Source organism: Maribacter luteocoastalis, assembly GCF_048890225.1.
Taxonomy (GTDB): domain Bacteria; phylum Bacteroidota; class Bacteroidia; order Flavobacteriales; family Flavobacteriaceae; genus Maribacter; species Maribacter luteocoastalis.
This window is the reverse complement of record NZ_JBMFZG010000009.1, coordinates 1-57,671: the sequence shown is the minus strand read 5'-3', so window position 1 is coordinate 57,671 and position 57,671 is coordinate 1. Positions and strand designations below refer to the sequence as shown.

61 protein-coding genes are annotated in these 57,671 nt (G+C 35.1%); 21 read left to right on the top strand and 40 right to left on the bottom strand.

Going from position 1 to position 57,671, the window contains the following annotated elements; translation table 11 throughout:
- Window positions 1-127 precede the first annotated feature (127 nt).
- Window positions 128-496 (top strand): DUF1456 family protein, encoded by a 369-nt coding sequence (locus ACOCEA_RS15205; RefSeq protein WP_420757254.1) that lies wholly within the window; start codon window positions 128-130, stop codon window positions 494-496.
- A 41-nt stretch (window positions 497-537) separates the two neighbouring features.
- Here ACOCEA_RS15205 and ACOCEA_RS15200 read toward each other — a convergent pair whose 3' ends face one another.
- From ACOCEA_RS15200 to ACOCEA_RS15190, 3 genes are all read right to left on the bottom strand, one after another.
- Entirely contained in the window at window positions 538-873 is a 336-nt protein-coding gene (locus ACOCEA_RS15200; protein ID WP_420757120.1) for a hypothetical protein, read from the bottom strand.
- Window positions 874-1,299: 426 nt separating this feature from the next.
- On the bottom strand, window positions 1,300-2,493 hold the full coding sequence (gene sucC, locus ACOCEA_RS15195) for an ADP-forming succinate--CoA ligase subunit beta (RefSeq protein ID WP_420757119.1): 1,194 nt from the start codon (window positions 2,491-2,493) through the stop codon (window positions 1,300-1,302).
- Between the two features lie 122 nt (window positions 2,494-2,615).
- The gene (locus ACOCEA_RS15190) at window positions 2,616-3,254 is read right to left on the bottom strand and encodes an LON peptidase substrate-binding domain-containing protein (protein ID WP_420757118.1); all 639 of its coding nucleotides are present in this window, start codon (window positions 3,252-3,254) and stop codon (window positions 2,616-2,618) included.
- A gap of 154 nt (window positions 3,255-3,408) precedes the next feature.
- Between ACOCEA_RS15190 and lysA the strand changes: the two genes are divergently transcribed.
- Both lysA and ACOCEA_RS15180 read left to right on the top strand, forming a co-directional pair.
- Window positions 3,409-4,647, top strand: coding sequence for a diaminopimelate decarboxylase (lysA, locus tag ACOCEA_RS15185; protein ID WP_420757117.1), 1,239 nt, complete (start codon window positions 3,409-3,411; stop codon window positions 4,645-4,647).
- A 61-nt stretch (window positions 4,648-4,708) separates the two neighbouring features.
- Entirely contained in the window at window positions 4,709-5,242 is a 534-nt protein-coding gene (locus ACOCEA_RS15180; RefSeq protein WP_420757116.1) for a thioredoxin family protein, read from the top strand.
- A 65-nt stretch (window positions 5,243-5,307) separates the two neighbouring features.
- Here ACOCEA_RS15180 and guaB read toward each other — a convergent pair whose 3' ends face one another.
- The 6 genes from guaB to ACOCEA_RS15150 form a co-directional block, all read right to left on the bottom strand.
- Complete coding sequence (gene guaB / locus ACOCEA_RS15175) at window positions 5,308-6,780, bottom strand: IMP dehydrogenase (RefSeq protein ID WP_420757253.1); 1,473 nt, start codon at window positions 6,778-6,780, stop codon at window positions 5,308-5,310.
- A 55-nt stretch (window positions 6,781-6,835) separates the two neighbouring features.
- Complete coding sequence (locus ACOCEA_RS15170; RefSeq protein ID WP_420757115.1) at window positions 6,836-7,333, bottom strand: hypothetical protein; 498 nt, start codon at window positions 7,331-7,333, stop codon at window positions 6,836-6,838.
- Window positions 7,333-7,872 carry an FMN-binding protein gene (locus ACOCEA_RS15165; protein ID WP_420757114.1) on the bottom strand — a complete coding sequence of 180 codons (540 nt, stop codon included), beginning with the start codon at window positions 7,870-7,872 and terminating at the stop codon, window positions 7,333-7,335. Before ACOCEA_RS15165 ends, ACOCEA_RS15170 begins: the two co-directional genes overlap by 1 nt.
- A 78-nt stretch (window positions 7,873-7,950) precedes the next feature.
- Window positions 7,951-9,132 (bottom strand): hypothetical protein, encoded by a 1,182-nt coding sequence (locus ACOCEA_RS15160; RefSeq protein WP_420757113.1) that lies wholly within the window; start codon window positions 9,130-9,132, stop codon window positions 7,951-7,953.
- Between the two features lie 399 nt (window positions 9,133-9,531).
- Window positions 9,532-10,401, bottom strand: coding sequence for a hydroxymethylglutaryl-CoA lyase (locus ACOCEA_RS15155; protein ID WP_420757112.1), 870 nt, complete (start codon window positions 10,399-10,401; stop codon window positions 9,532-9,534).
- A 57-nt stretch (window positions 10,402-10,458) separates the two neighbouring features.
- A complete protein-coding gene (locus ACOCEA_RS15150) occupies window positions 10,459-11,079 on the bottom strand; it encodes a LysE family translocator (RefSeq protein ID WP_420757111.1) in 621 nt (206 codons plus the stop codon).
- An 86-nt stretch (window positions 11,080-11,165) separates the two neighbouring features.
- Between ACOCEA_RS15150 and ACOCEA_RS15145 the strand changes: the two genes are divergently transcribed.
- Window positions 11,166-11,588 (top strand): Dabb family protein, encoded by a 423-nt coding sequence (locus tag ACOCEA_RS15145; RefSeq protein ID WP_420757110.1) that lies wholly within the window; start codon window positions 11,166-11,168, stop codon window positions 11,586-11,588.
- Window positions 11,589-11,598: 10 nt separating this feature from the next.
- On the opposite strand, the gene ACOCEA_RS15140 is transcribed toward ACOCEA_RS15145, so the two are convergent.
- Entirely contained in the window at window positions 11,599-12,639 is a 1,041-nt protein-coding gene (locus ACOCEA_RS15140) for a quinone-dependent dihydroorotate dehydrogenase (protein WP_420757109.1), read from the bottom strand.
- Between the two features lie 79 nt (window positions 12,640-12,718).
- On the bottom strand, window positions 12,719-13,129 hold the full coding sequence (locus tag ACOCEA_RS15135) for a hypothetical protein (protein WP_420757108.1): 411 nt from the start codon (window positions 13,127-13,129) through the stop codon (window positions 12,719-12,721).
- Between the two features lie 113 nt (window positions 13,130-13,242).
- Here ACOCEA_RS15135 and pepT point away from each other — a divergent pair, with 113 nt between their 5' ends.
- Window positions 13,243-14,466, top strand: a complete 1,224-nt coding sequence (gene pepT, locus ACOCEA_RS15130) for a peptidase T (RefSeq protein WP_420757107.1) — start codon at window positions 13,243-13,245, stop codon at window positions 14,464-14,466.
- An 886-nt stretch (window positions 14,467-15,352) separates the two neighbouring features.
- Here the strand turns inward: pepT and ACOCEA_RS15125 are convergent.
- From ACOCEA_RS15125 to nusB, 4 genes are all read right to left on the bottom strand, one after another.
- A complete protein-coding gene (locus tag ACOCEA_RS15125; protein WP_420757106.1) occupies window positions 15,353-16,702 on the bottom strand; it encodes a Gfo/Idh/MocA family protein in 1,350 nt (449 codons plus the stop codon).
- 99 nt (window positions 16,703-16,801) lie between these two features.
- A complete protein-coding gene (gene yajC, locus ACOCEA_RS15120; RefSeq protein WP_420757105.1) occupies window positions 16,802-17,089 on the bottom strand; it encodes a preprotein translocase subunit YajC in 288 nt (95 codons plus the stop codon).
- 21 nt (window positions 17,090-17,110) lie between these two features.
- A complete protein-coding gene (locus ACOCEA_RS15115; protein WP_420757104.1) occupies window positions 17,111-17,581 on the bottom strand; it encodes a DUF1573 domain-containing protein in 471 nt (156 codons plus the stop codon).
- Window positions 17,582-17,625: 44 nt separating this feature from the next.
- The gene (gene nusB / locus ACOCEA_RS15110; protein WP_420757103.1) at window positions 17,626-18,573 is read right to left on the bottom strand and encodes a transcription antitermination factor NusB; all 948 of its coding nucleotides are present in this window, start codon (window positions 18,571-18,573) and stop codon (window positions 17,626-17,628) included.
- 173 nt (window positions 18,574-18,746) lie between these two features.
- Here nusB and ACOCEA_RS15105 point away from each other — a divergent pair, with 173 nt between their 5' ends.
- From ACOCEA_RS15105 to ACOCEA_RS15095, 3 genes are all read left to right on the top strand, one after another.
- Window positions 18,747-20,498, top strand: coding sequence for an ABC transporter ATP-binding protein (locus ACOCEA_RS15105; RefSeq protein ID WP_420757102.1), 1,752 nt, complete (start codon window positions 18,747-18,749; stop codon window positions 20,496-20,498).
- A 69-nt stretch (window positions 20,499-20,567) separates the two neighbouring features.
- Entirely contained in the window at window positions 20,568-20,945 is a 378-nt protein-coding gene (locus ACOCEA_RS15100; protein ID WP_420757101.1) for a PUR family DNA/RNA-binding protein, read from the top strand.
- Window positions 20,946-21,030: 85 nt separating this feature from the next.
- Window positions 21,031-23,550, top strand: a complete 2,520-nt coding sequence (locus ACOCEA_RS15095; RefSeq protein WP_420757100.1) for a M14 family zinc carboxypeptidase — start codon at window positions 21,031-21,033, stop codon at window positions 23,548-23,550.
- 22 nt (window positions 23,551-23,572) lie between these two features.
- Here ACOCEA_RS15095 and ACOCEA_RS15090 read toward each other — a convergent pair whose 3' ends face one another.
- Both ACOCEA_RS15090 and ACOCEA_RS15085 read right to left on the bottom strand, forming a co-directional pair.
- Window positions 23,573-24,631 (bottom strand): lysophospholipid acyltransferase family protein, encoded by a 1,059-nt coding sequence (locus ACOCEA_RS15090; protein WP_420757099.1) that lies wholly within the window; start codon window positions 24,629-24,631, stop codon window positions 23,573-23,575.
- A complete protein-coding gene (locus tag ACOCEA_RS15085; protein WP_420757098.1) occupies window positions 24,628-25,548 on the bottom strand; it encodes a bile acid:sodium symporter family protein in 921 nt (306 codons plus the stop codon). Before ACOCEA_RS15085 ends, ACOCEA_RS15090 begins: the two co-directional genes overlap by 4 nt.
- A gap of 193 nt (window positions 25,549-25,741) precedes the next feature.
- On the opposite strand from ACOCEA_RS15085, the gene ACOCEA_RS15080 reads away from it, so the two are divergent.
- Window positions 25,742-26,305, top strand: a complete 564-nt coding sequence (locus ACOCEA_RS15080; RefSeq protein ID WP_420757097.1) for a thioredoxin family protein — start codon at window positions 25,742-25,744, stop codon at window positions 26,303-26,305.
- A gap of 28 nt (window positions 26,306-26,333) precedes the next feature.
- Here ACOCEA_RS15080 and ACOCEA_RS15075 read toward each other — a convergent pair whose 3' ends face one another.
- Window positions 26,334-26,873, bottom strand: coding sequence for a YfiT family bacillithiol transferase (locus ACOCEA_RS15075; protein ID WP_420757096.1), 540 nt, complete (start codon window positions 26,871-26,873; stop codon window positions 26,334-26,336).
- Window positions 26,874-26,974: 101 nt separating this feature from the next.
- Here ACOCEA_RS15075 and ACOCEA_RS15070 point away from each other — a divergent pair, with 101 nt between their 5' ends.
- Complete coding sequence (locus ACOCEA_RS15070) at window positions 26,975-27,619, top strand: peroxiredoxin (protein WP_420757095.1); 645 nt, start codon at window positions 26,975-26,977, stop codon at window positions 27,617-27,619.
- A 119-nt stretch (window positions 27,620-27,738) separates the two neighbouring features.
- A complete protein-coding gene (locus ACOCEA_RS15065) occupies window positions 27,739-27,933 on the top strand; it encodes a cold-shock protein (RefSeq protein ID WP_013304911.1) in 195 nt (64 codons plus the stop codon).
- 483 nt (window positions 27,934-28,416) lie between these two features.
- Here the strand turns inward: ACOCEA_RS15065 and ACOCEA_RS15060 are convergent, their stop codons facing one another.
- The 3 genes from ACOCEA_RS15060 to ACOCEA_RS15050 all read right to left on the bottom strand — a co-directional run bounded on the left by ACOCEA_RS15060 (window position 28,417) and on the right by ACOCEA_RS15050 (window position 31,754).
- Window positions 28,417-29,349: a peptidylprolyl isomerase gene (locus ACOCEA_RS15060; RefSeq protein WP_420757094.1), complete on the bottom strand. Its 933-nt coding sequence runs from the start codon at window positions 29,347-29,349 to the stop codon at window positions 28,417-28,419.
- Window positions 29,350-29,491: 142 nt separating this feature from the next.
- A complete protein-coding gene (locus ACOCEA_RS15055) occupies window positions 29,492-30,901 on the bottom strand; it encodes a M28 family peptidase (protein WP_420757093.1) in 1,410 nt (469 codons plus the stop codon).
- The gene (locus tag ACOCEA_RS15050) at window positions 30,876-31,754 is read right to left on the bottom strand and encodes a PPK2 family polyphosphate kinase (protein ID WP_420757092.1); all 879 of its coding nucleotides are present in this window, start codon (window positions 31,752-31,754) and stop codon (window positions 30,876-30,878) included. The genes ACOCEA_RS15055 and ACOCEA_RS15050 overlap by 26 nt, the downstream gene beginning before the upstream one ends.
- A 197-nt stretch (window positions 31,755-31,951) precedes the next feature.
- On the opposite strand from ACOCEA_RS15050, the gene ACOCEA_RS15045 reads away from it, so the two are divergent.
- Window positions 31,952-32,647, top strand: a complete 696-nt coding sequence (locus tag ACOCEA_RS15045; protein WP_420757091.1) for a hypothetical protein — start codon at window positions 31,952-31,954, stop codon at window positions 32,645-32,647.
- A 5-nt stretch (window positions 32,648-32,652) separates the two neighbouring features.
- Here ACOCEA_RS15045 and ACOCEA_RS15040 read toward each other — a convergent pair whose 3' ends face one another.
- The 10 genes from ACOCEA_RS15040 to ACOCEA_RS14995 form a co-directional block, all read right to left on the bottom strand.
- Complete coding sequence (locus ACOCEA_RS15040; protein WP_420757090.1) at window positions 32,653-33,816, bottom strand: sigma-54-dependent transcriptional regulator; 1,164 nt, start codon at window positions 33,814-33,816, stop codon at window positions 32,653-32,655.
- 9 nt (window positions 33,817-33,825) lie between these two features.
- Complete coding sequence (locus tag ACOCEA_RS15035; RefSeq protein WP_420757089.1) at window positions 33,826-34,698, bottom strand: DUF6268 family outer membrane beta-barrel protein; 873 nt, start codon at window positions 34,696-34,698, stop codon at window positions 33,826-33,828.
- Window positions 34,691-35,620 carry a mechanosensitive ion channel family protein gene (locus ACOCEA_RS15030; protein WP_420757088.1) on the bottom strand — a complete coding sequence of 310 codons (930 nt, stop codon included), beginning with the start codon at window positions 35,618-35,620 and terminating at the stop codon, window positions 34,691-34,693. Before ACOCEA_RS15030 ends, ACOCEA_RS15035 begins: the two co-directional genes overlap by 8 nt.
- Window positions 35,621-35,622: 2 nt before the next feature.
- A complete protein-coding gene (locus tag ACOCEA_RS15025) occupies window positions 35,623-36,960 on the bottom strand; it encodes an ABC transporter permease (RefSeq protein ID WP_420757087.1) in 1,338 nt (445 codons plus the stop codon).
- Window positions 36,953-37,891: an ABC transporter ATP-binding protein gene (locus ACOCEA_RS15020; protein ID WP_420757086.1), complete on the bottom strand. Its 939-nt coding sequence runs from the start codon at window positions 37,889-37,891 to the stop codon at window positions 36,953-36,955. The genes ACOCEA_RS15025 and ACOCEA_RS15020 overlap by 8 nt, the downstream gene beginning before the upstream one ends.
- 224 nt (window positions 37,892-38,115) lie before the next feature.
- Window positions 38,116-39,234 carry a molecular chaperone DnaJ gene (gene dnaJ, locus ACOCEA_RS15015; protein ID WP_420757085.1) on the bottom strand — a complete coding sequence of 373 codons (1,119 nt, stop codon included), beginning with the start codon at window positions 39,232-39,234 and terminating at the stop codon, window positions 38,116-38,118.
- 9 nt (window positions 39,235-39,243) lie between these two features.
- Complete coding sequence (locus ACOCEA_RS15010; protein WP_420757084.1) at window positions 39,244-39,795, bottom strand: nucleotide exchange factor GrpE; 552 nt, start codon at window positions 39,793-39,795, stop codon at window positions 39,244-39,246.
- Window positions 39,796-39,937: 142 nt separating this feature from the next.
- Entirely contained in the window at window positions 39,938-40,900 is a 963-nt protein-coding gene (locus tag ACOCEA_RS15005) for a TIGR01777 family oxidoreductase (protein WP_420757083.1), read from the bottom strand.
- Between the two features lie 101 nt (window positions 40,901-41,001).
- Window positions 41,002-41,667 carry a tRNA (5-methylaminomethyl-2-thiouridine)(34)-methyltransferase MnmC2 gene (mnmC2, locus tag ACOCEA_RS15000; RefSeq protein ID WP_420757082.1) on the bottom strand — a complete coding sequence of 222 codons (666 nt, stop codon included), beginning with the start codon at window positions 41,665-41,667 and terminating at the stop codon, window positions 41,002-41,004.
- 6 nt (window positions 41,668-41,673) lie between these two features.
- A complete protein-coding gene (locus tag ACOCEA_RS14995) occupies window positions 41,674-42,093 on the bottom strand; it encodes a DUF4920 domain-containing protein (RefSeq protein WP_420757081.1) in 420 nt (139 codons plus the stop codon).
- A gap of 180 nt (window positions 42,094-42,273) precedes the next feature.
- On the opposite strand from ACOCEA_RS14995, the gene ACOCEA_RS14990 reads away from it, so the two are divergent.
- Window positions 42,274-43,344, top strand: coding sequence for a branched-chain amino acid aminotransferase (locus ACOCEA_RS14990; protein ID WP_420757080.1), 1,071 nt, complete (start codon window positions 42,274-42,276; stop codon window positions 43,342-43,344).
- A gap of 29 nt (window positions 43,345-43,373) precedes the next feature.
- Here ACOCEA_RS14990 and ACOCEA_RS14985 read toward each other — a convergent pair whose 3' ends face one another.
- Window positions 43,374-43,760 (bottom strand): pyrophosphohydrolase domain-containing protein, encoded by a 387-nt coding sequence (locus ACOCEA_RS14985; protein ID WP_420757079.1) that lies wholly within the window; start codon window positions 43,758-43,760, stop codon window positions 43,374-43,376.
- 550 nt (window positions 43,761-44,310) lie between these two features.
- Here ACOCEA_RS14985 and crcB point away from each other — a divergent pair.
- The 4 genes from crcB (at window position 44,311) to ACOCEA_RS14965 (ending at window position 47,770) form a co-directional block, all read left to right on the top strand.
- A complete protein-coding gene (gene crcB, locus ACOCEA_RS14980) occupies window positions 44,311-44,682 on the top strand; it encodes a fluoride efflux transporter CrcB (RefSeq protein WP_420757078.1) in 372 nt (123 codons plus the stop codon).
- A 290-nt stretch (window positions 44,683-44,972) separates the two neighbouring features.
- Complete coding sequence (locus ACOCEA_RS14975) at window positions 44,973-45,311, top strand: P-II family nitrogen regulator (RefSeq protein WP_420757077.1); 339 nt, start codon at window positions 44,973-44,975, stop codon at window positions 45,309-45,311.
- Window positions 45,312-45,338: 27 nt separating this feature from the next.
- Window positions 45,339-46,577: an ammonium transporter gene (locus ACOCEA_RS14970; protein WP_420757076.1), complete on the top strand. Its 1,239-nt coding sequence runs from the start codon at window positions 45,339-45,341 to the stop codon at window positions 46,575-46,577.
- Between the two features lie 125 nt (window positions 46,578-46,702).
- Window positions 46,703-47,770, top strand: a complete 1,068-nt coding sequence (locus ACOCEA_RS14965) for a porin (RefSeq protein WP_420757075.1) — start codon at window positions 46,703-46,705, stop codon at window positions 47,768-47,770.
- Between the two features lie 69 nt (window positions 47,771-47,839).
- On the opposite strand, the gene ACOCEA_RS14960 is transcribed toward ACOCEA_RS14965, so the two are convergent.
- The 3 genes from ACOCEA_RS14960 to ACOCEA_RS14950 form a co-directional block, all read right to left on the bottom strand.
- Complete coding sequence (locus ACOCEA_RS14960; protein ID WP_420757074.1) at window positions 47,840-48,493, bottom strand: DUF1684 domain-containing protein; 654 nt, start codon at window positions 48,491-48,493, stop codon at window positions 47,840-47,842.
- An 18-nt stretch (window positions 48,494-48,511) separates the two neighbouring features.
- Window positions 48,512-49,924 (bottom strand): alpha/beta hydrolase, encoded by a 1,413-nt coding sequence (locus tag ACOCEA_RS14955; RefSeq protein ID WP_420757073.1) that lies wholly within the window; start codon window positions 49,922-49,924, stop codon window positions 48,512-48,514.
- 117 nt (window positions 49,925-50,041) lie between these two features.
- On the bottom strand, window positions 50,042-50,494 hold the full coding sequence (locus tag ACOCEA_RS14950; RefSeq protein ID WP_420757072.1) for an Lrp/AsnC family transcriptional regulator: 453 nt from the start codon (window positions 50,492-50,494) through the stop codon (window positions 50,042-50,044).
- A 181-nt stretch (window positions 50,495-50,675) separates the two neighbouring features.
- On the opposite strand from ACOCEA_RS14950, the gene ACOCEA_RS14945 reads away from it, so the two are divergent.
- The 3 genes from ACOCEA_RS14945 (at window position 50,676) to ACOCEA_RS14935 (ending at window position 53,276) form a co-directional block, all read left to right on the top strand.
- Entirely contained in the window at window positions 50,676-51,005 is a 330-nt protein-coding gene (locus ACOCEA_RS14945) for a hypothetical protein (RefSeq protein WP_420757071.1), read from the top strand.
- Window positions 51,006-51,109: 104 nt separating this feature from the next.
- Complete coding sequence (gene purU / locus ACOCEA_RS14940; RefSeq protein ID WP_420757070.1) at window positions 51,110-51,961, top strand: formyltetrahydrofolate deformylase; 852 nt, start codon at window positions 51,110-51,112, stop codon at window positions 51,959-51,961.
- A 124-nt stretch (window positions 51,962-52,085) separates the two neighbouring features.
- Window positions 52,086-53,276: a tyrosine-type recombinase/integrase gene (locus ACOCEA_RS14935; protein ID WP_420757069.1), complete on the top strand. Its 1,191-nt coding sequence runs from the start codon at window positions 52,086-52,088 to the stop codon at window positions 53,274-53,276.
- Between the two features lie 10 nt (window positions 53,277-53,286).
- On the opposite strand, the gene ACOCEA_RS14930 is transcribed toward ACOCEA_RS14935, so the two are convergent.
- The 5 genes from ACOCEA_RS14930 to ACOCEA_RS14910 all read right to left on the bottom strand — a co-directional run bounded on the left by ACOCEA_RS14930 (window position 53,287) and on the right by ACOCEA_RS14910 (window position 56,292).
- Window positions 53,287-53,532, bottom strand: a complete 246-nt coding sequence (locus ACOCEA_RS14930; protein WP_420757068.1) for a hypothetical protein — start codon at window positions 53,530-53,532, stop codon at window positions 53,287-53,289.
- Window positions 53,532-54,554: a relaxase/mobilization nuclease domain-containing protein gene (locus ACOCEA_RS14925; RefSeq protein ID WP_420757067.1), complete on the bottom strand. Its 1,023-nt coding sequence runs from the start codon at window positions 54,552-54,554 to the stop codon at window positions 53,532-53,534. The genes ACOCEA_RS14930 and ACOCEA_RS14925 overlap by 1 nt, the downstream gene beginning before the upstream one ends.
- Window positions 54,551-54,892, bottom strand: a complete 342-nt coding sequence (locus tag ACOCEA_RS14920; protein WP_420757066.1) for a plasmid mobilization protein — start codon at window positions 54,890-54,892, stop codon at window positions 54,551-54,553. Before ACOCEA_RS14920 ends, ACOCEA_RS14925 begins: the two co-directional genes overlap by 4 nt.
- A 316-nt stretch (window positions 54,893-55,208) precedes the next feature.
- Window positions 55,209-55,349 carry a hypothetical protein gene (locus ACOCEA_RS14915; RefSeq protein WP_420757065.1) on the bottom strand — a complete coding sequence of 47 codons (141 nt, stop codon included), beginning with the start codon at window positions 55,347-55,349 and terminating at the stop codon, window positions 55,209-55,211.
- Window positions 55,350-55,914: 565 nt separating this feature from the next.
- The gene (locus tag ACOCEA_RS14910) at window positions 55,915-56,292 is read right to left on the bottom strand and encodes a hypothetical protein (protein ID WP_420757064.1); all 378 of its coding nucleotides are present in this window, start codon (window positions 56,290-56,292) and stop codon (window positions 55,915-55,917) included.
- Between the two features lie 92 nt (window positions 56,293-56,384).
- Here ACOCEA_RS14910 and xerA point away from each other — a divergent pair, with 92 nt between their 5' ends.
- Window positions 56,385-57,512, top strand: a complete 1,128-nt coding sequence (xerA, locus tag ACOCEA_RS14905) for a site-specific tyrosine recombinase/integron integrase (RefSeq protein WP_420757063.1) — start codon at window positions 56,385-56,387, stop codon at window positions 57,510-57,512.
- Window positions 57,513-57,671 lie beyond the last annotated feature (159 nt).

Genomic DNA, 57,671 nt, shown 5'->3' with positions numbered 1-57,671 from the left:
TAAAATAGCTTAAACTATATAGTCCTATCACTGCTCCTATAATTAGTACAGTTGTTAATAACCTAACAAATCTAGGTTCTAGAGTATGTTAGAATTATGTGATACCTTGCATAGAAATATTCAATACATGACGAATAACGATATTTTAAAAAAACTGCGTGTAGCCCTAAAACTACGCGATGAACAAATTGTTGATATCTTAAAATTGGTTGACTTTACTATTTCAAAAAGTGAATTAGGCGCGTTTTTTAGAAAAGAGGATCACCCTAATTATATGGAATGTGGTGATCAGGTCTTACGTAATTTTCTGAATGGCTTGGTTATACATCTTAGAGGTACCAGGGATAATCCAAAAAACCCTGGTGAAGTCCTTATGGGAATAACCAACATCACTAAAAATAGGACTGATAAAAATAGCGGTTTTAAAGCCAAACAAATCAAAAAAGTAGACAAGGCACTCCCCAGTGTAAAATACAAAAACAAAAAAAGATCCTGATTATATATCAGGATCTTTTGCTTTAAACCATTAATTGTCTATTATCCAGCAATACGAACAGGTATAGTATACAATTTTCCTTCTTCAGCGTTTGCTACATCCACCTTAGCATAGTTCAGCTTATTCTTAACAAATCTTTCTAGATTTACAAAATCTGTATCTACAGACAATACTACAATCTCACCCTCCCCATTTAAGGTAAATCTGACTTGTGCCGTAAGATTAACTTCGGCATTTGAAAAGTTGTTATCTGCCAAAATTTTAGAAATTTGAGCACTTAGACTCTTGGTAGGCTTAACATTTTCAATGTCGTTTGCAAAAATACTCCCCGATGCAAATACTAATGCAGCTACAAATACTAAACTTAATTTTCTCATGACTTTTCGTTTTTTTTATCTCCTTTTGTTTGGAGATTGATTAATAATTGATTGATGATGAATTACTAAAAAGACGCCTCAAAAATGAGAATGTTACAACAAAAATTGGTTTTAACATTTTTTTTAGTCAAAATCATACCTGTTTAAACAAAACTCAAAGTCAATACCTAATTACATTTCCATAAGAGCATATCCTCTTTTAAAATATTTCAATTAATTAATTAATACGCATTGAATAAAAACCTATTACATGTTATAATGATTTTCACTGAAGTACTTAAGCAAAATAAATCACATTGAAAAACAAACTAAAATGTATGGAAAAACAACCGAGTTAAAAGGTTCAGACTTGAGTGTGCAAATTCAGCAAACAAAAAAGGCAATGTCTATTAAACATTGCCTTTCTATTTAAAAAGCATAAGAATCTTAAGCCAATACCTCTTTTACCTTATCGGCAGCCTCTTGGAATTGTACCGCAGAATGAACGGCCAATCCTGAATTATCAATTATTTCTTTGGCCATTTCAGCATTTGTTCCCTGTAAACGAACAATTATAGGCACCTTAATTGAATCACCCATATTTTTATATGCATCGACCACACCTTGTGCAACTCGGTCACAACGCACGATACCTCCAAATATATTGATCAAAATAGCCTTTACTTCTGGATCTTTTAATATAATCCTAAAAGCCTCTTCCACCCTTTTGGCATCAGCTGTACCACCAACATCCAAAAAGTTAGCCGGTTCACCACCAGCCATTTTAATTAAATCCATAGTGGCCATTGCCAATCCGGCACCGTTCACCATACAACCAACATTGCCATCCAAATCAACATAATTCAAACCTACCGCCCTAGCTTCTACCTCAATTGGGTTTTCCTCACGTAAATCGCGCATTTCAGCATATTGCTTTCTACGGTATAAGGCGTTATCATCAATAGAAACTTTGGCATCTACAGCCATTATTTTATCATCGGAAGTCTTTAAGACTGGATTGATCTCAAACATGCTTGAATCACTCTCAACATATGCTTTGTACAATGAAGAGACGAATTTTGTCATTTCTTTAAAAGCAGTTCCTGATAAACCAAGGTTAAAGGCAATTTTTCTTGCTTGAAAAGGTAAAAGCCCAGTAGCGGGATCTATTTCTTCAGTAAAAATTAAATGGGGAGTATTTTCTGCAACCTCTTCTATATCCATACCGCCTTCGGTAGAATACATAATCATATTTTTACCAGTACCTCTATTTAATAAAACAGACATATAAAATTCACTTGTCTCACTATCGCCAGGATAATACACATCCTCTGCAACTAAAACTTGATGTACTTTTTTGCCCTCGGCAGAGGTTTGCGGAGTAACAAGGTTCATACCTATGATGCTTCCTGCAATCTCTTCTACTTCTTTAAGATTTTTGGCCAACTTAACACCTCCACCTTTTCCACGACCACCTGCGTGAACTTGTGCCTTAATCACATGCCATCCTGTTCCTGTTTCAGCGGTTAATTGTTTAGCCGCTTCCACAGCTTCCTTTGCATTGTGGGCAACAATTCCTCTTTGGATTCGCACACCAAAACTTGCTAAAATTTCTTTTCCTTGATACTCGTGAAGGTTCATATGTTATGGTCGTTTTATTTGTAGTGCAAAAATAGGAAAGACAATGTAATAATTGAAAATTATCATTGAATAATTGGTAAACGCAAATTAATACGTGCTAATCAAGGCATATTGACATATAACTATACATTTAAATCTTCAAAATCCAAGGGGTCAAAATTTTTAAAATGCCCATTTAGTTTAATAGCCTCCTTGGTTTTTTCTACTACTGTTAGTACAAATAGGGTATCGATCAAGTGTTTTTCTAAGAAAACCAACCTATCCTTTTCTTTTGGTATCTGAAGTAATTCATACTCTTGTTCAAAAGATAACCCTATTTTATGTGCTAGTTTAAAACTATTGAAATTTTTTGGCTTTATTAAAGCAAATGGGATGTCCATCATACTATAGAGCTCCTGTATTTTAGTCAGAACTTTTTCTTTCTGCCCTTCATTTGATATATAATCATATTCCAAAAACTCGACTATTCCACCTGCATATAGCTTATCGCCTATTTGGTTATTAAAGGTCTTAACCTTAAAAACTTGTCGAGCCACACACATGATATCCATTGCACCAGAATCATAAGTTGTTACAACTTCCACTAGCTGAACTTCGGTACCATAAGCTATAGTATTCTTAATATAAACAGGAATACCAAATGTTATGGCTTCTTTTCTACAATCATGAATTAGTTGTTTATATCTAGGTTCAAATATATGTAGCGGCACGGTTTCACCTGGAAAAAAAATAGATTTTAATGGGAACAATGGTAATTTCATAATATTAAAAATAATAGTAAACCTTTCCAGAAACAAGAAATATTTTTAAATTTCAAGTGTTATATTTATCACATTTTGTTGTATTTATTAATATTAAGTGATTTTTTTTGCTGATAGAATACGAGTAACTTAACTTTGCTAAAAAGATAGTAGTATGAAAAATGAAGATTTATTAAACATTGCAAAAATCTATGGTGATCCAGTATATGTTTATGATTCGGAAAAAATTATTTCACAATTCAAAAGACTAACTAATGCATTTAGTTCGGTAAAAAAACTAAAACTAAATTACGCAGCCAAAGCTTTATCCAATATTACCATATTAAGGTTAATGAACAGTCTTGGTAGTGGTTTGGATACAGTCTCAATACAAGAAGTACAGTTAGGACTTTTAGCTGGCTTCAAACCTGAATCTATTATTTTTACACCTAACGGTGTATCTCTAGAAGAAATTGAAGAAGCAGCAAAGCTAGGGGTACGTATTAACATAGATAACCTGTCAATATTAGAGCAATTTGGAAGTAAGCATCCAGACATACCTGTTTGTATTCGAATAAACCCACATGTAATGGCAGGAGGAAACTCCAATATTTCAGTGGGTCACATAGATTCCAAATTTGGGATTAGCATACATCAAATTCCGCATTTACTGCGCATTGTTGAGCTTACGAAGATGAATATTAATGGCATCCATATGCATACCGGTAGTGATATCTTGGATATTGATGTTTTTCTTTATGCGTCGGAAATTCTTTTTGATACTGCCAAAAATTTCAAAAACTTAGATTTTATTGATTTTGGTAGTGGCTTTAAGGTTCCTTATAAAGAAGGTGATATTGAAACCAATATTGAGGAGCTTGGCAAAAAACTAAGTTCAAGGTTCAATGAATTTTGTAAAGAATACGGTAAGGATCTGACTTTGGCTTTTGAGCCAGGTAAATTCTTGGTTAGTGAAGCGGGTTACTTCTTGGCAAAAGTAAACGTGGTTAAACAAACCACTTCTACTGTTTTTGCAAGTGTTGATTCTGGTTTTAACCATTTAATAAGGCCAATGCTCTATGGTGCAACACACAGTATAGAAAACATTTCAAATCCTAAAGGACGCGAGAGGTATTACTCCGTTGTAGGTTACATTTGCGAAACTGATACTTTTGCCAGTAACCGTAGAATAAACGAGATAAAAGAAGGAGATTTACTTTGCTTTAAAAATGCTGGTGCTTATTGCTTTACAATGGCAAGCAACTATAACTCTAGGTATAGACCACCCGAAGTTCTTTGGCATAAGGGTAAGGCTATTTTAATCAGGGAACGTGAAAACTTTGACGACCTAATTAAAAACCAAGTTGATATTAAAGATTTATTTGAAGTGAAAGAAAATGTGAAAGTAAAATAAAGTGATTAAAAAATCGTTAGTTTTGATATAGTTGTTGGACTTATCCCTCAATACAGATATTATGAAAACGATATTTACCATTCCCAATAAGACCCTTTTATATTTATTATTTGCTTTTATCTCTACAGGCACTTATGCCCAAGAAGTTAATTGGCTTAGTTGGGAAGAAGCTGCCGAATTAGCAGCTTCTGATAAAAATCCCAAAAAAGTCTTTATTGACGTTTATACCGATTGGTGTGGCTGGTGTAAAAAAATGGATATAGATACCTTTCAAAACCCTGAAGTTGCGGCATACATGTCTAAGAACTATTACATGGTTAAAATGGATGGAGAAGGAAAGGAACCTATAGAATTTAAAGGGAAAACTTATAAATTTGTACCTACAGGCAGAAAGGGATATCATGAATTTGCCGCAGCGCTAATGCAAGGTAAAATGAGTTATCCAACTACTATTTTTCTTGATGAAAAATTAAATATGCTTTCACCTGTACCTGGGTATCAAAAACCAGAACCCTTTTTAAATATCGCAAGGTATTTTGGAGATGACATTTATAAAGAGAAAGATTGGAAGAGCTATGCAGAACAAAGCAAATAATATTAAAAAAATAAAGTCATAAAAAAGCCCTCCGAAAGAGGGCTTTTTTATGACTTTATTTTAATTTATCTACTATAATTTGGGCTTTCCTTTGTAATGGTCACATCATGAGGATGACTTTCATTGATTCCACTGGCTGTTATTTTTACAAATCGTCCGTTCTCCTTTAAAGTCTCTATATCCTTTGCACCACAATATCCCATACCTGCTCTTAACCCACCTACAAATTGGTGTATACTTTCATAAAGCTCCCCTTTATAAGGAACACGGCCTACAATACCTTCTGGCACCAATTTTTTAATATCATCTTCTACATCTTGGAAATAACGGTCTTTACTTCCTTGTTTCATCGCCTCCACAGAACCCATTCCACGATAGGATTTAAATTTTCTACCTTCATATATAATTGTCTCGCCAGGTGATTCTTTTGTTCCGGCCAACAAAGAACCTAGCATCACCGTGTCAGCACCTGCTGCAATAGCCTTTGGTATATCCCCAGTATAGCGAATTCCACCGTCGGCGATTACGGGAACTCCCGAACCCTTAATTGCGGCAGAAACTTCCAAAACTGCAGAAAACTGTGGAAATCCAACACCGGCAACTACCCGTGTTGTACAAATAGAACCAGGCCCAATACCTACTTTAACCGCATCTGCACCTGCTTCCACTAAATACTTTGCGGCTTCCCCAGTAGCGATATTACCTACGATAACCTCCAATTTTGGGAACTTCTTTTTTACTTCCTTTAGAACGGAAACAACTCCTTTGGTATGACCATGAGCTGTATCAATAACTACAGCATCCACACCAGCATTAACCAAGGCTTCTGCCCTATCAACAGCATCACCAGTTACGCCTAGTGCCGCAGCAACACGTAATCTACCATATTGATCTTTATTCGCAATTGGTTTTTGGGTAAGTTTGGTAATATCCCGAAAAGTGATAAGACCAACTAACTTATTATCCTTGTCCACCACGGGCAATTTTTCAATCTTGTTTTCTTGTAAAATATCCTCAGCTTGCTCCAATGAGGTACCTTCGCTAACTGTTACCAAATTTTCTGAAGTCATCACTTCAGCAATTGGCCTGTCATTGTTTTTTTCAAATCGTAAATCCCTATTGGTCACGATTCCTATTAATTTTCCAGAATCATCAACAATAGGTATTCCACCAATGCTAAATTCCTTCATACTTGCTTTTGCATCACGCACTAAAGAATTTAATGGCAGTGTTACAGGGTCCATGATCATACCACTTTCGGCCCTTTTTACCTTTCTAACCTTAAGCGCTTGCTGCTCAATAGTCATGTTCTTGTGCAAAACACCTATGCCACCTTCACGCGCAATAGCTATAGCCATTCTACTTTCAGTAACCGTGTCCATAGCAGCTGACACTATAGGTACATTAATAGTAATATTTCTAGTAAACTTAGACTGAATATTTACTTCTCTGGGCAGTACTTCGGAAAATGCAGGTACTAAAAGTACGTCATCATAAGTTAGACCTTCTCCGAGAATTTTATTTAGGTGGGCTTCCATCGCAATTAGGGATTTAATTGCGTGCAAATGTAGTGATTTTTATTGGTAAACTAATCTATTGGGTTTTTGTATTAAGGGTAAGTTGTAACAATACCAATAGTACGGATATAGAAAAAGTAAAAGTCATTAAGATACCGGAAAACACTATTACATACTTCATCCAATAAATACCACTCCAAAGCAAATATATTCCACCAAAAGTAAGCAGTACTGAGATAAAGGGTTCAACGGTTAAAAAAAGCTTTAATTTGGTGGACAGGTTGGTAAGCCACACCAATATTCCCAATAAAAAGAAGATAAAAGACATAGACAATACATGCGTATGAACTATAGTTAACATTTCCCTCTCACTTTTCTTAAACTTCATCACCACGGCATCTTCATCTTCCTCATTACCTAAATAATTCTCTTCTATTCCGTCTGGTGAATTAGTACTGCTTTCCGACACAAAGAGTAACCCGGTATAAAAACCGAAAGAAAGTATAACTACAAATGACCCTATAAACACTTTTATAGGACTTGGAAGTTGCTGTAATAGGCCATTTATTTGCATTACAATTGATTCTTATTTTTTAGGATAGTTAGGGACTGTAATAAATTGTCTATTGCATTGGTCATAGACCGTACAGATATGGTAGCACCAGCTATGCCATCTATATTAGTCTCGTAATCAACACGATCACCAATAGTCTTACCCAAAAATTGTTTTAGCCACCGTTTACTGCCAATTTCGCCTCCATATTCCTCACGGTATATCAACACTTTAGAATGTATAATTTTTAATTGTGGATCAAAAACTACCATAAAGTCAAATTTGGCAGTTTTACTAGATGCTTGATCCACAAATACGTACCCTAAAATATCATTGCTTGTATTTATTTTGAAAAAGTTATCTCCTGTTATCCTGATGGGTAACTTTGCAGACACATCTTGATTGGAAACCGCTACTGCTTCCAGTTCAAAAGTTTCAATATCCAATACATTTTGAATTTCTCTTACAACCTTCTTATGAATACTTTTTGAGAGTCCAAAACTGGACAAAAGCAATCCAAGAACAGCAAAAGCAACTACAAATCTTAGAGGTCTCATCATTTTAACAAATGTATTAAATTACATGGGATTGAATTTCATGAAAGAATTGAGGCTTAAAACAGCCTAACCCAAGATTCATTAAAACCAAACACCAATACCAAAATTTAGCCTATCTCTCACATCATTACCGTCCAAAGCATTAGTTCTAAACTGATAATCTCCTTTAAACACAACTCCTGGTGCAACATGATAGGTTAATCCAGTTGTAATATCGGTACGTTCATAAGCTAAATTCTTAACCAAAGAACCATCTGTATCCAAATGGGTATTGTACTTTTCATATCGGGTAAAAGCAAATAATTTTTGTTCTTTGGACGTAGGTAAAAGATTAAATGCACCTTCTATATACCAGCCTTGTAATGCACTACCCAAATCCTTACCCGTTAAATTATTATACGCCTCAGTGTCTGATAATGAGGCATGGATAAACTGTCCTCTAGCCGTAAATCTTTGATAGGCATAACGTGCATCCAAACCTAGCATTGCAATACCAATATTTGCACCATCAATACTCTCAACATCATCAGCAGCCTGTGTTTTTCCAAAATAAGTTGAAAAACCTAGACGTAACCCAGGTATGCCATAATAATCTAACTTAGTTGAAAGTGTAGGACTATCAACAGTAGATTGTATCGCTTTTTGGCGACCGCCCCTTAAACCGTTAGACCCTTTCAGAAAACCAGAAACTCCAGCTGCACCATCTGCTTCCGTAGATTTAAACCCATTGAAAACATACGCTTGATATCCTAAGGAAATATCATTAAACCTTCCTGAAACTCCAATTCCAATTTCCCTCCATGTCGTTGGCACGATGACATTGTCCATTTCCGGCCTTTCCGTACCGTTAAATGTTGTAGGTTCATGAAATTCATTTATTATACCCATAGGCACCAACATTAATCCACCACGGATACTTAGATTATTTCCTAGCGTATAATTTACGAATGCCTGTTCCACATAAATTTCGTTGACATGCTCTAATTCAACTTCAGTTACAAATTGGGTTTTATCGTTAAAGCGGTACCCGAATAACAAGACCATTCTTTGAACATCTAACTCTCCATTATCACCCTCTGGTTGATTATATAACATTTCTGCATAAGCACCTACAGTAACTGCAGAAGCATAGTTCCCAGAAAGTAAACGCTGAGCAGCATTTAATTGGGACTGTGGCACTAGTGTTATGGAGTCTGTTTTTGTTTGGGCCGTAATAATCGTAACAATTAACAGTAGCATTAACGGCAATATGAATCGTTTCATTTTAGATTGTTTTTATTTAGACTTGATATGAACAATTATTTTTTATGGGCCCAAATGTACTACCCAAAAACCAATCACACAAAATTATTTAAATTAAATCTAAATAAAATTTATATTTTTAACTGAACGATTCCAACTGAAAATAATTTGAAAACTAATTTCTTGACAGATATAAATCCCCTTTACATTATTTTTTTTGAACTTGCTTTCGAAGGGAACAAAAAGAATACCGAGAATCTTAAAAAACTGCAAGGTATTAATAGTAGACTCGCGAGCACCACAGGTGACGTTTGCTCCTAGCTCATATGAAATTACCACTTTGTACGATTTAATTGATGGCACCTTATTACAATTAAACCTTAATAGTTATTTAAACGGAGTTTTGGCAGATTATACCTTCTAATGATAAATAGAAAATAATTCAGTTGCCTTATTATATGCTGCCTCAAAAGCCATCCAATTAACACCTGTTTCCGCTTTTTTAGCAGTAAAATAGGACAACATCTTTTCAGTGGGCATATTACCGGTAAGTTCATCCTTAGCCATTGGACAACCACCAAAACCTTGCACCGCACCATCAAATCTAGTACAGCCTGCTTTATAAGCAGCGTCTACCTTTTCATGCCATTTTGAAGGGGTTGTATGTAAGTGTGCACCAAATTCTATTTGAGGATATTTAGGTATTAAATTTGAAAATAAATAACTTATGGTTTCTGGATCTGAAGTACCCACGGTATCGGACAAGGATATTATTTTTGCTCCCATAGCTGCTAATTTCTCTGTCCAATCCCCTACAATTTCAACATCCCAAGGATCTCCATAAGGATTTCCAAAACCCATTGAAATATAAGTTACCACCTCTTTTTCCGCTTTAAGGGCAATTTCAAAAATTTGTTTTAACGTTTCTATGGATTGTTCAATTGTTTTATGCGTATTACGCATTTGAAAATTCTCCGATATAGAAAATGGAAATCCTAAATAATTTATTTCTTCATGCAGTACTGCTTCTTGTGCTCCCCTAACATTGGCAACAATTGCCAGTAATTTACTCTTGGTCCTACTTAGGTCCAACATGGATAATACCTCTGCTGTATTTATCATTTGTGGGATTGCCTTGGGCGATACGAAACTTCCAAAATCTATTGTATCAAACCCGCAACCAAGTAAAGACTGTATATACTTTGCCTTTTGCTCAGCAGGTATAAACGCCTTTATACCCTGCATGGCATCTCTTGGGCATTCTATCAATTTAATTCTTGCATTAGGCATAATGTAAAAATACGAACTCCTACCAAGAGCGGATATAAATTATGTCTCAAATTAATTTTAGCTTATCAATACATAAACAGCCAAGGCTATAAATACAATTAATTGTAACCACTTAAGATATAATCCCACCTTAGAATTTGATTTAAGATAAGTGCCTATTCTACCAGATAAAATAGCGATTGTACCAAATACCATGGAGGACACAATAATAAAGAGCGCACCTAAAACATAAAATTGAATGACATTACTTAAGTTGTCCGAGAATAAAAATCCTGGAAAAAATGCTAAAAAAAAGATAGTGACTTTCGGATTTAAAACGTTCATAATAAATCCCTGCCGATAAAGTTTGAAAAATTTATTTTCCCTTATGGACGTATTTTCCAATACTAAACTGGAACTACTTTTAAAAACCCTAAATGCCAGATATAATAAATATGTGGCACCAAACACCTTTATACCGTTATAAATAGTAGGACTTTGTTTTAACAATGCCGATACACCAAATGCCAATAAGGTAGTATGAACCAAACATCCGGTCATTAAACCGGCTACAATGGCTAATCCATTCTTTTTACCATTAACCATGCTTTGTACAAGAACAAATATATTATCTGGTCCTGGTGATATGGCAAGAACTGCAGTTGCCAAAGAAAACGCCAATACTATGTTATAATCCAATATTTAATTTTATTCCAATTTTTGAAAAATACAAATTATGCTGCTAGCTTTTTAATTTTTAATATCTTGTCCCAAATTAAAAAAACATGAAATTAAAATATATAGTTGTAATGGCCATAATCTCAATGTTAACCTATGGTTTTACCAATAAAAAAAGAGCTGAAAATAATAATAACCAACCTGAACAAATGAACATTATTAAAGATAGTCTTCTACGTCATGTAGTTCTTTTTAAGTTTAAGGATGACACCTCTAAAGAGGATATAAAAAAAGTAGAGGACGCATTTAATGCACTACCTTCTAAAATAAAACAAATAACGGGTTATGAATGGGGAACCAATAATAGTCCAGAAGGTTTGGATAAAGGATTTACCCATTGTTTTTTCCTTACTTTTAAAAGCGAAGCGGACAGAGCTATTTATCTTCCACATCCAGATCATAAGGCTTTTGGTGATGTGTTAGGTCCACACTTGGATGATGTATTAGTACTCGACTATTGGACAAAATAAGTCCTATATTTTAAAATGTTTTCTCTAGTATAGCTTTGTTTATTTTTTTGACCAAGGCGGGCCCTTCATATACAAAACCCGTCCACAGTTGAATGAGGTCTGCCCCTGCTTCTAATTTTTCTAGTGCATCCTCTGCAGAATGTATACCCCCAACTCCTATTATAGGAAAGGCTTTGTTACTATTTTTTGACAAGAAACGAATCACTTCGGTGCTCCTTTCACGCAAAGGCTTTCCGCTTAAACCACCCGCTTGCTCGGTTAATAAATAGTCAGATTTTAAATCCTTTCTGGCAATGGTAGTATTTGTGGCAATAATTCCATCAATCTTAGTATTCTCGACAATATCAATAATATCCATGAGTTGATCGTCAGACAAATCGGGTGCAATTTTCAAAAGGATTGGCTTTCTCTTAATACCCCTTTTGTCAACATATTTTAAGTTCTCCTTCTGAAGTTCTTTCAAAAGGGCAGTTAAAGGTTCTTTATCTTGAAGTTCCCTTAAACCTGGAGTATTGGGGGAACTAACATTTACCACAAAATAATCTACATGATCAAAAAGGGCATCAAAACAAATAAGATAATCCTTAATTGCTTCGTTATTGGGCGTAACTTTATTCTTGCCAATATTCCCCCCTATTAATACTTTATGTTCCTTTCTTAGCTGCTCAACAGCCTCAAATACACCGTTATTGTTGAACCCCATTCTATTAATTATCGCTTTATCGGCCTTGAGCCTAAACAATCGCCTTTTAGGATTTCCATCCTGTGGTTTGGGGGTTAAGGTTCCAATTTCTATAAAACCAAATCCAAATTGTGATAGCTCATTGTACAATAATGCATTTTTATCAAATCCAGCTGCTAAACCCACTGGGTTCTTAAACTTTAGACCAAAAACTTCCTTTTCCAAGCGTTTATCCTCGACTTTAAAAAATGGTCCCATCAAGTTTAAAATCCCAAGTTTTGAAAAAAACTTAATCAAGGAAAAACTTAAATAATGAACTTTTTCAGGGTCGAATAAAAATAAGATTGGTCTAATAAGATATGTATACATTTGATGGAATGGTTAAGGGCAAAAATACAAACTGAACCTGATAAAATAGTTCGATAATATCACAAGAGACAAGAATTTATTAACGTTGTTTACTTGCAGCACTATCCAAATACACTTTAGGTACAATAACAAAAGGGGAACGGGAGGCCTCTTTACATAATGATAAGTATAACTCGTATTGTTTTTCATTAAAAAGCGACAGTACCTTTTTATCTATCATGGCCTGTACGAGTTGCATGCTATCCATAATGTTTTTGTATTTCCCAGCTAATTGCATTAACTCTTCTGAATTGCTTTGTGGATGTCTTCTTTTAATGTTTTCCAATTGATTGTTCAACAATTCATTTCTGTATTTTAATTCACCCCCAAAATTGGCAAGGTTTTCCTGTTGAAATTTATTCATCTGGAAAACTTCAATTAAAGTATCATCATCAGTAATGCCAACGCCCAGTATACAATCTGCTTGGGCTTTCACATTTAAGAAGCTCATAATCAAAACAACTTGGACCAGATAAAACAAACAACGCAGAATCATATATTACAATCTTAGAACGGCTACGAAAATACGATTTATAAGCCTATTTTTGATTAAAAACCGAATACATGCAGGACTTGATAACTAGATTTATAAGTTACGTTACCATTGACACACAAAGCGATCCAGCTTCTGAGACCACTCCTAGTACTAAAAAACAGTGGGATTTGGCCAACATACTTGTTTCCGAACTTAAAGCAATGGGAATGCAAGATGTTACCATTGACGACAATGCTTACATTATGGCAACTTTACCAAGCAATACCGTTAAAGAAGTACCGACCATTGGTTTTATTGCACATTTTGATACTACTCCAGATTTTTCAGGAACCAATGTAAAGCCGCAAATCATTTCTAATTACGATGGAAAGGATATCACATTGAACAAGGAGCAAAACCTGATATTATCTCCATCCTATTTTGATGATTTGTTGCAATATAAAGGGCAGACAATAATCACGACCGACGGTACAACCCTATTAGGAGCAGATGACAAGGCGGGTATAGCAGAGATTATGACCGCTATGGAATATTTATTAAACCATCCAGAAATAGAACATGGTACCATAAAAGTAGGATTTACGCCTGATGAAGAGATTGGTAGAGGGGCCCATAAATTTGATGTGAAAAAATTTGGAGCTGATTGGGCCTATACTATGGACGGCAGTCAAATTGGCGAATTGGAATATGAAAATTTTAATGCTGCGGGAGCTACCATAAAAATTACTGGAAAAAGTGTCCATCCTGGATATGCCAAAGGAAAAATGGTAAATGCCATTCTAATTGCCAATAAGATTATAGCAGCACTACCTGACAATGAAATACCTGAAAAAACATCGGGCAGGGAAGGTTTTTACCATATTGGAAATATACAAGGCAATGTAGAAACAGTAACGCTAGACTTGATTATTAGAGACCATGATAAGTCAGCTTTTGAGGAAAGAAAACAGGTAATACAATCCATTATAGACCAATTAAACAGAAGCTATGGCAACTGCATTGCGCTAAGCCTAAAAGACCAATATTACAATATGCGTGAAAAGGTAGAACCCGTTTACCACATTGTTGAAATTGCTGAAAATGCCATGAAAGCCATTGGGATAACCCCAATCATAAAACCTATACGAGGTGGTACAGATGGTTCACAGCTAAGCTTTATGGGACTTCCTTGTCCCAACATTTTTGCTGGTGGCCACAACTTTCATGGTAAATATGAATATGTGCCTGTGGATAGTATGCAAAAGGCCGTTGAAGTTATTGTGAAAATTTGCGAACTTACAGCAAACAGATAAGTATGAAAAAAAAAGAAACCGAATCAAAAAACGGGAGAACTAGTAAAAATTTTTAACGAATACAGAAAGAACGCCAACTTTTTAAACCAAATCGGCCATGACACCTACCATATTAGTAAAACGAAAAATGGCTACACTGTAAACATAAACAGGGAACGCGGAAATAATGAAACCCATACATTCACAACAAAAAACGAAGCACAGGCCTTTGTGAAATCATTAAAATAATACTGTTTTACCAATTGCTGAGGCATATGAATTTCCTACGCGTAACTTAAAATAGAAAAATCAGAAAAAAGAAGCGTCTTATACTGAATACTTTATATTCAAAAGGCCATTGAAAGTATTAGGGAAATAGCACTAAAAACATTGCTTTAGCGAACAATTAAATGGAACTTTCCAACGTATACATACAATCAATAAAAAAATGTATTGGCTGTATGCAAACATAAGGAACACTTTAGTATTTGTTTTTTTAACGGTTTTTTTGAGTGACCAAAAAAATGTATTGGAAAATGCACACGTAGGTAAGACCCAAGCCATCAGACATAAGAAATTTAAATTAATTGATAATATTGATTTAAAAACTGTTTTAAATTATTTTACTGAGGCTATTCAAAACTAAAAAAAGGTTTGCAGCTTATTCCTAAAAACAAATTCAAACCCAGTAGTAGTAACCGTATATTTAGAAGAAGCATTAAGGGAAAATATGAGCTTAAAAGATGCCTTTTTTTCGCTACCCCTTTTAATCAAAAAGAATATGCTTAATCTTTAACACAAACCAAACAGGACAAAACCAAAATAAGTAGGTTCAATAAAATAAAACCTAAGATTTTGTCCGGTAAGGGTTTAAATGATATATGATATATAAGTGTACTATTAAATATTATAAAATCGGCAATTGCCAACCATTTTGATAATTAGCCTTTAAATGTATATTAGCTTCTTCATTCTTAAACTGTCCAGAAGTATTATCCCAATAAATTCTATTGCCCGTTTTAAAGGCAACATTCCCCATGTGGGAAACCAAAGCGGCATCGTACCCAACTTTTATTGGGGCGGTAAGCTGGGAATTATCCCTTGACTTTACGGCATCCATAAAATTTTTGGTATGAAGATCCAAACCACTTTGACCACCATTATCAAATGCCATACCCTCCATTTTAGGTATTCCTTCTTTACCCCAACCTTGAAATTCCTTTTCCGGGATTACTTCCCACCCTTGCCTATCTAGCACTAATGTCCCATTATTACCTATAAAAGCAATGCCATGGTTTCTGCCATAGTTACCACCATCTATGCCGGTTGCATGTTCCCAAAGTATTGAGAAGCCGTCATATTCAAAAACTGTCTGTAATGTATCGGGTGTTTCCGAAGCGTCATCAGGATATGCAAATTTACCACCCAATGCCATCACAGATTTTGGTGTACCAGCTTTCATACCATACAATGCATAATCAATCAAATGCACTCCCCAATCCGTCATTAAACCACCGGCATAATCCCAAAACCATCTGAAGTTGAAATGAAATCTATTGGGATTAAATGCTCTTTTCTGAGCAGGTCCCAACCACATATCATAGTCTACACCATCAGGAACAGGGCCATCCGATACTATAGGCACAGGTTTCATCCAACCTTGATATGCCCAAGCTTTTGCCAAACGTATTTCTCCCAATTTACCGGAATGCACAAAATTAATGGCATCCACAAAATGTGGTTGACTTCGTTGCCATTGCCCTATTTGCACCATCCGGTCGCTTGCACCTACATAATCCAGCATTATATTGGCCTCTTGTACTGAATTTGCTATGGGCTTTTCACAATACACATCTTTACCAGCCTGTAAAGCGTCCGTAAACTGTAAACAATGCCAATGATCTGGTGTACCAATAATCGCAATGTCAATATCTTTGTTTTCTAATAGTTTACGATAATCCTTGTACCATTTGGGCTTTTTAATTCCCGCCTTATCCAAATCAGCTGTTCTCTTCCTTAAAACAGATTCATCAACATCACATAAGGCAATAACATTAATATCGCTCATTTTAAGAAAAGAGGAAAGGTCCGAAAACCCCATCCCATTGCATCCTATGAGCCCCACGTTAATTGTGTCATTTGGGCCAACTTTTTTACGCATAATTGCCAACAACTCCATCGGCAACAAGAATGAAGCTCCAGTTATTGCTAACCCCGCGGTACTTTTTTGAATAAATTTTCTTCTATTATAAGGCATTGGTAAATAGTTTTATGGAATTGAAGATACCAAATAAGTGGGTAAAAAAAAAGCACCGATGTTAAACATCGGTGCTTAAATTTATTAAGAGAAAAAAGATTATTTTTTCTCAGGAGCTGTTAATTTTTTACTCATTTCCATAGAAATGGCAGATCTATCAAATTTTAGTTTTCCGGCCATGGTTTCCAAAATGCAAGAAGAATCCTTATCATTTAAATCTACAACCTTACCATGCAGACCACTTTTGGTTATTACACGATCTCCACGTTTTAATTCTGCTGAAAATTTCTTCTCATCTTTTTGTCTTTTCATTTGTGGTCTGATCATAAAGAAATATGCCACCACAAATATTAAGATCATCGGCAGAAACTGCCCTATATCACCCATGTTTTGGTATGTATTAAATTATTATTTAACAGGTCCTAATGGAGCTGCTCCTTTTGGATTTACAAAAGCCTTAATTCTTAAAGTCTCAGAGCCTTTCTCAGTATTTGCCGTAACCGTAATGGTTTTTGTAACTTGATTTTGACCAGAACCATTAAACTTTACGATAAGTTCGCTGGTTTCTCCTGGTGCAATTGGTTCCTTTGGAGGGTTTGGCACTGTACAACCACAACTACTTTTAGCATCTGTTATTATTAAAGGTGCATTACCTGTATTTGTAAATTTAAATGCGGTTTCCTGTGGTGTTCCTTGCTCAATTGTTCCAAAATCATGCTCTGCCTTTTCAAAAGACATTACTGGAACAGCTTTTGCCGCTTCATCCCTTACTGCAGCTTCTGCTACATTATCAGTCTTTATTTTACTTGATGCGTTTTCTTTACATGAGGTAAAAGCGAACATTGCCACCATACCAACAATACAAATTCCTTTTTTCATTATAACTTGATTTTTATATTTAAACGTAAAATTAGAAAATATTTTTATAACAGACCCCTACCTATTTTATTAAGCTTACCTTCTGCCTTATATTCCTTTGCAAGTTTATCTAAAATACCATTGATAAAGATGCTACTTTTTGGTGTGGAGTATTCTTTTGCAATTTCTAGATATTCATTTATGGTAACCCGTTCTGGGATTGATGGAAAATTAAGTAGTTCGCAAATTGCCATTTTTAAGAGTATAGCATCTACATCTGCAATACGATCCTTATCCCAATTAGGCGTCTTACCTTCTATTTCCTTTTCAAGAGTTTCGTTCTTTAATAAAGTCTTGGTCAATAATTGGTTGGCAAAATCCAAATCTTCACTATCCTTTATCAATCTTGGCAAAAAATAAGATGCCTCATGGTTAGGCTTCGCCTTTTTAAATAGTTTAACCAAGAAAGTATTCACAATGGGAATATCATCTATCCAAGTTAACTTATCATCCTCAAAGTAATCATATATTTTATCGTTAGGAGCTATAATATCTTTAAACACTGCAATGATAAATTCTTTGTCTTGGGTATAATCACTTTTCTCACTCGACATGTATTCCTTGTAAATATCGCTATCTATAATATTCTTATAGATCAACTTTACATACTCCTCGTTCATATACCAATTGTCCAATTTTCTATTGGAAAGTTCTTCCTTAAGCAAATGGTTCTGTTGTAATTGAAGTAAAAGTCGATTCGTTGCAAATTTTTCGCTATTCGGAAAATCTTGCTTGGAATTGTTTAAATATGTTTTTGAGGAGAGAATTACCTGCTCAGCAGCCTTTTTCTGTAATTCCACAAAGAAACTCAACCATAAAAGATATAAGGTATACGTATTGTCAATACTTACTCTTAAAAATTTTTCCTGCTTTTGCAGCGAGTCATCCTTGGATTGGATCAGGGCATAAATGCATTGCATTACTTTTACCCTAATATGCCTTCTTGTGAGCATGTTAAAGAACTTTTGTTTTATGATTGATTTTAAAGAGCACAAAAGTAAGCAACCTTTCAAAGCACCACAATAGCAATTGCAATTATCTTAGGTAATTTATAACATTTGATTCATCGTCAAAAACCTATCTTTGGCAAATCTTTTAATAAAATCAGCCCTTTTGAAGATTAGAAATGAAGGAACTTAGGCATCTAAACAAATATTTTAAAAAATACTGGGGTAAACTTCTGTTAGGAATTATAATTACCATTATTGCTAGACTTTTTCAATTGGTGATGCCTACATATGTTAACCAATCTATTACCGTTGTTCAGCAATTTCTAGATTCAGAACTTACAAAAGGCAATGCACAATCCTTATTATTAGAATATATATTGATTATAGTTGGGGCCGCACTTTTATCTGGCTTCTTTACCTTTTTAATGCGCCAAACCATAATTAACATCTCTAGATACATTGAATATGATTTGAAGAACGAGATTTTTGACCATTATCAAATCTTAAGCTTAAACTTTTATAAAAAAAACAGAACAGGCGATTTAATGAACCGCATAAGTGAAGATGTAAATCAAGTCAGATCATATGCAGGCCCCGCCATAATGTATGGTATTCAGACATTGACACTTTTTGCTTGTTTAGTACCCTTAATGTTTATTAAAGCACCAACACTTGCGGCGTATACACTACTGCCCTTGCCCATTCTTTCCGTTTTAATTTATAAAATAAGTAATGTCATACACAAAAGAAGTACCATTGTTCAAGAATATCTCTCTTCATTATCAACCTTTACACAAGAAGTTTTTTCTGGGGTATCTGTAATTAAAGCATATGCATTAGAACCACAAACCAATACAGAATTGCAGGAATTGACAAATGATGGCAAAAACAAAAGTATGAGCTTGGCAAAAGTAAATGCTTGGTTTTTTCCGCTAATGATCTTACTTATTGGCATTAGTAATATTCTTGTGATATATATAGGCGGCATGCAATATATTAATGGTGAAATTGGAGTTGGTCTTATTGCAGAGTTCATTCTTTATGTGAACATGTTAACATGGCCAGTGGCAATCGTAGGTTGGCTAACCTCTATTGTTCAAACAGCCGAAGCCAGTCAAAAAAGAATAAATGAGTTTTTAAATCAACAATCAGAACTTAGCAATACAAATGCCAAACACCATAAAATTAACGGTAAAATTGAGTTTAGAAATGTTTCCTTTACTTATGAGGACACAGAGATAAATGCGATAAAAAACCTTTCATTCGTTATAGAACCGGGCCAAACAATTGCAATTATTGGCAAAACTGGCTCTGGAAAGTCTACAGTTTTAGATTTAGTGGCTAGACTTTATGATGTTACTTCCGGAGAAATATTGATAGATGATATTCCTATTGATGAGATAGATTTGATGGATTTAAGAAGTGCCATTGGGGCTGTACCGCAAGATGCATTTCTATTTTCGGACAGCATTAAGAACAATATAAAATTTGGCAAGTATAATGCCACTGATGAGGAAATAATCCAAGTTGCAAAAGAAGCTGTTGTCCATGAGAATATTATGGGGTTTAGCAAACAATATGATACAGTTTTAGGAGAAAGGGGAATTACCTTAAGTGGTGGTCAAAAACAAAGGGTCTCTATTGCCAGGGCTTTAATGAAAGATCCAAAAATTTATCTTTTTGATGATTGTTTGTCTGCCGTTGATACCGAAACGGAAGAAGAAATTCTGAAAAACTTAAAATCCGCGTCCCAAAATAAAACTACTTTACTAGTTAGCCATAGGGTCTCCTCTGCAAAAAATGTGGATAAAATATTGATTTTAGAGGACGGAAAGTTAATTCAAGAAGGGACACATGAAATGTTAAATTCAACCGAAGGCTATTACCAAGAACTGTATAGGAATCAGCTTACAGACAAAGAAAACTAGAAAATTGTTGTCGGATACCATTTTTTTTTCCATTTTTGGTAGACTAACCATATATTTTAACGATAGGAAATGAGCGAAAGAGATTTAATGGATCAGGAAGAAATTCACTCCAAAGTATTGCGAGCAGGAAGAAGAACTTACTTTTTTGATGTAAGAAGCACAAAGGCGGGTGACTATTATTTAACCATCACTGAAAGCAAAAAATTCACTCATGATGATGGGTCATTTCATTACAAAAAACACAAAATTTATCTATATAAAGAAGATTTTGATGCCTTTAAGGAAAATGTAGAAGAAATGATGGATTTCATAATTAATGAAAAAGGTGAAGAGGTTATATCCGAAAGACATCAAAAAGATTTCAAAAAAGAGGAGAGTGAAACAAGCATATTGGATGAGGAAACTACAACTGGGAGTTTTACCGATGTAAATTTTGAGGATATTTAAGCCTTAATACTCTTAAATATATGATAACGGCTCTTGTAATTAAGGGCCGTTTTTTATTTTTATAAACAACTAATTCAAACTTTATATGAGAAAATTATTACTACTCACCATTTTTTGTGTACACCTCACATCCTTGGCCCAAGATAAATGGGACCTAAGTTATTTTTTACCAGATGGTGTAACATACGATAGTAACATACCTACCCCTAAAGATATTATTGGACATGAAGTTGGGGAATGGCATGTTACCCATGACAAGCTTATGTTCTATATGAAAACATTAGCGGAAAAAAGTGACCGTATAACCATCGAGAACAGAGGAGAAACTTTTGAGGGCAGACCTATTTTGTTGCTTACGGTTACCTCTCCTAAAAACCATCAAAAAATAGAGCAAATTAGGGAAGAGCATATCGCATTAACCGAAAATGGAACCGATTTGGATACTTCCAATATGCCAATAATAGTATACCAAGGTTTTTCCATTCATGGTAATGAGCCCAGTGGTGCCAATGCCGGTTTGGCATATGCCTATTACTTGGCAGCTGCACAAGGTCCAGAGATAGAGGAAATATTGGATAAAATGGTAATCTTAATGGACCCTTCCTTTAATCCCGATGGCTTGCAACGATTTGCTTATTGGGCCAATACAAATAAAAGTATTAATCTAGTTTCAGATAATAACGAACGTGAGTATCATGAAGTTTGGCCAGGTGGTAGAACCAATCATTATTGGTTTGATATGAACCGTGATTGGTTACCTGTTCAGCTCCCCGAAAGTAGGGCCAGAATTGCAAGTTTTCACAAATGGCTCCCTAATATTTTAACCGACCATCATGAAATGGGAACCAACTCCACATTCTTTTTTCAACCAGGGGAACCTACTAGGGTACACCCTTTAACACCTAAAATCAACCAAGAACTAACTGAAGAAATAGGTACTTATCATGCTAAGGCATTGGACAAAATAGGTTCATTGTATTATTCAGAAGAAGGGTATGATGATTATTATTATGGCAAAGGTTCAACTTTTCCTGATGTGAATGGTAGTATTGGAATCCTTTTTGAGCAAGCAAGCTCTAGAGGACATATACAAGAAAGTGAAAACGGTTTACTTACATTCCCCTTTACTGTGCGCAATCAATTTACAACTGCCCTTTCAACCATAGTAGCGGCAAAAAATATGCGAGAGAAAATTTTGAATTATCAACGTACGTTTTACCAAGACGTAAAAACCGAGGCTAGCAAAAGTAAAACAAAAGGAATAGTTTTTGGCGATAGCAAAGATGGTGCGAAAGCTTGGCACTTGGCAGAGATTTTAAAGCGACACCAAATTAAGGTTCATGATCTTAACAATGATGCTTCCATTAATGGCAAATCATACAAGAAAGGAAAAAGTTATGTAGTTCCTATGGACCAGAAGAACCCCAGATTAATTAAGGCAATGTTTGAAAAAAGAACAACGTTTACCGATAGCCTGTTCTACGATATCTCTGCCTGGACATTTCCTTTAGCTTTTAATGTTGATTATACAGAGGTGAATTCATTATCAAATGCTGGTGAACTGATTACTACGTTAACACCTATTTCCGGATCTGTTTCTGGACAAAGCAATTATGCCTATTTATTTGAATGGAATGAATATTACACCCCAAAGGCACTTAATTCCATTATGGAAAAAGGACTAAGGGCCAAAGTTGCCAAATCGCCATTTACCTTAGAAGGCAAGACCTATGATTATGGTACTATTATGATACCTGTTCAAAACCAAGAGCTAAGTCCAGCAGAATTATATGGGTTTATGGAGAAAATTGCAAAAGAAAGTATGTTGAAAATAACTTCTGTAGGCACTGGCCTTACTAAAGGTATAGATTTGGGAAGTAATGATTTTGACCCAGTAAAGAAGCAAAAAGTTGCCATAATAGTGGGTGATGGAATCCGCTCATATGATGCTGGTGAGATATGGCATTTGTTTGATACCCGTTACAATATGCAGTTAAGCAAAATTGACCTTGCCTACCTAAACACTGTTGATTTAAGCAAGTATACAGATATTATTTTACCGAGTTCAAATGGTAATGCTATTGACAAAAGCAGTACTAGCAATTTAAAAGAATGGGTAAAAAATGGCGGCACTTTAATTGGCTATAGGAATGTAGCAGAATGGTTTGCCAAAAATGAATTCATGAAATTAAAATTCAAGAAAGACACCCTAGTGGCCAAAAACATATCATTTGACCAGAAACGGGATTTTAATGGTGCCCAAGTTACGGGAGGCGCCATATTTGAATCCATATTGGACAGGTCGCATCCAATAAATTATGGATACAAAAACAGCGATCTAGCACTATTTCGCAATACAAACGTTTACATAGAGCCAGATAAGGACAGTTATAATAATCCTATCCAATATACAGCAAACCCATTGTTGAGCGGTTATATATCAGAAGAAAATTTAGAATTGATCAAGAATACCGTTCCATTTCAAGTGCAACGAATGGGAAAAGGAAGGGTTGTTGCATTTACCGACAACACCAACTTTAGGGCATTTTGGTATGGTACCAACAAGTTATTAATGAACGCTATTTTCTTTGGTGAGATGATGTAAAGACTAAAACGGTCAGGCTCTATTAATGTAATGCAGCCTGACCATATTTTACAAAAAGCCAATTGAACACAAAAATGCCCAATACCATAAGTATAGCTATATTTATATTTACTAATAGCCCTATTGAAATTAGCAGGATACTATAATACCCTATAAAACCAATAAATGCAGTTACAAAACGAAATGTGCCTAAAAATTCAGCTTCCAAAACTTTTGGTTTAATAAAGCTTCTCCAAATTAGTATTATAGGAAAATTAAGTGTCGTAAAAAATGGATAAAAAATAGAACTGCTTTTCTTCTTAAATTCTTGGTTTTCACCTAAATTTTCACTTCCCAAAAATTCACTTATTAGTTCATTTGTTTCCTTCGGATTTAGGAAATCAACGTTGTTATTCATTAAGAAATCAATGATTTTATCATAGTTTTCCTCCAAGGGGACATGGGTAGTAAGTTCTTGTAAACATTTAGAAACTTCATGTTTAATTTCGATCGTGATATTGAGCCGGTCGACTTGCCCTAAAAATGCTTGTAATGCTATAGGTCTACCATAGTACACCGCTACCTCATCAGGAAAACCGGTAGCGTGCTTATAGTTTAAGCCAACCGGCACAATTTGCACATCCAATGCGGGATCTAACTCCAAGGCCCTGAATAAAACACGTGTAAAACCTTTACTTAAGTTACGAACCCTTCTTTTTAGATTATGGTTGGCCTCTGGAAACATGACAATGGCCTCACCATTGTTCAAAGCCTTTGCACAACTGTTAAAAATAGCATCATTTTTAGCTAATGTTGCCCTACCATCCCTAATCCGATAGATAGGTATCATTCTAAAAAAACTAAAAATACGATTTAACCAAGGGTTTCCAAATACATCGGAACGAGCAAGAAAATAAGGCTTTCTCTTACAGTCCGTGGCAATTAGGAGCACGTCCAACAAGGCACTTTGATGATTAGGCAAAAATAGGACAGGTTTGTTTGTTGGTACATTGTCCAATCCTACTACACGTATATTTTTATGATAAACATGTAGTCCATACCTCATAATTAATTTAATACTATTATATATGAAATTTTTCAAGCCAACTCTTTATTTATTAGTGGTCTATACCCCCAATAACTGGCCAATAACAAACCAGAAATGATATGCCATACTCCCCAAAAGGCTGCTAAAAGAGCCATACCACCTAAACCATCAAAAAAAGTAAAAATCAATAATAAACCCAAACCAGAATTCTGAATTCCAGTTTCAATGGTAATAGATTTTACATCCTTTTTAGCTAAAACAAACAGTTTGGATATAGAAAAACCAGTAAAAAAGGCCAATATATTATGTATTACCACAATCCAAAAAACATAAAAAATATATTCCATAAATATTTCCTTGTTATTATAAAGTGCTATAAAAACCAATGCTATAAAAAATAGCAGTGAAACAATCTTCAAGACTTTTGCCAGTTTTATGGCCAAATTGGGTTTCCAATAATTAATGAACATACCCAGTACCAAGGGCAAGCCTAACAGTAACGATACTAGTTTTACCATTTCAAAAGGAGATACCGCAACGGTTTCTAAAACTGAAGATGTTGGTCCATAAAGAGAGCCCCAAAACTGAAAATTCAATGGCGTCATAACAACCGCCAATAAAGTAGCTATACCTGTTAAGGAGACCGATAAAGCAGAATTACCCCCTCCTAGATGTGTTATAAAATTAGATATATTACCTCCAGGACAGGCAGCTACCATAAACATGCCCATGGCTATACTTGGATATGGATCAATAAAATAAACCAACATGTAAGTTAAGGCAGGCAGTAATACAAACTGACTTAACACACCAACCAAAATTGCTTTGGGCTTAGACCAAAGCATTTTAAAATCCCTAATTGAGATATCTAAAGCTACACCGAACATTACAAACGCCAGTACAACATTCATGGTCCATAATGCCTCGGTATCAAAATTAATCTGTACGCTATCTAAAGAAGTGGATATCAATACTAAATATTTTCTGGGATGTCTTTAATGACATGAACCGTAAAATCCAAGATATTCAAATTTTATTTAGCATACAAAGGAAACTTAGTAGTTAATGGGCATCCTAAAAAACACCACTATTCCGCTTCCTTTATTTATGTAAAATAATGGAAGTCTTATTTTATTTTAACTTTGTGATAAAGATATTCTTACCATGGCAAGAACCGAAAGTAATATGCTGGCCCTAGGGACCATTGCACCAGATTTTAAGCTATATGACACAGTTACAGATAAAAATTTATGTTTATCCGAAATAAAGGGAAAACAAGGAACTGTTATAATGTTTATTTGCAATCACTGTCCTTTTGTAGTTCATGTAAACCCAAAAATTACTGAGCTTGCTAAAACATATCAGGCAAAAGGAATAGAGTTTATTGCTATTTCCAGTAATGATATTATTAAATATCCTCAGGATGCACCAGATTTAATGAAGAAAAAAGCTGCCGAAGAAGGATATACCTTTCCTTATTTATTTGATGACACCCAAGAAGTGGCAAAAGCGTATGATGCTGCGTGTACACCAGACTTCTATTTATTCAATGCTGACTTGAAATTAATTTATAGGGGGCAATTGGATGATTCCAGACCAGGAAATGGATTGCCTTTAACGGGAAAGGATTTAATAAATGCTTTAGAAGACCTATTAAATGGCAATGAAATAACAGCCTTACAAAAACCAAGTATTGGCTGCAACATTAAATGGAAACAATCATCCTAAAACTCCCATTTTCATGTTCAAATGGGGTTTATAACCATCCCTCTCTTTTGGCCAAATTAAAAATATGCGCATAATGATGGTTGCTATGCCAAGCATATTTTCCAATATTTTCTGCGACAGATACTTGCACATTACCTTCTGGATGTAAATAATATCTATTCAAATCATCTTGCGTTAGTCCTTTTAATAAAAAAACCAATTTGGCATGTAAAGCACTTAGGTATGTGAGAGAAAGTTGAATTGGGGCCGTTTTTGCATCGCTAAGTTTACTCCAGTCTTTTTCTTCATAAGCCTTAATTACGGGTTGCTTTTCTGTTAAGGCCCATTTAAAGCGAGTATAGCTATGATGATGGCTATCCGCTATGTGATGTATCAACTGTCTAATGGTCCATCCCTCTGGCCTATAAGGTGTTTCCAACTGATCTTCTGTGAAATTTCCAACAAGTAAAGTTAGTCTTTGCGGTAATGTTTCCAAGACCTCTATCCAGATTGATATCATTTCATCGGTAATACTTTCCGGAACTTTAAAATGACCAATAGGGTAACGTAATTTTTCTAAATCATCCATAACTCAAAAATAAAAAACTTTAATAGACTTTTAACCTTAAACTATCATAGCTTTTTTATTAATCTACTAAATTTGTAGGATAAAAATTTAATATAAATAGAATGGCAACAATACGACTAGGAGACAAGGCACCGGATTTTACTGCAAATAGCTCAATGGGCATCATAAACCTTTATGATTATTTAGGTGATGGTTGGGGTATTCTATTTTCACATCCAGCTGATTTCACCCCTGTTTGTACCACTGAGTTGGGGACAGCAGCTAAATTTAAGGGGGAATTTGACAAACGAAATGTAAAAATGCTGGCATTGAGCGTTGATGGCGTAGAATCACATGCTGAATGGATCAAAGATATTAATGAGGTGCAGGAAACCACTGTGAATTTTCCAATTATCGCTGATGAGGACAAAAAAGTATCTAAACTTTATGATATGATACACCCAAATGCGGATAACAATTTAACCGTGAGGTCTGTCTTCATTATTGCCCCAGACAAAACTGTAAAGTTAATTTTGACCTACCCTGCTTCTACGGGACGCAATTTCTATGAACTTTTAAGGGTTGTTGATTCTTTACAACTAACAGCATACCATAAAGTAGCTACGCCAGCTAACTGGGAGAGTGGAAAAGATGTAGTGGTTAGCCCTGCGATACCAACTAATGAAGCCAAACAAATTTTCAGTAAAGGCATTAATGAAATCAAGCCTTATTTAAGAATGACACCAGACCCAACAACAAAGGATTAAATAATTAGCATTTAGAAGATTAAATAGTATACTTAACCTTAATATAACTTTCTAAATATCTATTGATTAAATATTTAAATACTATCTTTGCACTTTAATTAATATATAATTTTTTTATTATGAGTAAAGGAACAGTAAAATTCTTCAATGATTCCAAAGGTTACGGATTTATCACTGAAGATGGTTCAAACGAAGATCATTTTGTACACATTTCTGGCTTAATCGATGAAGTTCGAGAAGGTGATGTTGTGGAATTTGAACTACAACAAGGTAAAAAAGGATTAAACGCCGTTAATGTGAAAGTTGTTGACTAGGTAACGATTTAACTTTTTTATAGTTTAAAGCCCGAACTTTGTTCGGGCTTTTTTATAATTTTCCTTTACAAGAATTAAAGTAAAAAAAATTGTTTAAGATTTACGCAACCATTTCCAAACTCTTGAATCTTTAGCTTAAACCTATTACTTAAGTTTCCCCAAAACTAAATCTGATTTATTCTATGACCACTTTTTTTGGAGTACTTATTTTATTGATTTTTATAAACATTGCCATGTTACTGGCAAGTATGGTTTCTAAAAACAAATAAACCCAACCTAGTTCAGTAGGGTTTTATTTTCCATAATTGTTGTATATGTAGTAAACACTATATACAACTACACCATGAAATTATTCTTACTTATTATTTTAATTTTGATTCTGTTCAACCTAATAATGTTGATTTCCAGTGTCATAAAAAATAAATAAAAGGCCTAAGCATTTAACTGCTTAGGCCTTTTATTTATTTTTTATGAATTAGCTTTCTAGCCAACATTCATTAGTTCCACATCAAATATCAATGTGGCGTTTGGAGGAATAACTCCACCTGCACCTGCACTACCATAAGCCAAATCTGATGGTATTACAAAACGGGCTTTATCACCAACCTTCAAAAGTCCTATACCTTCATCCCATCCTGGTATTACTTGTCCAATACCCAATTCAAAATCTATCGGGGAATTTCTCTTATAGGAAGAATCAAATACTTGTCCGTTAAGCAAGGAACCTTCATAATGCACAGAAACATTCTTACCTGCCTCTGCCTTTGCGCCAGTTCCTTTCTGTATCATTTTATATCTTAAACCCGAAGGAGTAGATTCAAAGCCAGCGGCCACTTTATCCAATTCTGCCTCCTGCTTTGCCTTTTCCGCTGCTAAACGTGCGGCTCCAGATGCATTAAAATCTTCAAACGCCCTTACGGCATCCCAATTCTCAGCATCGCTACCTTCACGAACAATTTCTAAGGAATCTATACTATCACCTTGGGCTATGGCATCAACAACTTCTTGTCCCGCCACTACATGACCAAAAACAGTATGCTTGTTATCTAACCATGGTGTTGCCACATGAGTTATAAAAAACTGACTACCGTTAGTTCCAGGGCCAGCATTTGCCATTGATAAGACACCTGGGGCATTATGTGTAAGTTCTGGATGAAACTCATCATCAAATTTGTATCCTGCATCACCTGTTCCCGTTCCAAGCGGACAACCCCCTTGAATCATAAAATCTGGAATTACCCTGTGAAACTTAATTCCGTTATAATAGGGTTCTCCTATAGATTTCACTGAATTCTCTTTGTTGCCTTCGGCCAGTGCCACAAAATTACCAACTGTACCAGGTGTTTTATCGTGGGTTAATTTCACCAAGATTTCCCCTTTAGTTGTATTAAATTTTGCGTAAATACCGTCTTCCATTTTACTTTTTTTTAAATGAACGGCAAAGGTAATTAAAATACTTTTTAGAATATTAACTTGATTAAATTCCAAAAATGCCTGAACATGACTTTACATGTTTTAATAACTTATATAAACAGCATTCAAAAATATTTGAAGTATGTTATTTAGGATTCACAATCCCATATTGGTCAAAAAGATAGACCAAACTTGCCATTGTTGCCGCACCTAATTCCAACTCCCTTTTATTTACATGCTCAAAAGTATCGTTCTCCGCATGATGATGATCAAAATAACGTTGAGAATCCGGTCTTAAACCAGCCAATACTATGTTATCACCCTTTAACGGTCCAATATCCGCTCCACTACTACCTCTAACAAACATATGGATTAAGTAAGGCTCAAATAAATTTTCCCAGCTTTTAATTTGTGTAAAATTAGCGTCCGATGCATCAAACGAAAAACCTCTAGGTGAAAATCCACCTGCATCACTTTCCAAAGCAAATACATGTTTTTCATTTTTACCCTTAGCCTCCTCTGCATATTTATTTCCACCTCGCAATCCATTTTCTTCATTCATGAACAATACAACTCTTATAGTCCTTTTAGGTCTGTAACCTATTTTTTTAAATAAATTCAAAACCTCCATACTTTGTACACAACCGGCACCATCATCATGTGAACCATCCCCTAAATCCCATGAATCTAAATGTCCACCAACAATCATTATTTCTTCGGGGTATGTACTTCCTTTGATTTCACCAATGACATTATAGGATTCAACATCGGTAAACTGCTTACAGTTTTGCTTAAAATAAAATTTTATTTCAGGGTTTAATTTTAAGGCTGTACTTAATAAATCTGCTGCATTTGTACTAATGGCCGCTGCAGGAATTCTATCATTAACGGCCAAATCACCATAACTCATAGATCCCGTATGTGGATAATCATCTAAGCGCAAATTCATAGACCTAACTATCACTCCCACAGCACCATATGCCCCTGCTTCTTTGGCACCTGAATATCTTTGATCGACACAGTTAGAATAAGCCGAAAACGTATTGATTTCAGTAGCATTCATTGGTCTATTAAAAAAAACAATCTTTCCCTTTAGTTTAGCCTCACCATATGTAGCAAGGTCATCTATACTTTGTACTTCTATCACCTCTGCCTTAATTCCTTGTAATGGCGTGGCAACTGAGCCTCCCAGAGCACAAACTGGTACGTTTGTGGTTACCCCTGGTGTTGTTTCAAAATAAGCAAACTCTGGCGTACCGCGCACCCATTTTGGCACCATAACGGGTTGTAACCAAACTCGGTCCAGACCAAGGGAATCCAACTCACTTTTAGTATAATTTATAGCTTGCTGTGCCTGTACGGAACCGGATAATCTACCTCCAATCTGATTGGACAGGTAATTTAACCAATCATAAGACTTACCTTGGCTAAGGGCGGTTTCATATATCCTTTTAATTTGATTTTCATCATTTACTTGAGATGATGCATAATGCGTAATACATAAAAATAATAGCGCTACTTTAATCGTTTTACTCACTTTGTAATTGCTTTTCATAAGATTCTAAATTAGCCATTATTTTATCGTCCAACGCCGGCTCTTTGATATCTTTGTATTTTTTTAACCTTTCTAAAAGAATTGTCGCTATAATTACCCTTGCCGCTTTTTTATTATCTGCGGGTATTATGTCCCAAGGAGCATGGTCAAATGAAGTGTTAGCAATCGCCTCTTCATAACAGTTCTGATACTTGTCCCACAATAACCTTTCATTTAAATCTTTTGGAGAAAATTTCCAATGCTTTTCCCTTAAGGAAAGTCTTCTTAACAATCGTTGACGCTGTTCCTCTTTAGAAAGATTCAAGAAAAATTTAAAGATAATGGTACCGTTTTGGTGAAGATGCCTTTCAAAATTATTTATCTGCTCAAAACGCTTATCCCAAAATTTTTGGTCTATATCATCCACATTATGTATTCCAGGTATACGTTCTCCTAGGATATATTCTGGATGAACCCTTGTTACCAAAACATTTTCATAATGCGTTCTGTTAAATACCCCAAACTTTCCTTTAGCCGGCAATACTAGATAATGCCTCCAAAGATAATTATGATCCAATTCTAATTCTGTTGGAACTTTAAAACTATGTACCTCTACGCCACTTACATTAAAATCCTTGAATACCTCACGAATAAGACTGTCCTTACCAGCTGTATCCATTCCTTGTAAGCATATCAACACACTATACTTGCCATGTGCGTACAACATGTCCTGAAATTCACCAAGTTCCCTCCTAGTTTTACTAAGGTCTTTTTTAAGTTGTTTTTCAGTTCGTCCAAAATCCTCATAGGTTGGCAAAGTCGCAAGTTCATTTGATTTATGAGCCCTGTAGTTATTAACTTCTATATAATCCATAGTGAAATATAAAATTTTTAATCGTTGAAATACACCTAAATGTTAAAAAAAATGGCCGTTCAACCTATGATTTCACCCTTTAATCAAATAAAACGCTTGTGTAGTGACCGCTATCGAATAATATAACCCTATATCTCTTTCAATGCCTAATTTTATAATTGTAAAAATCCCAAATTTTACCGCTCAAACTTTTAGTAATGATTAAGACCTACATACCCATTTTAGCTATATTTTCATGTTTCATACTTTCTTCTTTTACCAATAATCTGGAATGCGAGTATGCTGAATCGACCATTGATTTTGCAAAAACCCATACGGAGAAAGCTGTTGAAATGGATGATATTAACCAAGCAAGATTTTATGCGTATAAAGCACTTAACGTCATTGAGAAATCTAAAAAACAGCTTGATATTTGTGGGTGCATTTATGCTAAAGAAGAATTAGAGGAAGGACTTAACAATTTAATTCTGGCCACAAAAGCAACCACCTTGGAGGCAACGCAAATTCTACTTTTAAGATCTTTAGAAAATACCTTGGGAAGTTTAAATGCCTTGGCAGATCACCACATACATAATAATAAACAAAATAAAGATCTGGCATCACTAAGATCTACCAACATTGACACTAGTGAAGATTTTCCCAATAGCACAAAACATAAAAGTATTTATTACACCATAGATAATGCTTTGGAAAAATATAAATTATCCTTGGACAAAGTTGTTGAAACCATTGAATGTAAAGAAGCTCAAAGCTTTGCTGAAAAAATAGTTGCGCAATGTGAAAAACAGCTTTTAAGGAACGATTTAACAGATGGTAAAAAGTACTACTACTTACGTACCAAGGAGATTACAGTCAATGCCTTAATACGAATTGGCAAATGTTCTTTTGATTAATATATTTATTTGCTGGCAAAAAGTTTTACATCTTCTTCGGATACTTCATTACCACCAAGAATAATTAATCTTTCTACTACATTTCGCAGTTCTCTAATATTACCTGTCCAGTCATACCCCTTTAACAATTTAATTGCTTTATCTGAAAATGTTTTTGGTGCAATACCCTGTTCATCGGTGATTTTTTGGGAAAAATAATTAATTAATAATGGTATATCATCCCGTCTATCATTTAAAGAAGGTACTTTTATTAAAATAACGGCTAACCTATGATAAAGGTCTTCCCGAAACTTCCCCTCTTCTATTTCCTTCTTTAAATCTTTATTAGTGGCAGCTACTACACGAACATCTACCTTTATATCCTTATCTGTACCAACCCTAGATATCTTACTTTCTTGCAGCGCCCTAAGTACTTTGGCTTGGGCAGACAAACTCATATCACCTATTTCATCTAAAAATATTGTACCCTTGTTAGCGGCTTCAAATTTACCTGCACGGTCCTTCACTGCGGATGTAAAAGCCCCTTTTACATGCCCAAAAAGTTCACTTTCTATTAATTCTGAAGGAATTGCGGCACAATTCACCTCTATGAAGGGAGCACTGCTTCTTGCGCTTTTTTCGTGTATCCAATGTGCAACTAATTCTTTCCCTGTACCATTTGACCCTGTAATGAGCACCCTTGCATCTGTTGGCGCTACCTTTTCAATCATTTCCTTTATGGTTGTAATCTCCGGGCTCTCACCGATCATTTCGTAGTTTTTGCTGACTTTCTTTTTTAGTATTTTGTTCTCTACCACCAACACCTTTCTATCCAAGGCATTTCTTACCGTAGTTAGCAATCTATTTAAATCTGGTGGCTTGGATATATAATCAAAAGCCCCTAAACGCATAGTATTAACTGCAGTATCCAAATCACCATGGCCAGAAATCATAATAAATGGAATTTCAGGCTTTATCTTTCTTGCTGCCTCGAGCACCTCAACACCATCCATTTTGGGCATTTTAATATCGCAGAGTACCAAGTCATAGTCATTATCCTTTATGGTCTCGATTCCCTTTAATCCATCTTCAGCCTCTTCAACCGTATAAGTATCATTTTCTTCTGACAGTATTTTTACAAGTACCCTTCTTATTGCCGCTTCATCTTCTATCACTAATATTTTTGACATACTTTTTTTTTAAATTCCTATTCTAAAACCTGTCCTAAAATAAAGACCAGCATCATCATTCAACGTAAATATATCCTTTCGTTCATTATCGCGCAATGCACTATTTTGAAAGAGCGAATGACCTCCAATTAAATAAACGGACATGTCTTTTGTGATTTTATATTGATATCCTAATGTCAATAATAATGCCGTATAAGATACATCGGTAGATAAATTATTATCGGTTAATAAAATATCGTTTTGAATATTAACATAATACCCGTCTAAAAACAATTCTGCTTGAAAAAAATGTGATTTAGGCGTGTAGTATTTCATACCTGATTTTGGCACCCCTAATATATAAGCCCAATTAGGTCTAAAGCGTTTCTCATAATAGAGAACAGGTAGCGGTACCTCAATTGGTGAACTAGTATTATAGGACAGCCCTACAACCAATTTATATGGCTTTTCTATATTTTTCTTATCCTTATAAGCACCTGCCGTATAGTTTATATTAAAGTCGTCTTCCTGCAATTCATCAACAAAATTTGAAGACCACCTTGGGGTAATGACACCCACCAACCGCCAATCTTCGTTCAATTTATATACATAAGCCAGATTTACATCTATAATATGTAGTTTTTTTAAATCATTGGAATTAGCAAATAAGCTATCTGGAACCTCAAAATTATAACGATTATATTCACCTCCTATTACCAAATAATCATTTTTACCCCTCACTGGTATTGGCAAGTTGGCAACAAATTTAATTCGTGATGTTTCAACATCTGCCCCATTCTTTGGCATTATCATATATTCTGCCCCAAAAACATCTGGTGTCTGTCCTTGGACTATGGAACAAATGCCCATAATTAGGACAAACATTAATCTATATTTACCCATTCTTTTCCAAATTGGGTTTAGGTTTTGGAATAACTGCCGATTGCTGAAAGATATGTACATCCCTTTGTGGAAAAGGTATTGTTACATTATTTATTCTAAACTTCTCATCAATTTTATAACGAATCAAACTTTTAATCTTAGGGTCTGAAAAACTATCACTTATGTAAAAATGCACAGAAAAAAGTAAAGCAGAGTCACCAAAATCATCAAATAAGACAAATGGTTTTGGGCTTTTTAAAATACCCTTTTGTTCGTTTACTATTTCTAATAAGATTTCTGTAATCAAATTTACGTCACTACCATAGGCTACTCCAACATTAACGCTTTCCCTAGTAGTTTTATGATTTTGGGTATAGTTAAAAACAATATCACTAATAAAATGATGGTTGGGAATAATAATAATTTTGTCATCTCTAGTTATAGCCCTAGTTGTCCTTAATTTAATTTCAAACACCTTACCTACCCTACCATTTATTTCTATGATATCCCCTACTCTGAGTGATTTGTCCAAAATAATAAAAATACCCCCAATTATATCTTGAAATAACTCTTGCAATGCCAACCCAAGACCAACAAATAAGGCTGCCGACGCGGTTATTAAGATAGTAATGTCTATACCTGCCGCACTCATGGTCAATAGTATCACCACAATATAAACTACATACTTGATAAACTTGAAAATGCTTACAAACTTTAATTTGTCGTCCGCTTGCATTTTTCGCGTAAAGAAATTACGTATCCAACGTAATATAAAAGAGGTAACCATAAAAGCTACCGTTAACAATAACAATATCCCTACGGTGATATTAATGGATTTTTCGCCTTCGCCATAATGGAAACCTAACTCAAGAAAACTCTTAATAGTACCCCATATGTCTTCCTCAAGTATTTCCTTTATTTTTTCTGATTCGTCCTGTACCATTATCAGTATTTAATCCATTTAAAGATTTCTTTATAACTAGGTTTCTTACCATACATTAAAATACCCACTCTATAAATTTTAGCAGCTAGCCACACAATCCCAATAAAGGTAATTATTAAAATTAATAGCGAAGAGACCAGCTGCCAAATCGGTACTCCCCCTTCACCAATACCTCCAGGTAGACGCATCATCATAACAATTGGCGATGTTAGTGGAAATAATGAAAAACCTACGGCAATTGGCCCGTGTGGATTACTAAAAACTGAGAAAAAACCTATGTAAATCGCCAACATTAATGGTAAAATTATAGGAAAAATAAATTGCTGTGTATCTGTTTCATTATCTACAGCAGCCCCTATTGCAGCATAAATTGAACTGTATATTAAATACCCTAAAATAAAATATACCAAAAAAAGTAAAATCAACATCAACCAAGGGATATCAAACAATTCTTGTGCATATAGCATCATAGTGTCATCTGGGGTAGGCAATCCCATATTCATACCTTTGGAAACGCCAGTTCCCATACCATTACCAGACAAGGTAGACATATCAATATCAAAAATAGCCATGGCAACAAACAACAAAATAGTGCCGGAGAAAATCCATATAGCAAATTGGGTAACCCCTGCCAAGGAAGTGCCAATAATTTTACCCAGCATTAACTGAAAGGGCTTAACCGAAGATATAATTACCTCGATGATCCTACTTGTTTTTTCCTCTATTACACTTCTCATTACGAACCCTCCATAAATAATAATGAACATCATAATAAGATATCCGAAACCACCTCCAATTACCGCTTTTATCTCATTTATACCCTTTAAGTTCTGGGTGCCATCAAAAGTTGAGATATTAATTTGATAATTACTGTCCATTTCAACATATTCCTTCGCAGAAATACCATAATTACGCAGTCTTTCTAGTTTTAACCGTTCTTTAAAAATACGTTCCAATTTTTCCAGCACAGTAGTACTAGGCGCCTCTTTACTGTAAAAAAAAGCGCGCTTGGAGACCTGCTCAAGGTCATCCTCATTTGGTATGTAAACAAGCCCATAATACCCCATGTTCATGGTTGAGTCCTTTGCCTGTTCTAAAGTAAGATCCCTATAATTAACAAATGAAGTAGCCTCGGAGGTTACAAATTCGTTTGAGAAATAATTACTTTCATTTAAAACCGCGATTATTCTTTTTTCATTATCGTTCAGCTTGGTCAAATATGCAATGAGCAGTATCATGGCCACCATTAGAATAGGACTCAAAAAAGTCATGATTACAAATGACTTGTTTCTTACCTTGGCCAAATATTCCCTTCTTATTATTAATGATAATTTATTCATGGAAAACTCCTTTCTCTTCTATAGTTCTTATAAAAATATCGTTTGCGGAAGGAATAGTCTCAACAAAACTATTAACGTTAGCTTTTGTTCCTATGTAGCTTAATAATGTTCCTGATTCACTATTGGGCAATTGTACTTTTAGGTTTAATTGCTTCTCTACTTCATCGTAATCAAATTCTAGTATTTCAAATTTATTGGCAATACTGGCCAACAATTCTTTGGGGTTTTCCAAGGTGAGACCAACATTAAAAATATTGTTCTTATAGGCTTTTTTTATTTCTGATAATTTCCCATCCAGAATTTTTTCTGATCTGTGTATTAGGGCTATATATTCACACAACTCCTCAACAGACTCCATCCTATGGGTAGAAAATATTATGGAGGTGCCTTCCTTCTTTAAATTAAGAATTTCATCCTTTATGATATTGGCATTAATTGGGTCAAAACCACTAAAGGGCTCATCAAATATGAGCAATTTAGGCTCATGCAATACAGTAACTATAAACTGTATTTTTTGTGCCATGCCCTTGGATAGTTCTTGAATTTTTTTATCCCACCAATCTCCAATCTCCAAGCGTTCAAACCAATGTTTTAATCTATTTTTGGCATCCTTCTTAGATAGCCCTTTAAGCTGTGCCAAATACAATGCTTGTTCACCTACCTTCATACTCTTATAAAGCCCCCTCTCCTCAGGGAGGTAGCCTATTTGTGCTACATCCTCAGGTTTTAAAAGCTTTCCATCAAAATAAACCTCGCCTTGGTCAGGATATGTTATTTGATTTATAATACGTATAAGTGTAGTTTTCCCTGCACCGTTTGGTCCTAAAAGGCCATAAATACTATTTTTAGGGATTTCTATGGACACATCTTTAAGGGCGATGTGGGACCCGTATTGTTTGGTAACGTTTTTTGCAACCAAAATATTATTCATACAGCCAATTTATTCAAAGATATTGAAATGTTTTGTCATGAATTTTTTACAGCTATTTAATTTTTTCATGAAGTCTCCAAACCATCAAACTGCCCAAAAAACAAAACCCACCCTCAATAAAATCAAGGATGGGAAAAAAATTGCTATGAAAAAGAAAATTAATATTGGTTTCCCAATATTAACTCAAATATACGTTTTTTATTTAAAAACCGAACAGTTTGGTTTTAAGAGAACATATCTTTCACTTTTTCAAAGAAAGACTTGTCTGATTTTTCTGGTTTAGGCTCAAAATTCTCGTTCCCTTGCATGCGTTGGAAAAATTCTTTTTGCTCTTTGTTCAGCTCTTTTGGGGTCCAAACATTAACATGTACCAAAAGGTCTCCGCTTCCATAACCATTTAAACTAGAAACACCTTTGCCACGTAATCGTAAAATTTTACCCGATTGCATACCTGGTTCAAGTTTTATCCTAACCTTTCCACCTACAGCATCTATTTCCTTTGATGTACCCAAAACTGCATCGGAAATACTTACATATAAATCATAGTGCAAATTATCGCCTTCCCTTTTTAAAGTAGGGTGTTCTATAGTTTCAATGGCAACCAATAAATCGCCAGGAACACCATTTCCCGGAGCATCGTTGCCTTTACCAGGTACTTTTAGCTGCATCCCATCTTCAACACCGGCCGGAATATTTATAGACACTGTTTCTTCTAAAACCTTTAGACCTTGGGCATCTGCATCGCCGGGCTTGGTGTCCAAAATTTGTCCGCTACCTCCACAAGTACTGCATGCTGCGGCTGTTTGCATTCTGCCTAAAATGGTATTTTGGATTTTTGTAACCTGTCCCCTGCCATTACATGTCGTACAGGTTCTATAAGTTACCCCTTCTGCCTGAACCTTACGCCTTACTTTTACCTTCTTCTCAACACCATTGGCTATTTCATCCAAAGAAAGTTTTACCCTAATCCTAAGGTTACTCCCTTTGGCCCTACGTTGCCCACCACTAAAACCTCCAAAACCACTAAAACCGCCTCCGCCAAAAGCACCACCGAAAATATCACCAAATTGGCTGAAGATATCGTCCATGTTCATTCCGCCACCTCCAAAGCCTCCGCTGCCATCGAATGCGGCATGACCAAACTGGTCATATTTTGCTTTTTTGTCGGCATCACTTAGCACCTCATAAGCTTCCGCAGCTTTTTTAAATTGCTCTTCAGCATTGGTATCTCCCGGGTTCTTATCGGGATGATACTGTATTGCCTTTTTGCGATACGCCTTTTTTATTTCCGTTGCAGATGCACTTTTACCTACACCTAAAATGTCATAATAATCTTCCTTCATACCTATCTATTAATTACCAACGACCACTTTAGGGTGTCGGATAATCTTATCGCCCAACTTGAAACCCTTTTCAATGACATCTATTATTTTTCCCTTCATATTCTCATCAGGTGCGGGTATCTGTGTTATTGCTTCGTGGATATCAGCATCAAAAGTATCACCGGCGTTTACTTCTAAATCCTGCAGTCCCTTAGCCTTTAGAGTCTCCCTTAGCTTACCATTAATCAATTCCACGCCTTTGAACATTTCCTTATCCTCAGATTTTGTCAATTCTTTTAACGCCCTATCAAAATCATCAAGCACAGGTAGCATAGCAACTATGACTTCTTGACCAGCAGTTCTAAAAAGCTCAATACGTTCTTTCGATGTACGTTTTTTATAATTTTCAAACTCTGCAAACAACCGAAGGAATTTATCTTTTTCCTTATTCAAATCTTCTTTTAACTGATCTTCCTTAGACAATTGCACCTCTTCTTTTGCAGTGTCTTGCTCTTCGTTTGTCAATACTTCATCCTGCGAAATTTCTTCATCGGTCCTTTCCGCCTTATTTTTTTTACTCATATGATTATCATTATTTAATCGACGATTTTGAGGTGGCAAAAGTACTGCCAAATCTTTAAAAATGTCAAAATGTCACCAAAGTTTATAAAAAAATCCGCCAAATGCGGATTTTCCATCTTTTTGCGATAATTTACTAGTTACATCAAGAAACAAATTCTTTATTCAATTTATCTTCTGCGCTACGCTCAACTACACTATTTTCATAAATTTCCTTTAAGGCAGAACACACGTTCTGATAGTTGAAAATAAAACCTTCTTCTTCAATTTTCTTACAACTTACCCTTTGACTTGCAAAAAGAAGATATGACATTTCACCTAATAATACCTTCATGACAAATTCAGGTATGTTTGGCAATATAAGTGGTCTTTCCAATACCTTTGCCAACTCTTTTATGAGTTTATTGTTAGTAACAGGATTAGGAGCAACACCATTAAAAATACCGGTCAATTCGTTTTCCGCAATAAATAAAAACATACTTGCCAAATCTGAAATATGAATCCAAGATTGCCATTGTTCACCACTTCCGAAGGCTGCGCCAGCATAATACTTAATAGGCTTTGCCATTTCCGGCAACGCGCCTCCTTTAGCAGACAATACTAACCCTATACGTACTTTTGCGACTTGGAGCCCCAAGTTATTAAACCTATTTGCCTTTTCCTCCCAAACCGAAACTACGTCACCTAAAAAACTGTCATCTATTACTTCTTCATCCTCTGTGTAAAGGTCACTCAGTGAATTTGGATAAATACCAATGGCAGATGCCGATATAATTGAACTTATAGTATGGTTAGGGTTTTCCTCTATTGCCCTATATAATGTTTGCAGGGAATCAACCCTACTCTGAAGTACCTTTTTTTTATAAGCTGACGTCCATCTTTTTGAAATACTAGTTCCGGCAAGATTTATAATAATCGACACATCGTTCAAACAACTATGATCAATTTCATATTTAGAAGGATTCCAGTAAAATCCTTTATAGTTGTCTTCTGAAACCAACTTGTCTTTACTTGTAGTTAAGTAATTAACAGCATATCCTTTTGTATGACATTGGGCCACCAATTCCTCACCAACTAAACCCGTCGCACCTGTAATCAATACTTTCATATTTCAAAGGTATTGTTTTGAATTAAGGTCTAGGTTGGATTTAATTTGGATTTAACAGAGTTAACTAAACTTTAAATAAAATTATTAATGTTTTACATTAGTTAACTGGGTCTTTTAGCCCTTAACATTTCTCTTTTACCTGGTGGCCCTGGTAAACGTTCTACCACTAAACCAACCTCCTGCATAGCCCTTCTTACACTTCCTTTGGCGGCGTAGGTAACCAAAAAACCGCCTGGCTTAAGCGCTGTAAACATTTTTTGGAAGATTTCAACGGTCCATAGTTCTGGCTGTACACGTGCGCCAAAAGCATCAAAATAAATTAGGTCATGGAGTTGTTCATCATCAATATCACTAAAAAACTTCTTCAATTTTAAAAGTGTAAAATTAGAATTGATATTGGATTTTTCTTCCCATGAAGAATTATGCATTTTATCAAAATAGGCTTGCATTGCCCCTGCTTTTAAGATTGAAACGTAATTAAGTTCCTTAATTTCATGCAGTGCCACTGGATAGGCTTCAATTCCGTGATATTCAATTTTCAAATCCAATGCTTTAGACTCCAACAAAGTAATAAAAGCATTTAATCCAGTACCAAAACCTATTTCAAGAATTCTAATGTTTTCCCCTTTAAATAATTCAAGACCGTGTTTAATAAATACATGATATGCCTCCTGTACAGCACCATGTTTGGAATGGTATTGTTCTTCCCAATCCTTTATTTGAATGGTTTTAGATCCGTCCGCTGTTGTAATGATTTCTCTTTGCACCTATTCTTATTGCTTTATCAACACCCCACTTGCTTCAAAACCAAAGGTCTTTTTGGGTTTTAAAATCTTATTTATATCATCAACATTGGCTCCGCCATCCTTGGCAAAATGTCTTTGATCTTCTATACTCATCTCTTCAACAAAAGCAACTCCATTTACTATCACATCCTTACCCTGTATATCAGTGGGCATAAAAAAAGCATAATCCTTAAACCTCACCATAACCTCCTCGTTATTGTAGAGTTCTAGTATCATCCAACATCCTTTTACCTTACAAACTTCTTTAACTGTTCCGGCGAATTTAGTCAATAGCGTATCTGTCGCGCTCATTATTAGGTATTTTTCTAGCATAGCAGCATTACCCAATGCCTTCTTTGTATCTATTTTATCACCGATAGACATATAATTGTTTTTCTCCGAACCCATTTCGTTAGGTGAAATCTGACCTTTGCAAAAATAAAAGACTAATAAAAAAATAAGTAAAATGCCAAAACCTTTCATATTTATTAAAAATTAAATTTCTCTTACAAAACTGGGCATTTTTAAACTAAAAAAGAAGTTGCAATTGGGATAATTGATTAATTTTAATCTTTAATTTATTTTTTGATGAGCACAGATACCAAAAACATTCTAGTAGAAAAGGCAACGACCTCAAAAATTGACCAAATAGATTTTGACAATCTTAAATTCGGATCGGTTTATACCGATCATATGTTGGTCTGTGATTATAAGAATGGTGTTTGGGAAACTCCAAAAATTGTTCCATACCAGCCTATTACTTTAGACCCCTCGTCTAAAATATTTCATTATGGTCAATCTATATTTGAAGGAATGAAGGCTTACAAAGATGGTAATGGTGACATCTTTTTATTTAGACCATTGGACAATCATAAACGATTTAATATTTCCGCAAAGCGAATGGCAATTCCTGAAATACCTGAATCCTATTTCATGGATGGGTTGACCACTTTATTGGAATTAGACCAAGAATTTATTCCTACCAAGAAAGGGTCTTCATTATATATTAGGCCTTTTATGTTCGCCTCTGGCAATGGTTTTCATGCATCTCCTGCCGATGAGTACAAATTTATTATTGCATGTGCCCCATCTGGATCCTATTTTTCTGGAAAAGTGAAGGTTTTAATTGAACAGACATATTCTAGATCTGCAAATGGTGGTGTAGGTTTTGCAAAAGCCGGCGGTAATTATGCTGGACAATTTTACCCTACCCAATTAGCAGTTGAAAAAGGCTATGACCAAGTTATCTGGACCGATGACACGGAGCATGAGTATATTGAGGAGGCGGGAGCTATGAATATATTTGTTAGAATAAATGACACTTTGATTACTGCTCCTACCAGTGACCGCATTTTAGATGGGATTACACGTAAAAGTATTCTAAAGTTAACCGAAGATCTTAACATCCCTACGGAAGTACGTAAACTTTCGGTTACAGAAGTTGTCAACGCAGCTAAAGATGGTAGCCTTAAAGAAATGTTCGGCGCCGGCACGGCGGCTGTAATTTCTCCAATTTCAGGCTTTGGCTATAAGGATACGGATTATGTTTTACCCGAATTGGAAGACAGTTATGCCTCTAAGCTAAAGAACCTTATTACAGACATACAATACAATACCTCTGAAGATAAATTTGGATGGCGATACAAAGTGAATAAATAATAGTACAAAAAAGGGCCAATGGCCCTTTTTTATTTATCTAAAATGTTGGCAATATCTGGTTTAAAATAATTAGGCCCTTTTAACACTTTACCATCTTCCCTATAAATAGGCTTACCATCTTCACCTAACTTACTCATATTACTTCTTTGTATTTCATTAAAAACCTCCTCTATCTTGTATTGCATACCATGTTCTAAAATAGTCCCACAAAGAATATAAAGCATATCACCCAATGCATCTGCCACTTCTACCAAATCATTATTGTTTGCCGCTTCTAGGTACTCTTGGTTTTCCTCATCCATTAAGTTATAACGTAATAAATTTTTTTCATCACCTAAATTAGCCTTCATTTCGTGTGAAACACCTAAACCAAACGATTCATGAAACTGTTGTACTGCGTTGATTTTACTTTTCATTTTAATTCCCTTAATTTAAATTAGCTTTGCGTAAAAATATAAAATATGTTCAGCACCGGACAAATTGTTTTTGCAGCGTTATTTGCTCTATCTTTTACCTCAATAATTATTATCTCTTACAAAAAGGACTTAAACCTGCATCAAAAAAATTACAAAGGCGTTAGATGGGTAGGAATAATCTTCATAATATTCATAATTCTACTCTTTATAATTAAGTATTTACTCAAATAATTCCCAATTTTTTACATTCCCCACAAAAGTTAAGGGTTTCACAACAAAATACCAGTTTTCCTCGTATAATATACCAAATAGCGTAATTTTGCGTTATTCATCTATATAGGGGCAATAATTATGATGACATTCTTTACTATACTTATCGTTTTAATTGGGTTAAATATTGCAATTGTCATTGCAAGTCTAAACAGCGTTAACAAAAAGACGAAAAAACCTACGCATAGAGTTTCTTCACCTAAAGTTACCGTTATTTACCCAATAGATTTACTAGCTACTAGCTATAAAAAAGCAATTTAGTTTTATACCTTTATAAGGTATGAAACAATTCTTACTTGTTTTTCTCGGTGGTGGTGTTGGTAGTTTACTCCGTTACCTAAGCTCAAAATATTTAAACCCAATATATCCAAACTTCTACCTTGGCACTTTTTTAGTAAACACTATAGGTTGTTTGTTAATAGGACTATTAATAGGCCTATCTTTTAAGAACAATTATCTCAGCCAAGGACAATCCTTATTATTAGTAACAGGCTTTTGCGGTGGGTTTACCACCTTCTCCTCGTTTGCATTTGAAGGTCACTCCCTTTTAAAAGATGCAAGCATACTTCATTTTTCAATTTACACTATTGGCAGTCTACTAATTGGAATACTAGCCGTCTCTTTTGGTATCTGGTTATCAAAAATGTTATAAAAATAACATTACCAAGGGTAATTTTTAAATATTTAAGTTTTCTTAGTATTTAATCAACTTATTTAACATTTATCTATATTTTTTACACTTTTCTTCCATTTTCATCAAATAATGACAGGACCCATCATTTACAATCCGTAAATTCTCAAAATCAATACTCTTATTTATTAATACCTTTAATTTTATAGGGTATAATTTATCATAAGCATAAAAATCATATCTATACCCCCTAAAAAATTAGGGTGTTAAATATTTTAACATACATTTGACGCATCAAAACAAATAATACAATGAAAAAAATCGAGGCAATTATCAGAAAGTCAAAATTTGACGATGTCAAAGAGGCATTGCATCAAATTGAAGTTAACTTCTTCAGCTACTGGGATGTAACTGGGGTTGGCAATGAAAAACAAGGTCATGTATATCGTGGTATTTCTTACAGCACCACAGATATACAAAGGAGATACCTATCTATTGTAGTATCGGATGATTTCTTAGAAAAAACCGTAAATACAATTTTGGAAACAGCCTATTCCGGCAATGTAGGAGATGGTAAAATATTCGTTTCAGACATAATTGAAGCTTACCGTATCAGAACCAAAGAAAGCGGATTAGCAGGTATCAACTAAAAAATCAACTAACTAAAATTATTTAACATGGACGCAGGATTATTTACAGCGAATAACGTATGGATGATGTTGGCTACCGCACTGGTATTCTTCATGCATACAGGTTTTGCCTTTTTAGAGATAGGCTTAACAAGACAAAAAAACACAATCAACATATTATTTAAAAACATATTTATTATCACTGGAGGCCTACTTTTATACTATGCTTTCGGATTTAACCTTATGTATCCCGGTTTTGAAGATGGGGATATGGGAATTTTAAAATTTGCAGGATTTGGAATTGCTGCACCAGAAGGAGGAATGACTCCAGATTATGCAGATGGCGGTTACACTTGGTGGACAGATTTTCTTTTCCAAGGGATGTTCGCAGCAACAGCAGCTACAATTGTATCTGGTGCAGTTGCAGAACGTATTAAAATTGGCTCTTTCATGATTTTCACAGTTATCTACGTAGGATTGGTATATCCAATAGTAGGTGCATGGAAATGGGGCGGTGGTTTCTTGGATTCTTGGGGCTTCTATGACTTTGCAGGTTCTACCTTGGTACATTCAGTAGGTGGATGGGCAGCTTTGGTAGCTATAACTTTGTTAGGTGCTAGAATAGGTAAATTTGGAAAAGATGGCAAACCTAAGGCTATACCAGGTCACAGTATTCCTATGGCAACCGCAGGTGTTCTTATCCTTTGGTTAGGATGGTTTGGATTTAACGGTGGCTCTGTGTTATCTGCTGATCCTGAATTAACTTCCTTAGTATTGGTTACTACAAGTTTAGCTGCTGCTGCTGGTGGATTTGGGGCCATGATCACCTCTACGGTTTTATATAAGAACTTGGACCTTACCATGTTCCTAAATGGTATCCTAGGTGGTTTGGTTGGTATTACTGCCGGAGCAGATTTAATGTCTCCTAACGAAGCTGTAATCATTGGTTTCCTTGCAGGTATTATTATCGTATTGGGTGTTGCCTTAGTTGATAAGTTAAAACTAGATGACCCGGTAGGCGCTGTAGCTGTTCACTTAATCTGTGGTATCTGGGGTACATTGGCCGTTGGCCTTTTTGGAAGCATGGCAGGTGTAGATCAGTTCATGACCCAGTTATATGGTGTATTGATAGTGGGGGCATTCTGTATAGTTACTTCAGGTACTATCCTTGGAGTATTAAAAGCCACTTTAGGCCTAAGAGTATCAAAAGAAGAAGAGTTGGAAGGACTAGACATTCACGAACATGGGATGGATGCTTATGCCGACTTCAGAATGAACCAGCACTAACAAACTAAATCACAGAAAAGAAAAACGGAGCGTTTTGCAGAACGCTCCGTTACATAACCTTTTCAAAAACAATTCAAATTCATTTATCTCAAAACAATCCTAAAAAGGATTTAAAATTTAAATTTATGAAAACGATTATAAATACAAAACTCGTAAAAAATTTATTTGTATCAGCATTTGCACTTTTAACTGTTTCTGCAGTAGTAGCTCAGGAGGAAGAAGCTGATTCTCCAAAATTTAGTTTAAGTGGTTCTATAGATGCTTATTATAGGGCTAACCTTAACGCTGGAAACGGTGTTGATGCACAAGCGCCAGGTAGTTCTTTCGCCAACTTGCCAGGTTTTGCCTTGGGTATGGCAAACGTAGTTGCTGCATATGAGGGAGAAAAAGTTGGTTTTGTTGCCGATTTAGTTTTTGGACCTAGAGGAACAGATGCAATTTTTGCATCTCCAATGTACTCCGCAACAGGTGATATAGTAAACCAATTATATGCTTACTGGAATGTTAGTGACGCGGTTACTTTAACCTTTGGTAATTTTAATACGTTCTTAGGGTACGAAGTAATTTCCCCTGTAGCAAACTTTAACTACAGTACATCCTACTTGTTCTCATACGGACCTTTCTCTCACACAGGATTAAAAGCCGATTTTGCATTATCCGATGATTTTAGTTTAATGCTTGCAGTAATGAATCCTACAGATTTAACTGAGTTTAACCCAGTTGGACAGTATGCTTATGGTGTACAGTTAGGATATAGTGGACAATACGCAAACTTATTGATTGACAACGGTTCTTACGAGATAGATTTCACTGGTGGTTTTGACCTTTCAGATTCCTTCTTCTTAGGATTGAACGCTGCATACTTTAGTGGTGATGAGAATGACGGTATCGGAAGCTTTGCCGGTGTAGCGGTTTACCCACAATTGGCAACTTCTGAAAACTTTACTATTGGATTAAGGGGCGAATATTTCTCTGAAACAGATTTCTTTGGTGCAATAGGTGCTACAGATGCTAATGGCGATGCAAGTGTTTTTGCCGTTACCTTGACAGGAAGTGCCACTATTGGTAATTTGATCATTAAGCCAGAATTACGTTTGGACAGTACATCTGAAGATACAACGTTTGTTAATGGTGATGGTGAAGCAATGAGCAGCCTTTCATCTTTTGTATTGGCAGCCGTATATTCTTTCTAAACGCAAGATTAGTTGGTTGATTTTTTATAGTTTTAAGCATGAAAAAACCCGGTGATAACACCGGGTTTTTTATTTTTCACCAAAGGCTTTTACACCTGCCAAAACCTTAGTGTCCAGATTGTTTTTAGAAGGCACCAAAGGACAGCTATATTTTTTATTATAGGCACAGTAGGGGTTATAAGCCCTATTGAAATCCAACACAATAGTATTACCCTCAGGTATTTTTAAATCCAAATAACGACCACCGTCATATGTCTCATTTCCATTGGTAACATCTGTAAATGGTAAAAACAGATAATCTTCATAACCTTCTTCCAATATCAATTCTGGATTTTGATAAATCTCTAGTTCGTAACTGTCCCCATTAAGTTCAAATCTTACTATACCATAAACTACTTCTGTAGATTTTCTATCTGTAGTGGTCGGCATTAAAAAAGGCAAAGCTTCAGGTGTCCTTATAAATTTAGCTTCCACCACATAATTGGTATCAGGATTAAAGAAGTCAAGCCCTTCAAAATCTTTCCTATATCGATCTGGTAATGGAGAACTATCTGGATTTTTAAATTCCGAATTTAAGTCATCTTGAAAAGCTAGTATACCAGCTAACTTATCGGTCTTAATTAACACATTATCATGATTCTTTACATCATGATATTTTTTCCCTTGCTTACAACTGACAATGAGAATAAAAGTAAAAATAAAATATGTTTTAAAAATTTTCATCGAACTAATTCCCTGATTTTACTCCTTAATTATTTTGTAACGGGCATCATCAAAATAGGTTTCAATCAATTTGTTAAATTCTGGAGTAATACGCAATAATGCGGTATCTTCCAATGCATAAATACTTGCCTTATCCCTATATCCATTTCTTAGCAATTCCTCCAAATAAAACAGTGCGGTTCCAAAATCCTCAACTTTAGAGCTACTGGAAATAATTTTTAAATAACTATCATAATTACTGGGGTCGGTAATCGTTTGTAACATGTATAAGAATTCCAAGGCCGATAGATCTGCGATTTTTTGCACGTTTATAAAATCTATATTATCTTGAATTAATGCATTAATGTATCCCCGTAATCTTTTACCCATTTGTTTTTCAAATGGATTGGAGCTTTCTTGCAATTTATCCAACTCGGTCATTTGAAAATTCCACCATCCCAAATTGTTATAATTATAAGTGGCTACATCTTCCTCTAGGTAAAAATTATAATCATCCTTTGTAAAAGATTCTTTTAAAAAAAAGTTATTCTGTATTCTTTTGCTGGTTTTGTAAGAAATACTTCGTTTAAGTAGTTTTATGGAGCTTTTTAATGTATCAATATCATAAAAAGACCTGTATACCCGCATTGCGTTAGTCAACTTATTTTCTGCCAATAAAGGCTTACCATCCGTAAAGCTATTATTTGCCTCTAACAACTCGTTCTCATAGGATTGTTTAATAAATAGGTCATCTTTGGCAACATTACCTTTTTCCATTTGAGATATGGTAAAAATACGCATCGCTTTTTTTATCAAATCAATTTCTGGCCATACATGACCACCATCAAAAAGCAATAACTGATTAGGGAAATTTAATTTGTTCAAATATTGTCTTGTATCTATCATATCCACATAGTTGTAATCCTCCCTACCAACTATTCCGATAAAATAAAATGGGTTTTTAGAATTCAGTATTTCAAGGTTACCCACTGAAGCCCCACAGGAAACAACACCACTTATTTCATTAATAAAAGTTGGTATAATAGATGCAAACCTGGCTCCATTGGAAAATCCTAATGTGTAAGTGCGATCCTTTTTAATTTTGAACATACCAAAGACCTCATTGAACATTCTATTGGCAACCAATATATTTTGTGAAATACTTAGACTGTCATTTAAATTATTAGAACTAGCCATGATATAACCTTCAGCATCGGCAGCTTCCTTTAGATAGGACAATGCTTGCTTTCCCTTTCCATCCATATCAATAACAAATACTACTGGCCAAGTCTTTTCTATATCAAAGTTTGTTGGAAGGTAAACGGCAAAGGTTTCTTTTACAGTGTCGTTAACTACAATACCGTCATTAATAGCCCCTTTCAAAAGCTTTATTTGTTGCGAAAACAGTAAAAAAGGAAGGATAAAAAATAAAGAAGCGGTAATTTTTCTCATATTAAATAGCATATCAAAAATAAAGCCAAAATTTCATTATCAATTTAATAATATTCCACATAGGAGAAGCCTTTATACCTTTCAAAGATTTAACTTAACCTCAATGGTCGGGTGTTATCATCCATTTATTTTGTTTATTGGCGCATCCGATATTACCTGTGACAAAACTACGTTTGTCCTAGTTTCCCCATACTGAATCAGTTTATCTATAAATTTCTCCAAATGAAACTGGTCTTTAAGGATTACCTCCATAACTATGTTCTCAGTACCTGTAATTCTATAGCAGTTGACTACTTCTTCAAAGGTTTCAACAATAGCCAAGAAAGGCTTAAGTTTTCCCATAAATGCCTTTAAGGTAATAATCGCCTTTAACTGGTGTCCTGTACTTGAATGTGATATTTTGGCATGGTATCCTTCAATAATTCCTAAATCCTCCATTTTTTTTACGCGCTCACCAACCGCAGGAGCTGTCAAGCCTACTGACCTACCTATGTTTGCGAAAGATTCCCGAGCGTTATGCTGTAGTTTTTTAAGGATTTTCCAATTAATGTCGTCAATTTTATGTTTCAAAAGTTTAAAAGATTAAATACTACGTTTCAATAGCAAAATTACAAATTTACTATTGAATACAAAGTATAATCTCCGATTCCTACAGTAATTTTATAGTATAATAATTCAAACTATTTGACTGGTGTCACAAAAAAATTTAAGACATATTCCTGTGTATAAAAAAGCGCTTGAACTTTGTAAAATGAGTAGGGAGATTGTGTCTTATGTAACCTTAAATAAAGATTTACTGTACTTATATAAATCTAAAAGTCATAGGGACATCATGGCAGATTCATTATTGACGGACGCCATTCTAATTCCACAAAAAATTGCCCAAGTAGAACAAAGTCAGTCTAATAGTGAAAGAATGCAAAATGTTTCTTTCATAAATATTATGATTAGAAACATAAATTCTTATTGTTTGGGATTAGAAAAAGATGGACTGAAAGAAATAGAATATCTAGACCTACTACGAAACGAGATAAAAAGTTTTAGGAAGCACTACAAGCAATGGAAACTATCGCTTAAATAAGTACTATTTAAAAACACCTGCCCCAACCTGTTATTATAATCACATAAATTGGCTTTAGCCATAAAGGTTAAAAAGTTACTTTTGGTGTTTTAAAATATTCAACATTGAAAGTAATTATTCTTATTAATTGTCCGGACAAAACTGGAATCGTTAGCTCCGTTACAGGTTTTATTCATGCCCAACATGGTAATATTGTTTATCTAGACCAACATGTGGACAAATCTGCCAATGTATTTTTCATGAGGTTGGAGAGTGATTTTACTCAGAAGGATTTTGATGTTGAAGTGCTAAAATCAAGTTTTAAAAATGATATTGCCACTAATTATCAGATGGACTGGAGCATGCATGTTGATGGCGTAAAACCCAAAATGGCAATTTTTGTCTCTAAATACAATCACTGCCTATATGATTTGTTAAGCCGATTTAATTCTGGTGAGCTTGATGTAGAAATACCCTTCATATTAAGTAACCATCCAGATTTAAACTATATAGCAGAGCAATTTGATATTCCTTACCATTATATTCCATTTTCAAAATCCAATAGGCAAGAAGCAGAACAAAAACAACTGGACCTACTGGATAAGTACAATGTTAATTTTATCGTTTTAGCGCGCTACATGCAAATAGTGAGTGAAAAACTAATTTCGAAATTCCCTAATAAGATCATAAATATCCATCATTCATTTTTACCTGCTTTTGCTGGAGCCAAACCGTATCATGCCGCATTTGACAGAGGTGTTAAAATTATCGGCGCTACGTGTCACTATGTTACGGAAGAATTAGATGCAGGACCAATAATAGAACAAGATGTAACAACCGTATCGCATACACATGCCATTACTGATTTTATTAGCAAGGGAAGAGATTTAGAAAAAATAGTTCTTTCTAGAGGTGTTAAACTCCATATTTTAAGAAAAACTATGGTCTACAACAATAAAACAGTTATTTTCTCGTAAAATGCCTTATTTCCAGCAATTACAGTACCTAACTCGTTGTTTTTCAAGCTTCGAATTTTTTATATTGTTTTATTTTTGTTTATTTTGGTTATGATTTCGAACTAATTTCGAACTAATTAAAAAAATGAACTTCAATTTCTACCTCTCCTCATATATAAAGAAAAATGGAACTCAATTGATAAGGCTAAAATTGGAAACCTCACAAAAGGATGTTCAATATTTGGATACTGGAATTTCAATAAAAAGAAATCAGTGGGATATAAAGAAAAAGAAAATTAAAAAACATGTTTTGGAGGAACAGTTGAATGGGTCTCTTGTGTCCATGCTGAATGAAGTACAGAAAATCTATTATGGAAATGCTGGTGTAAGTGCAAAAAGGTTATTAAAACTAATTAAAAACAGGCAGAAATATGCATCCATGTCATTTGTGGATTTCTATCAAAATTACATTGATGAAAAGAAACTAGAAGGTAAAATAAGAACTGCCATTTCTCAGCAAAAAAGTTTAAACAAATTTAAGGCGTTTGTTGGGAACATTAATTTTTCAGAATTAACTATTGAGCTTGTTCGAGATTATGAAAAAGACATGTTAATAAAGGGCAACAAAACAAATACGATTTCCTTAAACATCGACAATCTAAAGAAAGTAATGAACATAGCTGAAAAACAAGGTTTAATTATTAATAACCCTATTAAATCCTACAAAACCAAAAGGGAACATTCTGAAAAACAATTTTTGAGTGTACAAGAAATCGATAAACTTTCCCAACATAATTTAATGGCTGGCAGGAAAGGTATGAATGTAGCCAGAGATATCTTCTTATTTTCCTTTTATGCAGCAGGAATGCGATTTTCCGACGTTTGTAAACTAAAATGGTCCAACATTTCGGAAAACCATATCGTATATGTCATGTCAAAATCAAAGGAGAGGGCTGGATCGAAAAGAACCGTTCCTTTAAACAATTCTTCTTTGGAAATACTTAAGAAATATGAAGGTCGTAATGCAACTTTCATTTTTCCTCCTTTATATGGATGGGAAAATAAAACCAAGGAAGAAATCGAAACTCGAATTATGTCAAAAAATCAAATGCTTAATGTTTCACTTAAATTATTAGATAAACGTTTAGGTTTCGGTAAAGGTTTAAGTTTTCATATGGCTAAACATTCCTTTGCAGATTTTGCTGTGAAAAATAACACGAGTTTATTGATGGCTTCTAAATTACTGGGGCATACAAAATTGTCTACTACTCAACACTACTTAAAAGACTTTTATCAAAAAGAACAGGTTGATGAAATGAATAGGTTGTTTGGGTAATGTGAAATAGTTAGTTTATCGTGATATAATACCCATTATTGACCTTGATAGATATTTCACCTTTCCGCAATTTTAAGTTTATTCTTTCAATGTCTTCCCTAGGATACAGATATTTTTTACCCACTTTAAAGAAATCGACCAATCCTTGATCACGTAGTGACTGCATTATCTGTCCATTATAGGAAATACCCAATCGCACGCAAAATGCCCTCCCTGTAAGATTCAATGGTTCTATATGTACGACCGCGGTTTTCACTACCTACTTCTCCCTTTTTTTCTGCGCCTTCTCCAGAGCGGGCCATCCAATTCGTTTCTATAAGTATTGAAGGCTTCCGGACTTAGGATATCTTTTTCAGAAAGTCCCAAATAATCCGTTGGTTGGCCAACAATTTTCCCTGCCCTGCCGATAGTACTTTTTGATTGTTTCGTATTTTCCCCTGGCCCTTCTTTACCTGCGTCAATCCCTCTAAAATCTCCTTGTTCTGCTGCATTAGTTTGGAGAATAACTGCACTGTCTCTGATTTGTTCATAGTCAATTTGTTTTATGATGTTGTTCCATGAATATTGTCTTCCCAAACTGCTCCCTTTATAAATAATCCCTTCGTAGCTGAAAGAAACACCGGAAACTCTTCCTGTAGTCTTGCTGATATTAAATTTTGGCATAATCTCCCTTGACTGCAATTGATATATGAACTCCTCGATATTTCCCGAGCGTTTCAATGCCTCCATCAGTTGGTGTTGCATTATACTTTTTGTCGGTGCGCTGCCCGTCCGAAGTGTTTTCTCAATTTCCTTTTGGGTTAGGGCTGCTCTTCGCACAGAAGGTTCATCAGGAAGTAGGGAAAGTCCATATTTCTGTTCTAATTTCCTTACCAAACTTTCACTTCTCTTATAGTCCTTACTATCGCTGACCAAGTTTCCGGAATATTTTACCCTGTTCGCCACAATGTGGATGTGTTGGTGACTTTGGTCATCGTGACGGTAAATGATATATTGGTTATCGTCGAATCCCATTCCCTTTAGATAGTCCAATCCCATAGAAACAAAATTTTTATCGTTCATTTTTTCATCGGGCGGAAGGTTCAGGGAAACATGGTACACGGCTTTGCCCAACCTGGGACGCAACTGCCTGACCAAATTGAATTCCTTGGACATCTCCACCGCGCTGCCCAAATCGATGTTGGCATCCAGTGCAACAGCCTGGCCTAGTTCAACCTTTTTTTGGTTGTAGGCCAACAGTCCATAAAAATCCTTTCCCTTTATCTGCTTGGCTATCATTTATCCTTGATATTTGATTTTAATTCGCCCAATAGATGCCGTAGTTCTGACAATTGTAGAGACAGCTTTTTTGGAGAGTGCATGCGCAGATGGGAATTTTTAGAAAGTTGGTTGATGTTGTTGCCTATACGGCTCAACTCTACGAACAGTCTTCTATCCTCCGGTGTCACTTTGGTTCTCGGGAGCGGTCTTCCTATTAATTTTTTTCGGATATAATCCGGTATTCCCATACCCAATGTTGCCGCATTACCGGAAACGATCAAGTATTCGTTGACCGTCATACGAACGTTGACCCGTATCGCTTTCAATGATTCAATATCCTTTTTTGGACGTGCCATAATTCTGGGGTTTGGGGAGGAACCCAACAAGCCTGCGAACAAAGTGAGCAGTTTTTGCTTGCAAAAACATGGCTTGCTACGTGACCTCCGATTAACTTATGGCAAACCTAAGGGCAAGTGAAGAATTAGATTTTAAGTGCTGTACATAAAGTAGTGTACACCACTTTTTAGGAACAAATTGGAATTTTAGGGTATTCATGAAGCTTAAGGTATTCGGTTTGGCCTGGCTAATATTCAGACCGATTAATGTATAAGGGCAACCTTTGCCTATACTGTTCGTTAAGGCACATAGTTTACACAAGTTAAAGATTAAGGTTTACACTAAATTAATTTCCAATCTTGTTGCTTGTTCTTTATTTCTTAGATACTTTTCATCAAAGAAACCTAAAAATACGTTTCTATAAAATACCCTCCAAATGCCGTTTCCCATTTCCTGGATACCAACATATTTACCCATTAATGAAGCAGTTACATATACCCAGTAATAGGATAGTTAATGGGTACCGAAGGACCACTTTTTCCTTTGAGCGGTTACCATCTTTCACCAGACCGTCATCAACCTAGGCGATAGCGACTATATTCTTCCCCCTAGCCACAAAAAGCTTAAAAATGGGGCTTGGGTGTCTCCAGCGGAGGTCCTAAATATATGGACAGGGAAAAGAAAACGTTAAAAGTTTACGGTGTGCATAAAGAAACGCTCACATTTTAACTGATGCTATAGGAGGCATTCGATATATAGCATGATAGTTATATCACATTAGTGCATCAGGGCACTATTGCATCACTAAATTGAATATAGCTATATAGCTATGGCCAAATGATGCTATGGTCATATGCCCATATATTATTAAAGTCATATTTGGAGAAGCAGAACTAAATGACTTGTCTGGATCTGTTCATCATTAAATTATTCAAGGGATTTTCCAAGAATCATTAATTGGACTTTAAAATAATACCCCGAAATGACACAAATTGACTCAGAAGCCATAGGTAGACGGTTATTTCATGGATAGTAAATTAATTCAGTTCATGTACTCCTGCCATGTGACCAGCACATATTTCTCCTTCCCGTTCTCAGTTCTTTTTAAAAATCCGTATTCGTACACGAATAGGTAAACCTCCCCTTTTTGGTTTTTCCAATAATGTGAGAAAAATTTAGGGTCAAAACCCAGATCCAAAAGAACTTTACTGCGTATGGTTACTTTTCCTCCTTTGTTGTACTCTTTTAAGATCTTTCGGTTCAATTTAAGTTGGTTGTCCACCTTATTAAAAAAACGTTCCGGTCTTTGCTTTTCCTTTTGGTACTGATAGGCGCTTTTACATTGGGGATCACAAAATTTCTTATCCGTTCTACCCTCTAATTCTTTACCGCATTGTAGACAATCCTTGTAAATTCTCATTTAAGATTATTTAATAGTGCATTATACGTATCCTATCCGTATAAGGTACGATAAAATCAATTATTACAATTAAATTGACAAAAAATATCATTATGGACACTCACCAAAGTATTACCATCAAACATTTACTTATCAATAATCAAAAATGCATAGGTCTGCAATTCAACACCAACAAAGTATTACAGGCATTGGTGGATTCTTTGCCAAACGTAACCTGGAGCAAATCCTTTGGTATGTACCATATCCCAAATAACAAAGCCAATCTAGAGCGTATTTTTAAAACGTTCAGAGGGGTGGCCTGGATAAACGGGAACTATTTTTTTACGGAACGTATCATTACCAGTGACAATCCTGAACTTAACCTGGCGCAGATCAGGAACCGCCCTGAAAGAAAGGATTATAAGAAATGTCCTGAACAATACCTCTTAAAATTAGAGTTGAAAAGATATGCGGAAAATACGGTCCGCAATTATGTATCATGCTTCGAAGCTTTTATAAATCATTATTTTGATACGGATCCAGAAGATTTGAACGAAATGGATGTACGCAATTATCTTCAAAAATTAGTACAGGAAGACAAATCGAACTCCTATATAAACTTAGCAGTCAATAGTATAAAATTCTATTATGAGATTGTTTTGGGAATGCCAAATAGGTTCTATTCCATTGAAAGACCAAGAAAACAGAAGCAATTACCAAAAGTGATTTCCAAGGAAGAGATTATCAAAATCATGGAGAACACCAACAATATTAAGCATAAATGCATTGTGGGCCTTCTTTACTCCTCAGGACTTCGACGGAACGAACTTTTGAACCTTAAGGTTACGGATATCGATAGCCAAAGAATGATCGTGAATATTTTAAACGGAAAAGGGAACAAGGATAGATATAGTGTCCTAAGCCCGAATATGCTCAAGGACCTAAAGACCTACTACAGGGAATACAGACCTGTTAACTATCTTTTTGAAGGTGCTTATGGAAATAGGTATAGTGGCTCAAGTGTGGTAAATATAGTGGATGCAGCGGCCAAAAAAGCTGGAATTATGAAAAAAGTGACCCCGCATATGCTGAGGCATAGCTTTGCGACCCATCTTTTGGAAAATGGTACGGATATAAGGCATATACAACTTCTTCTTGGGCATAGTTCTACCAAAACAACCGAAATTTACACCCATGTAGCCGACCGTTCCTTCATGAATATTAAAGATTTACTATCTTAGTTTACATAAGTGGGATATCAACAATTGTGTATATCCTATTGTTAGAGGTCATTGTGCAAGCACCGCAAAAAGAAACAGTTAAAAATTAATCTTTTCTTAACACCAACCATCCTACAAACCACCAAAATAAAATTTGTGTTACAAACCAAAATGCTTCTT

Excerpts from the sequence above, each read along its gene's own strand:
- ACOCEA_RS15010 (WP_420757084.1), bottom strand. The coding sequence starts at position 39,795 with ATGAGTAAAAAAAATAAGGCGGAAAGGACCGATGAAGAAATTTCGCAG.
- ACOCEA_RS15040 (WP_420757090.1), bottom strand. The coding sequence starts at position 33,816 with ATGTCAAAAATATTAGTGATAGAAGATGAAGCGGCAATAAGAAGGGTA.
- nusB (WP_420757103.1), bottom strand. The coding sequence starts at position 18,573 with ATGCTCACAAGAAGGCATATTAGGGTAAAAGTAATGCAATGCATTTAT.
- ACOCEA_RS15060 (WP_420757094.1), bottom strand. The coding sequence starts at position 29,349 with ATGGAAGACGGTATTTACGCAAAATTTAATACAACTAAAGGGGAAATC.
- sucC (WP_420757119.1), bottom strand. The coding sequence starts at position 2,493 with ATGAACCTTCACGAGTATCAAGGAAAAGAAATTTTAGCAAGTTTTGGT.
- ACOCEA_RS15105 (WP_420757102.1), top strand. The coding sequence starts at position 18,747 with ATGAAGGAACTTAGGCATCTAAACAAATATTTTAAAAAATACTGGGGT.
- ACOCEA_RS14955 (WP_420757073.1), bottom strand. The coding sequence starts at position 49,924 with ATGAGAAAAATTACCGCTTCTTTATTTTTTATCCTTCCTTTTTTACTG.
- ACOCEA_RS15170 (WP_420757115.1), bottom strand. The coding sequence starts at position 7,333 with ATGCAAATAAATGGCCTATTACAGCAACTTCCAAGTCCTATAAAAGTG.
- ACOCEA_RS15055 (WP_420757093.1), bottom strand. The coding sequence starts at position 30,901 with ATGAAAAGCAATTACAAAGTGAGTAAAACGATTAAAGTAGCGCTATTA.
- ACOCEA_RS14995 (WP_420757081.1), bottom strand. The coding sequence starts at position 42,093 with ATGGGTTCGGAGAAAAACAATTATATGTCTATCGGTGATAAAATAGAT.
- guaB (WP_420757253.1), bottom strand. The coding sequence starts at position 6,780 with ATGGAAGCCCACCTAAATAAAATTCTCGGAGAAGGTCTAACTTATGAT.
- ACOCEA_RS15145 (WP_420757110.1), top strand. The coding sequence starts at position 11,166 with ATGAAATTAAAATATATAGTTGTAATGGCCATAATCTCAATGTTAACC.
- ACOCEA_RS14915 (WP_420757065.1), bottom strand. The coding sequence starts at position 55,349 with ATGGGTAAATATGTTGGTATCCAGGAAATGGGAAACGGCATTTGGAGG.
- ACOCEA_RS15035 (WP_420757089.1), bottom strand. The coding sequence starts at position 34,698 with ATGGGTAAATATAGATTAATGTTTGTCCTAATTATGGGCATTTGTTCC.
- dnaJ (WP_420757085.1), bottom strand. The coding sequence starts at position 39,234 with ATGAAGGAAGATTATTATGACATTTTAGGTGTAGGTAAAAGTGCATCT.
- ACOCEA_RS15050 (WP_420757092.1), bottom strand. The coding sequence starts at position 31,754 with ATGGATTATATAGAAGTTAATAACTACAGGGCTCATAAATCAAATGAA.
- ACOCEA_RS14945 (WP_420757071.1), top strand. The coding sequence starts at position 50,676 with ATGAGTAGGGAGATTGTGTCTTATGTAACCTTAAATAAAGATTTACTG.
- crcB (WP_420757078.1), top strand. The coding sequence starts at position 44,311 with ATGAAACAATTCTTACTTGTTTTTCTCGGTGGTGGTGTTGGTAGTTTA.
- ACOCEA_RS14975 (WP_420757077.1), top strand. The coding sequence starts at position 44,973 with ATGAAAAAAATCGAGGCAATTATCAGAAAGTCAAAATTTGACGATGTC.
- ACOCEA_RS15065 (WP_013304911.1), top strand. The coding sequence starts at position 27,739 with ATGAGTAAAGGAACAGTAAAATTCTTCAATGATTCCAAAGGTTACGGA.
- ACOCEA_RS14960 (WP_420757074.1), bottom strand. The coding sequence starts at position 48,493 with ATGAAAATTTTTAAAACATATTTTATTTTTACTTTTATTCTCATTGTC.
- ACOCEA_RS15115 (WP_420757104.1), bottom strand. The coding sequence starts at position 17,581 with ATGAAAAAAGGAATTTGTATTGTTGGTATGGTGGCAATGTTCGCTTTT.
- ACOCEA_RS15205 (WP_420757254.1), top strand. The coding sequence starts at position 128 with ATGACGAATAACGATATTTTAAAAAAACTGCGTGTAGCCCTAAAACTA.
- ACOCEA_RS15095 (WP_420757100.1), top strand. The coding sequence starts at position 21,031 with ATGAGAAAATTATTACTACTCACCATTTTTTGTGTACACCTCACATCC.
- ACOCEA_RS15070 (WP_420757095.1), top strand. The coding sequence starts at position 26,975 with ATGGCAACAATACGACTAGGAGACAAGGCACCGGATTTTACTGCAAAT.
- ACOCEA_RS15030 (WP_420757088.1), bottom strand. The coding sequence starts at position 35,620 with ATGGTACAGGACGAATCAGAAAAAATAAAGGAAATACTTGAGGAAGAC.
- ACOCEA_RS14985 (WP_420757079.1), bottom strand. The coding sequence starts at position 43,760 with ATGAAAAGTAAAATCAACGCAGTACAACAGTTTCATGAATCGTTTGGT.
- ACOCEA_RS14935 (WP_420757069.1), top strand. The coding sequence starts at position 52,086 with ATGAACTTCAATTTCTACCTCTCCTCATATATAAAGAAAAATGGAACT.
- lysA (WP_420757117.1), top strand. The coding sequence starts at position 3,409 with ATGAAAAATGAAGATTTATTAAACATTGCAAAAATCTATGGTGATCCA.
- ACOCEA_RS15200 (WP_420757120.1), bottom strand. The coding sequence starts at position 873 with ATGAGAAAATTAAGTTTAGTATTTGTAGCTGCATTAGTATTTGCATCG.
- ACOCEA_RS15075 (WP_420757096.1), bottom strand. The coding sequence starts at position 26,873 with ATGGATGATTTAGAAAAATTACGTTACCCTATTGGTCATTTTAAAGTT.
- ACOCEA_RS15190 (WP_420757118.1), bottom strand. The coding sequence starts at position 3,254 with ATGAAATTACCATTGTTCCCATTAAAATCTATTTTTTTTCCAGGTGAA.
- pepT (WP_420757107.1), top strand. The coding sequence starts at position 13,243 with ATGCAGGACTTGATAACTAGATTTATAAGTTACGTTACCATTGACACA.
- ACOCEA_RS15135 (WP_420757108.1), bottom strand. The coding sequence starts at position 13,129 with ATGAGCTTCTTAAATGTGAAAGCCCAAGCAGATTGTATACTGGGCGTT.
- yajC (WP_420757105.1), bottom strand. The coding sequence starts at position 17,089 with ATGGGTGATATAGGGCAGTTTCTGCCGATGATCTTAATATTTGTGGTG.
- ACOCEA_RS15025 (WP_420757087.1), bottom strand. The coding sequence starts at position 36,960 with ATGAATAAATTATCATTAATAATAAGAAGGGAATATTTGGCCAAGGTA.
- ACOCEA_RS15045 (WP_420757091.1), top strand. The coding sequence starts at position 31,952 with ATGATTAAGACCTACATACCCATTTTAGCTATATTTTCATGTTTCATA.
- ACOCEA_RS14920 (WP_420757066.1), bottom strand. The coding sequence starts at position 54,892 with ATGGCACGTCCAAAAAAGGATATTGAATCATTGAAAGCGATACGGGTC.
- ACOCEA_RS14970 (WP_420757076.1), top strand. The coding sequence starts at position 45,339 with ATGGACGCAGGATTATTTACAGCGAATAACGTATGGATGATGTTGGCT.
- ACOCEA_RS15020 (WP_420757086.1), bottom strand. The coding sequence starts at position 37,891 with ATGAATAATATTTTGGTTGCAAAAAACGTTACCAAACAATACGGGTCC.
- ACOCEA_RS15160 (WP_420757113.1), bottom strand. The coding sequence starts at position 9,132 with ATGAAACGATTCATATTGCCGTTAATGCTACTGTTAATTGTTACGATT.
- ACOCEA_RS15080 (WP_420757097.1), top strand. The coding sequence starts at position 25,742 with ATGGCAAGAACCGAAAGTAATATGCTGGCCCTAGGGACCATTGCACCA.
- ACOCEA_RS14965 (WP_420757075.1), top strand. The coding sequence starts at position 46,703 with ATGAAAACGATTATAAATACAAAACTCGTAAAAAATTTATTTGTATCA.
- ACOCEA_RS14925 (WP_420757067.1), bottom strand. The coding sequence starts at position 54,554 with ATGATAGCCAAGCAGATAAAGGGAAAGGATTTTTATGGACTGTTGGCC.
- ACOCEA_RS15155 (WP_420757112.1), bottom strand. The coding sequence starts at position 10,401 with ATGCCTAATGCAAGAATTAAATTGATAGAATGCCCAAGAGATGCCATG.
- ACOCEA_RS15005 (WP_420757083.1), bottom strand. The coding sequence starts at position 40,900 with ATGAAAGTATTGATTACAGGTGCGACGGGTTTAGTTGGTGAGGAATTG.
- ACOCEA_RS15180 (WP_420757116.1), top strand. The coding sequence starts at position 4,709 with ATGAAAACGATATTTACCATTCCCAATAAGACCCTTTTATATTTATTA.
- ACOCEA_RS15100 (WP_420757101.1), top strand. The coding sequence starts at position 20,568 with ATGAGCGAAAGAGATTTAATGGATCAGGAAGAAATTCACTCCAAAGTA.
- ACOCEA_RS14910 (WP_420757064.1), bottom strand. The coding sequence starts at position 56,292 with ATGAGAATTTACAAGGATTGTCTACAATGCGGTAAAGAATTAGAGGGT.
- ACOCEA_RS15165 (WP_420757114.1), bottom strand. The coding sequence starts at position 7,872 with ATGATGAGACCTCTAAGATTTGTAGTTGCTTTTGCTGTTCTTGGATTG.
- xerA (WP_420757063.1), top strand. The coding sequence starts at position 56,385 with ATGGACACTCACCAAAGTATTACCATCAAACATTTACTTATCAATAAT.
- ACOCEA_RS15125 (WP_420757106.1), bottom strand. The coding sequence starts at position 16,702 with ATGCCTTATAATAGAAGAAAATTTATTCAAAAAAGTACCGCGGGGTTA.
- ACOCEA_RS14990 (WP_420757080.1), top strand. The coding sequence starts at position 42,274 with ATGAGCACAGATACCAAAAACATTCTAGTAGAAAAGGCAACGACCTCA.
- ACOCEA_RS15140 (WP_420757109.1), bottom strand. The coding sequence starts at position 12,639 with ATGTATACATATCTTATTAGACCAATCTTATTTTTATTCGACCCTGAA.